This is a genomic window from Pelovirga terrestris (genome assembly GCF_014773365.1).
Lineage (GTDB): Bacteria > Desulfobacterota > Desulfuromonadia > Desulfuromonadales > Geopsychrobacteraceae > Pelovirga > Pelovirga terrestris.
Window position 1 is genome coordinate 1 of record NZ_JACWUN010000019.1, and the last position, 45,280, is coordinate 45,280.

Sequence of the window (45,280 nt, forward strand, 5' to 3'; positions counted from 1 at the left end):
GAGCGGGACTGTTCAGTTACATAGAGCAGTTCCATCGTTTTCAACACACTTCGTGAACCGCCGTATACGGAACCGTACGTACGGTGGTGTGGGAGGACGGCAGGGGCGACCCTGCCTCCTACCCGATTGGGTTGATTTGTTAAAGTCTTTGTTACACGCATCCGTACCGGATGAACTTGCCAAAAACTCTGATAGAAAGGTTGTACAGGATGAAAAAGTTTGTCATTTCAGTATCTATTATCATGTTTGTTGCGACGAGCGGTTATGCGGCAACATTAGAAACAGAAGCTCAGAAAATCGGCTATGCCATCGGCATGAACATTGGCATGAACATGAAAATGCAGGAACTGGATATAGACCCGGAACAAGTGTCGGCAGGTCTTGTGGCCGCTTTTAAGGGCGAACCAACCCTGATGGAAGAAGATCAGATGGCGCAGATACTGATGGCTTTTCAGCAGCAGATGCAGGTGCGCGACATGGAAAAGATGGCTGCTGAAGCCACGCTAAATACCGTCGCGTCGCAACAATATCTTGAAAAAAACAGCAAAAAGAAGGGTGTTGTGACAACAAAAACTGGTTTGCAATATCGCGTCTTGTCTAAAGGTAAGGGGGCCTCACCCAAGGCTGATTCAACGGTGGATGTTCACTATCGTGGCACCCTGGTAGATGGAACCGAGTTCGACAGTTCTTATTCACGAGGGGAACCCGCCACGTTTCCGGTTGGTAATGTTATCCCCGGCTGGACCGAAGCACTACAGCTGATGAAAGAAGGGGATAAGTGGGAAATTGCCATTCCAGCTGAATTGGCCTATGCCGATCAGGGTGCGCCACCCGTCATCCCGCCAAGTTCCGCTCTTATCTTCGAAGTTGAGCTGCTGAAGGTCCATTAGTCCCCTTCCGACTCATTCTCATCGGGCAGTAAACGCCCGATGAGAATGAGGACAACGCCAAATAACAGTAATGTTTCAAACATGATCATTGCCTCCCTGGAATTTTCAGATCCAACGCTTTAACCTGTTGACATCAAGATAGCTCCTCAATGTGTCACAATAATTCACACTGATGGGGCAGCTGGCAGCGCAGTAGCAAAATCAATACGGGAAGCTATGGTGATTGTTTGTTTGTACCTATTCCGCTTTGTCCTTGCGCAAGGCCTTTGGATCCAGTGGCAAGGGTTTTTGTCGTTATGGACGGCGACAAAAAGCGGTCATGGAAGACGAAAAGTGTCCCTTGACAGAGGATTCTCGATCCGGTGCTGAACAGATACGTTTGTTTTTATTTAAAGAGGATCTGCACGTTGACTTCGATTTAAGACATCGTATACAGTATGCAGTTGCTGGACGCTAAAACACTTGTTTAACCATAGTTTTTAGAATGAAAAATCAGGACCAATAACCAATTTTCTAACGTGCTAACTGGAGGAGAGAGATGATTGACGCTTATCTGAAACACGAAGAGGAAAGAAAGGCCCAGGGTATTCCTGCGCTGCCATTAAATCCGGAACAGACGTCTGGGCTGTGCGACCTGCTACAGAATCCTCCAGCGGGCAAGGAAGAATTTCTGTTGCATCTGCTGACTGAACGGGTTTCACCAGGGGTGGACCCGGCTGCTGAAGTCAAGGCGGCATTTCTGGCAGATGTGATTACCGGTTCAAAATCGTCACCGTTGATTGATCGGGTCAAAGCTGTTCAGATTCTTGGTGCCATGATTGGTGGTTATAATGTCGATCCGCTGATCAACGCCCTGAAAGATGATGAGCTTGCCGATGCCGCCGCTCAGGCGCTGTCTGCAATGACTTATGTCTATGATGCTGCTGAGCAGGTTATTGATCTGGCTAAAACCAATGCAGCAGCGAAGAAGGTTGTGCAAAGCTGGGCTGACGCTGAATGGTTTACCGGCAAGCCGGCGTTGCCGGAAGTGATAACCGTCAAAGTTTTTAAGGTCGAAGGCGAAATCAATACCGATGACTTTTCGCCTGCCGGCGATGCCTGGAGTCGCCCGGATATCCCTTTGCATGCTCTGGCAATGGGTAAAACCCGCTTCCCTGGAGGTATTGAGGAAATTGCCAAGTGGCGCGCTGCAGGCCATCAGGTAGCTTTTGTCGGCGACGTTGTCGGAACCGGCTCCTCGCGCAAGTCAGCCTGTAACAGCGTTTTGTGGTGTATCGGTGATGATATCCCTGCCGTACCTAATAAGCGCCGCGGTGGCGTGATTATTGGAGGCGTTATTGCACCGATCTTTTTCAATACCGCCCAGGACTCAGGTGCCCTGCCATTACGCATGGACGTCAGTAATCTGAATATGGGTGACATTATCACCATCAATACCGCCAAAGGTGAGGTCACCAGCGCCGCCGGTGAGGTGATTACCACCTTTGAGATTAAGCCCTCTACGGTTCCGGATGAATATCGAGCCGGTGGTCGGGTGCCTTTGATTATTGGTCGTGCTCTTACCGGGGTTGCGCGCCAGGCGTTGGGACTAGGCGCTTCAGACCTTTTTGCTCAAGTCCAGAATCCTGAGCCGAAAGCAGGGCAGGGTTATACTCAGGCACAGAAAATGGTTGGTCATGCCTGCGGTGTTGCCGGGGTGTTGCCGGGCTGTTCCTGCGAACCAAAAATGACCACGGTCGGCTCCCAGGACACAACCGGGCCAATGACCGCCGACGAGTGGAAGGAACTCGCCTGTCTTCGTTTCCAGTCGCCCATGGTGATGCAATCCTTCTGTCATACCGCCGCCTATCCCAAACCGGCAGATATTAAAATGCACAAAACCCTGCCGCAGTTTATTGCCGAGCGTGGCGGCGTCCCTTTGCGCCCTGGCGATGGCGTTATCCACAGCTGGCTTAACCGGTTGTTGGTCCCCGATACGGTCGGCACCGGTGGTGACTCCCACACCCGCTTCCCGATAGGTATCAGCTTCCCAGCCGGATCCGGCCTGATTGCCTTTGCCGGTGCCCTCGGCTTTATGCCACTCGATATGCCGGAGTCGGTGCTGGTCCGCTTCAAGGGTAAACTAAATGAGGGCATTACCTTGCGTGATGCTGTCAATGCGATCCCCTACTGGGCGATCAAACAAGGCCTGTTGACCGTTCCCAAGAAAAACAAAGTCAATATCTTTAACGGCCGTATCCTTGAAATGGAAGGGCTCCCCGACCTGTCGGTCGAGCAGGCATTTGAACTGACCGATGCAGCTGCTGAGCGTTCTGCGGCTGCTGGTTGTATCCAGCTATCGGAGGAGAGCGTCTGCGCTTACCTGCGTTCCAATATCGCTCTGATGGAGAAGATGATCAAGGATGGCTACCAGGATGCAGAGACGCTGCGTAACCGGATCGATGCGGTCAAGGATTGGCTCAAGGATCCCAAGCTGATTCGCGCCGACTCCAATGCTGAGTATGCAGCCGTTATCGAGATCGATCTGGCCGAGATCACCGAACCGATTCTGGCCTGCCCGAATGACCCTGATGATGTGAAGCTTCTTTCAGACGTCCAGGGGACATCAATCCAGGATGTTTTCATCGGTTCCTGTATGACCAATATCGGTCACTTCCGCGCTGCTGCTGAAATCTGGCGTGGGGAGAAGTTCAACCCCAACGTACGTACCTGGGTCTGCCCGCCGACCCGGATGGATCAGGAAAAACTCAAAGAAGAAGCGGTTTTCTCGGTCTTCAGTGCGAAAGGAGCCCGGCTTGAAATTGCCGGTTGTTCCCTGTGCATGGGAAACCAGGCCCGGGTGCCGGACAAGGTCAATATGTACTCTACCAGTACCAGGAACTTTGATGATCGCATTGGTGATGGTGCGCAGGTTTATCTGGGCTCGGCCGAACTTGGTGCCGTCGTTGCCAATGTTGGCAAATTGCCGACTCCGGCTGAGTACTTTGCGGTATACAAGGAACGCATTGCTCCTAAAGAAGCCCAGATTTACCAGTATCTGCAGTTTGATGAGATGGAGGGGTACGGAGCCTGATCCATTAACCTGATAAGATATGTTACCAACAAAGGCCACCCGGTTTACGGGTGGCCTTTGTTAATGACGGCGGTACTTACCGGAACAGTTTTTTAACCTGGTAATGGACCAGAACGACCAGCAGCAGCAGGAAAACGGCCAGGCCGAAACGTGCACCCATCGTCTGGGCCTGCTGCAGACTGCTGCCGCCGAGATAGCCGAGACCCGGATAGCAGATACCCCAGAGGATTGAACTGATCAGGATGTAGCCGGTTGCCCCACGCCCGGGCATCTGCGACAGACCGGCAATAAATGGAACAATCCCGCGGATCGGTCCCAAAAAGCGGGCAAAAAACAAGCTTTTGCCACCATGAGTGAGGAAGAATTTCTGGGCGTAGCGGATCATCGTTCGGCGGCGGCGGAAAAAACGCATGCGTAAAAAAATGCCCCCATAGCTTTTGCCCAGCCACAGGCTGAGCAGATCACCACACAGGGCACCAAGGACAGCCAGCAGGATCAGGGTTGCCAGGTTGCCTTTGCCGGCAACAACAAGAAAACCAGCCAGAACGATGATGGTACTGCCCGGGATGAGCAGACCGGCAACCGGTAGTGATTCTGCGAAGGCGACAAAAAAGATCAGAAAATGATATTTGCCACCGGCAGGAAGAAACATCAGGATTTGCTGGATCCAGGCCTCCATCAGCAACCCTCTTCCGGTTCAAAATCGGCCAACCAACGATCAAAAACAATCACCTTGTCACGACCGAAGCCCTTGAGTTGTTTACGTACCTTGTCGATGCTTTTGACCAGGTTCGATTTGTCCGGATCTTTTGAGTAAAAGAGATCGGCATAGCAGATAATCTTCTCTTCCAGGGTTTCCGGAAGCAGATTACGCCGGGGCAGGGGCAGGTTGGCCTGTTCGATTTCTGCCGCTGTCAATCCTACCCCGGTATGACGTTCGCACACCCGTGCATGCGCGGGCAGTCCCAGCCCTTCGAGTAACCGGGCGCCGATAATGCCGTGCTGCAGATATGGCACCTCACCGTGACAGCCGATGTCGGGGGCATTGGTGAAGATCATGCCGATATCGTGCAGCATGGCCGCTTCGGCGATAAACTGCAGATCAGGGTTCTGTCCTCTCCGGCAGAGCGATCGGGCGATTTTAAGTGCCCGGCGGGAGACCCGGCGGCTGTGGTCAAGAAGGATTGTCCGCGCCGTCAGGTTGGACAGATAATATCGATCAATCAGATCCGCCGGTTTTAATCTGGTTTCCATCACAGGCGCATCGCTTTAATCATCCCAGGTGATGCAGGCCACCGGGCAGTTGTCCATCGCCTCCTCAATCTTTTCAATACGATCGCCCTTTGGGTCAAGAATGCCGGCTTTATGTTCCGACACCATATGAAAAACCCTGGGACTGATCCGGGTGCAGGTTTCACAACCGATACAGACATTTTCGTCAAGATAGAGCACTTTAGCCATAAGGAAATCCTTTGATGGTGATGTAGTGAAGAACGTTTCAAACTGTGGATCTTTGACTATTATTACCTGTTCGGGGGCACTTTGACAAACAAGATTCATTTTCCCGATGAAATATGGTAGTGAACAGGAATGGTCATCAACGCTGCGGGGCTCTGTCGTTGTGAAAAAACATGTTGGTTTACGTACTGAAATCCTGGTTACTCTGACGTTTCTTCTGGTTGCAGCTCTATTGTTAGGCGGTATGCTGATGTTGCGACTGACCGAGCAACGTTTGCTGGCGGAACGCTTGCGTCACCTGGATGAAACTGCCCGTTTTGTCGCCCTCGCTTTAGCGCAACAGCAGAAGTCAGCCGATTCCTCTCACCCCGGTCCGTCACGCCAACGCTTGCTGGATAAGCTGAGTGAGAATGCTAATTGCAACGGCTGGTGGCTGTATGATCAGGATCTCAATGCGGTGGAATCCTTCACCCGCACTGGACAACAGCCGTTTAGTCTGCCCCGCCGTCAACAGGTCAAACTTACCGGTAATATGGAATTGCGGGTCAATTTTCCGGCCCTGCTTAATCTGTTTGGTGCAACCGATGCCGGGGTTCATCTGGCTCTTCCCCTCTATGTCGATCAGCGCTTTGCCGGCGTGCTGGAGATGCACTTCAGCCTGGAGGATATCCGTCTGCAGTTGCTGGATGCCCTTAAAATACTGCTGATCTATGTGGCCCTCTATGGTCTGGTACTGATTGCTGCCGGTTATTATCTGCTTCAGCGCAATATTATCAAGCCGGCTAAACTGTTATTGCGGGCGACCCGGGATGTCGGTCGTGGTGATTTGAATACTCGCCTGCCGATCACCGGGCCGACAGAATTAGCTCAACTTGCCACCGCCTACAATGACATGGTGATGGCCCTGGATAAAAGTCAGGCGCAAACGGGTATTCATATTGAAGAACTGAAAAAGACCAATCGGCAATTACAACAGGCTCGTGATGAGCTGATCCGCAGTGAAAAAATGGCATCCGTGGGTCAACTGGCCGCCGGCCTGGCGCATGAACTTGGCAATCCGTTAGCGGCCTTGATCGGCTATCTTGAGTTGCTTAAAACCCGCTTGAGTGCGGCCGATAGGGACGTCGCGCAGCGGTGTCTGACCGAAACCCAGCGGATTGATTATCTGGTACGTGAGCTCCTCAACTTTTCTCGACCGGCGGATAAAAACAGTATTGATGAGGTTGACTGTATCGCTGAATTACGCGACTGTCGGGATCTGCTTGCGCGCCAGGGTACGTTCAAAGAGGTGCGGGTCGCTGATCAACTGGCTGAGGTTTCCGCCATAGTACAGATAAATCGGCAAAAACTTCATCAGGTCTATATCAATTTGTTGATCAATGCTGTTCATGCCTGTGAAAAAAAAGGGGCGATTGAGCTGACCGCCGGATGCGGAACGGATCATGTCTGGCTGCAGATCAAAGATAATGGCTGTGGTATTGCAGCGGGTCATCTTCCCCGAATTTTTGATCCTTTTTATACCACCAAGGCACCGGGAGAAGGAACCGGTCTGGGATTAACGATCTGTCACCGGATTATTGACGAGGCCGGTGGTCGGTTGCAGGTCGAGTCATGCCCGGGGCAGGGGAGTGTTTTCAGGTTGGTTTTGCCGTTGGCGGTTTGATAGGTAGTGGGTAGTGGGTAGTGGGTAGTGGGTAGTGGGTAGTGGGTAGTGGGTAGTGGGTAGTGGGTAGTGGGTAGTGGGTAGTGGGTAGTGGGTAGTGGGGGGGGGGCGCTGCGAAGAAAGGGGTCTTCGCAGCGACCCTTTTTTTATTCGACGATGGTGGCTTTCAGGATCAAGACGGCATCTTTGGGAACATCCTGATGATGGCCGGAATTGCCGGTTGGCACCTTGGCGATAGCGTCAACAACCTCCATGCCGTCAGTGACCTGGGCAAATACGGCGTAACCATAAGCGTTGGGAGTCTTTCCCTGGTGGTCGAGAAAACTGTTGTCGACCAGGTTAATAAAAAATTGACTGGTGGCACTGTCTACCACCTGGGTGCGTGCCATAGCGATAGAACCGCGGACATTTTTAAGACCGTTGTCGGCTTCGTTTTTAATTTGCCGGCTGGTTCCTTTTTGTTTCATGTCAGCAGTAAAACCGCCACCCTGGACCATAAAGTTGGGGATAACCCGATGGAAAATTGTCTGATCATAAAAGCCGTTGCGCACATAACCAAGAAAATTCTCAGTAGAGATCGGGGCTTTTTCCTGATTCAGGGCAATGGTGATCGACCCTTTGCTGGTTTCGATAATAACCTTTGGTTGTTGGCTCATACTTCCTCTCCTGTGAAATAGTTGGATGGCTGACGCAGATAAAACCTGTTCAGGTTATGGTTCAGGGCAACATCCTGGTGTAGAGATCGGGGTCTGGCATGGATTAACTGCCGGTCTGTGGGATACCCTTCGCGAGTAAATCGACAAATTGGTGACCTGGAATCGGGCGGCTGAACAGATAGCCCTGAAAAAGATTACATCCATTCTGCTTGAGAAAGTCGAGTTCAGGGCGGGTCTCGACCCCTTCGGCAATCACCTTAAGATAAAGATGTTCGGCCATGGCAATAATGGTGGCAACAATGGCGGCATCATTGGCATCGGTTTCAATGTCACGAACAAAGGACTGATCAATTTTGAGAATATCCAGGGGCATTTTTTTCAGATAGGTCAAGGAAGAATAGCCGGTGCCAAAATCGTCGATGGAAAGTTGCAGTCCCAGTTTTTTTAACCCCTGCATTTTTTCAATCGTGTCGATAATATTATCAATCACCAGACCTTCCGTCAGTTCAAAGCAGACCATGCTCGGGTTGACCCCGGTTTCATCCAGGATCGACTGAACCTGGCCGACAAACTCAGGTTGGCGGAACTGGCGGGGGCTGACGTTAATGGCGAGATGAGTCAGTCCCAGTCCTTGATCGTTCCACTGTTTTAAATGCCGGCAGGCGGTTCGCAATACCCATTCACCAATCGATAGAATCAAGCCACTGGCTTCGGCAATGGGAATAAAGGTGCCGGGTGAAATAAATCCCTTGGTTGGGTGGGTCCAGCGAATCAGCGCCTCAGCGCCAAGGATGTTGCCGTGATAATCGACCTGCGGTTGAAAATAAAGTGACAATTCATCGCGTTCGATGGCATGGCGCAGTTCTTTTTCCAGGGCGAGCCGATAGTCAGCCGCCGCCTGCATGCTTGGCAGGAAGAAGCGAATGGTGTCGCGCCCATCATCCTTGGCCCGGTACATGGCAGTATCGGCATAACGCAGGATATCACTGCCGGTTTCGTAGCTGCCGTCCACCGACGGAAACATGGCAACTCCGATACTCGGGGTGATATGCAGAATGTTGTCACGAATGATATAGGGTTCGGTCAGACGTTCCTTGATGTTTTCTGCCTTTTGTTGAGCAGCCGTCGCTGCCGCTGCCGACTCTGTGCCAAGGTCAGATAAGAGGACGACGAATTCATCTCCTCCCAGACGTGAGATGGTATCCTCGCTGCGCATATCGGTCGCCAGACGTTCAGCGACCTGCTTGAGGAGATCATCACCGATCGGGTGGCCGAGGGAATCATTGATATTTTTAAAACGATCCAGATCCAGAAAAAGCATGGCACCATAGTGGCCATAGCGTCTGGCACGAGAAAGGTTCTGCTCCAGGCGATTGATCAGCAGGCGACGATTCGGCAGCTCGGTCAAGGCATCATAGTACGCCAGATATTCAATCCTTGCCTCAGCCTGTTTGCGTTCGGTGATGTCGCGCAGCGTTGCACAGATTTTGTCAGCATTTTCCCGCTCGATCCCCTGATAACTGGCGTTAAGGGAACAGGGGATATCGTGCTGGTCTTTGTCGCGCAGGTGGATCTCGAAATCACGAATCTGGCCGCTTTGATTGAGGAGGTCGAATAGCTCGTCGCGCTCTTGTGTCAGGGGAAAGAGCCCTTCAACTTTGGTGCCGATTAATTCATCACGCTTGAACGCTGAAATTGCGGAGATGGATGGGCTGACTTCCAGGATCACGCCGTTACCGGCAAATTCGATATAGACATCCTGTAAATTTTCAAAAATGGAGCGGTAGGTTTCTTCACTCTTGCGTAGCTTGAAATGTGATTCGTTGAGGTCGTTGATGGCCTTCTGCAGCGCAGCGGTACGGCGGGTGACCTCTTCTTCAAGGTGTTCCTGATAGGCGCGGTTTTCAATGATCAGGCGCGCCCGCTCAAGCTCCTGATTGATCGCATGCAACAAAACCGACATGTCCTGAATCGGTTTAAGCAGATAGTTCCATGCCCCGCGATGGATTGCCTCTATCGCATCACCGATAATCCCGGTGCCGGAAACGACGATAATCGGAGTGTCTGGAGATTCCGCCCTGATCGTCTGGAGAACCTCGAGTCCGTCCATCTCCGGCATACGCAGATCGCATAGAACCAGATCCGGCTTTTCGCGGCGAAAGACCTCCAGTCCTTCGCGCCCGCTCCTCGCTTCAACCACGTCAAAATCATGATCTTCCAGAAACAGCTGGAAGCTGTTGCGGATCGGATCTTCATCGTCAATGGTGAGGATTAACGGGTTTTTTTGACGCCCCATGTAGACAACCTTGTTTTGAGAATGCTCATGATATTTTTTTACTATAACATTGTTGTGACTGAAATCAGTAAAAATATTTAGTATCTGTTCAGCACCGGATCGGGGTTCCTATGTCAAGGGACGCATTTTCGTCATCCCTGACCGCTTGTTGTCGCCGTCCATGGCGACAAACACCCTTGCCACAGCAACCCCGATCCTGCACAAGGACAGTGGTGAATAGTTGCAATATTTAAATCTATGGCCATTTTGCTCCGGCTTCTTTGCTACAGGTCGCCGGTCAGGTTCTGCAAGATAAAGAGCTTGGGATTGATGGTCGCAATCGCCTCAATCAGTTCCTGTAATTGGTCGGAATCGAGATTTTCTTCCGTGTCGGTGCCTTGAAAGTAGCGGTAGCCCTTGGGCAATTGGCTGTAGTTTCCTTCGAATAACAGAGCCACGTCAACCAGGTCATTGACTCTGCCGCTGGCTTCCCAGGGGTCACGATAGTTGTACTGACGGGCGGTAATCTGTAATCCCAGCTGGTTGGGGAACAGTGCCTTGACCTCAAAGGACAAATCGCGCGGCGACCCGTAGTGATCACTCCGCCCGGCGCGCCCTCTGACTCGTGCCCCCGCTGCCGAGAGCATGGCGGTTACGCTGTCTTCTGACATGGGGGGTGGTTGGGTCGTTGTCATAACGTCTCCAGTAGCTTGTCAAGTCGCAATTCCAGCCCCCATGTTACCGGCTTTTGCCCCTCTGGCGATAGTACCCACAGGGTCGGAATGTCTGATGCTTCCGGGGCGGGGCCAAAGCCATCGGTCAGGTAGATAATCGCCGCAGGGCGGGGTTGCATGAGTCGGGCATAGTCGAAAATCGGACGCAGGTCGGTAAAACCACCGCCACGAAAGGTTTCGATGACAGCGGGGTTGCCGCTAAAGGTCGAAATTTTCTGAATCCGGCTGCCCGCATAAAGCACGGTTATCCGGCTTTGCCGTGCCTGGGCAATCCTTAGTAGTTCTCCGGCGAAGGTTTCACGTAGAGGCTGGGTATCGGTGGAATCACTGACATCAATACCAACCACCAGGTTCAGATATTGTTTTTTGCGAATTCCCGGCGTTGTCTGATCGAAACGGCGATGGGCCCGCTTCCAGGTAGCGGTTTTGCCGACCCGTCCGGCGGTGCCGATAAACTGGCGCAGTATCTGTTGCCAGGGGATGGTCGGCGGGGTCAGGTAGGAGTGGATCAGGGCCCGCAGATCGCCAGCTCCTTCGTCTCTACTTTCATGCCAGGCCGATTGCACCATCTGCCGTACTACTTGTTCGCTCAGGGCCTCCGGGGTGCGTTCAGCGTCCTGCCAGTGCTGGTGATCATCCAGCGGTTGCAGCTGCATAGCCTCAAGGGTTGCTGCTGATCTGTCGGTCGTCTGTTCGCCGGAGATGTCAGCGGAATTGTCCCCATCGCCGGCGCCGAGTTGATCCCCCAGCCGTGGTATCAGTCGAAGCTGGTCGTAATATTCTTCAGCGGCCAGACCTAACCCCAGCTTCAGGCGTTCCGGGCGCGGCGCCTCGGCAGGCATGTTGTCAATTCCGGGGTTAATGGCAAGGTCGCAGGCCAGATCCCAGAGCCTGGGGTGGCGATCCCGGCGCCGGCACGGGTGCAGATGAAGGATATGCTTGACCAGATGTTCGAGCAGTGCCTGCTGCTCATCACTGGAAAAACAGGCAAAATGCTGCGATGAAACCATCAAGGTCGGCAGTGCATCGATCAGGGTCACAGCGACCGCTTTACGCCCCTGGTAGGGACGGCGCCGAAACTGCAGGAGAAAGTGGCCGTAAAAGGGGCGCTGTTTCAGCAACCTGACAATGGCATCTTCAAGCTGGCGCATTGGCGTTATAAAGCATCCTGACTGATGTTACGGATCGTATCCAGAATCGCGGCGTCGTACTTATCCTGGCACAAAACTGTGGCGATGGTCGGGATCCGCAGCAGGCTCTTGACCATGGCAAAGCGCATATCGCGGGGCAGAATATCGATATAGGCCACCAGATGATCCTGTTCTGCTTCATTGAGATGGATCTGTTGCTGCAGCAGGGAGGTCAGTTCGTTGATGGTCGCTGCCTGGATATCGTCACGTTGTTTTTCTGCCTGCCCGGCCACCTCGGGCCAGTGTTGCAGAATGTCCTGAGCACTCAAGGGACGCAAGCGTTGCTCATTGCACCACTGCAGAAAGGCCACGGCAGCTTCCTTGCCGATAACACCGCTGTAGACCTCCATTTCCAGTACTTGCGGGAAGCGGCAATGACGGCGCAGAATACTGATCATTTCCCAGGCGCGTTCAGAAGGCTCGACATGCATATCGAAGCTGGCATTATTCAGGGACAGCAGGTGCTGGTGAGAACCGATAAAGTGCCGTACCGATTGATCGAAGCCGGCTTGTTGGGCATAGACAGACCAGCAGGTGGCGTCAGACTCGACCTGAATGACCACCATGCGATCAAGCAGGGCCCGATCCAGTGGGGTGACCTGGTAGCTGCCGTCGGGTGGGTTGATGGCAACCACGACCCGATGCTGCGGTGCCAGTTTGTGCGTGTGCAACGAGCGTTGTTGCCCCTGGGATGGTGGTTCAACAAACTGAAAAATCGCCTGCAGGGTGTCTTCCTGTTGGGCGCGATTGAGTTCATCACAGTGAATAACTGTTGGCGCAGCATTGTCGGCCGGCCACCAGGATGGACGGGACCAGTGCATGGTCTCGTCTACGCGATAGGGAATACCGACCAGGTCACCAACCTCCATCTGTCCCAGACGTAAAGGAATATAACTGCGCTTGATCTCGCGACAGACCTGAATAATGCCGGCGGTTTTGCCGACACCCCGGTGACCAACCACACAAGGAGTCAGGTCGGTCGTCGTCAGGATTTCTTTGAGTACCATCTTCATCTGTTCGATATTCATGACGTACTCGTATTGGCTCGGCTAAAACGGTCAGTATCCCATTGATTGCAGAATGAAGGGGGGTAAACAGTCTCTTACTATGCCGGAAGGTACCGGTGAAAGTCAAAAGGAGGCTGGATCAGAACAGATTGCTATGCAAGAGGTTTAATGTAATCAGGTGGGGAGTTGGCTGAGCACTTCCCGGGTTTTATGTTTAAGCAGGTCAATGACTTCGTCATTCAGGTGAAAGCGCTCATAGCAGCCGTCGGGCAAATCACTCTCGTTCGTTCCCTGGCGGGCACAAAAGTTGAACTGACAGGCAAGAATATTCCCTGCGTAGGCCGCAGCGCTGACCTCCGGTTCAATCGGGGTGGTGCGCAGGTGATGGTGGGAGCGGATGGCTTCGACCAAAAAGGGTGGCAAATTCCACCATTGTGCCAGCATGGCCCCGATTTCAGCGTGATCTGTGTCGTAGATACTAGGTTCTGCCTTTAGCAGAGACCATTGATTTGTGTCAGCAAGGTCAATCGCTTGCTGGAATTTGTCCGGCAGGTAGTTAGCCAGTAACAATTTGCCTATATCGTGAAGCAGTCCGGCAATAAAAGCACGGTCCTGCATGCCGACATTGCTGCTGTAGGTCAGCTTGATCAGTAACCGGGAAATTGTTGCGCAGGCAATCGAATGTTTTTTGAAGCGGTTGATATCAAACCCGGGAACTTTACTGGTATCGGTTTTGACCGCCCGATACACTGCCTCCGACAATACCAGATTTTCGACGATGTCCGTGCCCAAGACAATAATCGCTTTTTTAATCGAGTCGACGAGAAAGCGCTGACCAAAAAGGGCTGAGTTGCCCCAATGCAGCAGGGTGGCGGACAGACTGACATCCTCACTGATGGCCTCCGCCATTCCTTCGATGTCGATGTCATCATCGCTGATACAGGCGCGCACCTGACTATAGGTTTCCGGCAAGGTTGGAAGCAGGGGAATGGTATTGATCAGCTTTTGCAACTCCAAGCCGTACTTGCGCTGATAGTGCGCCTGCCGCAGGGCGCTACGGAGGATTTCCTTAAGTTCGAGATCAATCCAGGGTTTGGGAATGATCTGCTGGGTGGACCCTTGGGCTAAAGCTTGCAGGACCCTGGTATGGTGGGGGTGACCCGTCAGGAGCAGACGAATGGTCGTTGGGTGGCGCTCGCGGATTTCCCAGAGCAGGCTGTTGCCGTCCATTTCCTGCATGACGGCAGCACTGACCACCAGATCAACGGGGTGGTCCACCAGGTGCTGCAGCGCCTGGCCGGCGCTTGAAACAAAATGGCATTCCCACTCCTCGTTTTGCAGTAATGTCTGCAGAGCAGCCAGTATCCCGGGATCTTCATCAATAAAAAGAATTCTTGGCGTGTCATTCATCGATCAGATTCCAGCCGGCAGCAAGAGGAAAAAGGAGCGGTGGTGAACCTTGCTAACCATAGTAGCATAAATGATAAATGATGTTGCTCTCTGTTTATGAGAAAATCCTGACTTGGCTAAGGGCTTTTGCTCCCTTGTTCCTGCAGTTGCAATAATTCACAGTTTTCAAAGCAGATCTGGCGAAAACCTTCAGAGATACGCTCATCAATCGCGGCACTCTTCCAGAAAAGAATAGCAGCTTGTCGGGCAGCAGCAAGTTCGCCCTCTGCTTCTTTGCGCAGCGATGGCGGAGTGAACAGGCGTGCCGGAATTTCACCGGCCAGGGGTTCATAGATGGTTGGGCGCATCCCATAGGCCGGCGCCAGAAGGTAATTGTCTTTACCGTGGGGCAAAAAAGAAATGTTGCCAAAATGCTGATTAGCATTACCGATCATGTCGCTGAACAGAGCCAACCAGTGAAGTTTTCTGGCTTCACTAAGGTAAATAATCCCCTGCTTCTGCAGGCGGGTTGCCGCTGACACCCAATCATCGCAAGGCTCCTGGATGCGGGAGTGCAGGGCGCGCAGCGACGTGGCCGGCAGACGTCCGAACAGACCGCGGCGATCAAATCGTTTGATACATAAAAAGGTCTGATTACCGCTGATGACCAGCCGTGAACGCACGGCATTCAATCCGGCGATGCGGATAGCTTCAAGTGCCAGATGTTCACACACCAGCAGGTCAGCATAGCGTCTGGCCTCCTTGCTGTCTGCCGCTGGTGAAAATTTAACCAGCATCCGGCAGGGGGCGCCACGTTCGTTGAGACAAACCGAGAACTTGGGCTGTTCTCCGCTAAGCTGTAGCGGAATGGTCTCTCTGGCCAGGGTTTTAAGCGCCAATTGCGGGTATTCAAGGGCCTGGCTGCCAAGCTCGATCAATTCGGGTGGATTGCGTACCAGCTCAAAATAGCGGGCAAGGGATTCTTCACCCAGAATCAGGTTGCCGGGTCGATCCTCACCACAACGACTGGTGGCAATCAGCATGTCCTCCTCAGTCCAGTCAGTGAGTCGCGGGGAAAGCTTAAGGTGGTCGCCGTAGCGAAGAGCAAAAGCACGAGCGCAATAACCGTTAATCAACAAGTCCTGGATTTGCCACGGCAAGTGATGGGAAATTTCACCGCTGCAGGTAATGGACTGCCACCAGTACTGTCCTCCCTGTAGTGGGGTCAGTTGACCGTAAGGGTGGACATCGCCTTTAACATCGATACTGTAAACCGGTAGGCGGTTAACCTCCTGTCCTGGTTTTTTGGGCAGGCCATAGCAGGTTGCACGTCCTTTTCCCATCACAACAATGTCATTCTGGATGCTGTTGATCAGCCGGGACAGGGTCGGTTGGCTGATGCCGAGTTCCCGGATCAGTTCACGTGACGTCATCACCCGATCAGCCAGCAACTGTAGCAATTGTTGTCGGTTGGTTTTCATAAAGCCCCTTTGATGAATATAAAGATGGAGCTAAAGATACTGATCGGGCCCTTTAAATCAAGGATAAAATTGTTTATTAGAATAAAAAAAACGATTAGCTTTGCAAGGTTAAACCAAGACACCGACAAAGCGCAGTGCCCTGGTTTAATTCAATGACGGGCAGATAGAGGTCAACGGGAAAAGCTGCGAGTTTTTTGTCGGGAAATTTTTCCGATAAACCAGCCGCCCAGAAAGACCCCGGCGCCGGCAAGAAACCACTGGATCATATTGGAGCGGTGAAAGCTGCTGTTTTCTTCACGCAGGACCTGTACTTCGCGGTTCAGCGACTGGTTTTGCTCTTCAAGGAGCTGATTGTTTTCGTACAGGGTCAGAACGTCAGCAGAATTTTCGCGCAGGTTTTCATACTGTTCGGTCACTTGTTTCAACTGTGTTCGGGTTTCTTCCAGTTGAACCACAAGATTGGTGGTTTCCGCAGCATCCCCATTAGACTCTTGCAGTTCAGTATAGCGCGCCTGCAGTTGTCGATTGCCTTCTTCAAGGGCAGCAATGTGCTTTTGCAGCTGGTCAATAATAAGCGTTTTCGGGAGTTCTCCAGTAATATACTGTTTCTGGACATAACCCTCGGTTCCATCTACGGTACGAAGCCGGTAAAAGCTTCCCTGCTCACCAAGAATAGTTACCGGGGTGTTTGATAATAACCGTGCGAGGACCTGATAGTCATTGGTAGTGTTGCTGCGTACGGTTACCAGCAGCGTGTCGGAAACATAGCGGGTTTCAGCCATTGCGGTACCGGCAAGGAGAGTGGCCAGCAGGCTGACCAAGAATAGCAATTTAAACTTCATCGAGTCATCCTCTTGAATTTTGGGAGCACACAAAGGGTGTTGCTGATACTAACCTCAATGAAGGTGGAATTCAAGTTGCCTTCGATCCGATCCCAACGACCTTCATAACCACCGGCGCGTAAGAAGTTTTTCTGCTTCAACGATAAGAAAGACGGCAGCCCCGATTCCCAAAGGAATCAACCAGTGACGTGCCTCCAGAGGGGCTGATCCGAACCATAGCTGCATGATGGGTGCATAAACAAATAACAATTGAAAACAGGCCAGAACGGCCACGGCCACCCAGGCCGCGGGATTGGCGATGAGGCGACCTGGCTTCAGGCTGGTGCGTTTAAGGTAGCGACTGTTGAATAGATAAAAAGCCTGGCCGCAGACCAGGGTATTGACGGCCAGAGTTCGGGCCATGTCGAGGGAGAGATCAAGGCTCCTCTCATAGAGAAAGATAGCAATTGTAGCACCACCAATGAGGATCGACACAAAGATAATGCGCCAGACAAAAATGCCCCCCAGAATCGAGGTGCCGGGTTGACGTGGTGGACGTTCCATCACCCCCGGCTCGGGCGGTTCGAAGGCCAGGGCCAACGCCAGGGTGACGGCGGTCACCATGTTGACCCAGAGAATCTGGACCGGAGTCAGTGGCAGAGCAATACCCAGAATAATCGCGGTGAGAATAACCAGCCCTTCCGCACCGTTGGTTGGTAGAATAAAAAGAATCGCTTTGCGCAGGTTGTCATAAATAGTTCGCCCTTCCTCAATCGCCCGCTCAATGGAGGTAAAGTTGTCATCTGCCAGAACAACTTCGGCGGCTTCCTTGGTGGCTTCAGTGCCTTTGATGCCCATGGCAATGCCGACATCGGCGCGTTTTAAGGCTGGGGCATCGTTAACCCCATCACCGGTCATCGCGACCACCTCACCATTGGCTTGCAGCGCCTTGACCAGGCGCAGCTTATGTTCCGGGCTGGTGCGGGCGAAGATATTGTAGTCTTTGGCCAATTGGTGCAATTCCTCGTCCGATGCTTTTTCCAGTTCGGTGCCGGTAATGACTTGATCCGTTTCGGTGATCCCCATTTCTCGACCGATGGCAACCGCCGTGCCGGCGTGATCGCCGGTAATCATTTTTACCTGAATGCCGGCCTGATGACAGATGGCAATGGAGTTGATTGCTTCCGGTCGGGGCGGGTCAATGATACCGACTAGTCCCAAAAAGGTGAGATCGCTGTCAATGTCACTGATGTTCAGGGCGTCTTGACCCTCCTTGGCCGGGCGCACCGCCGCTGCCAGCACCCGTAGCCCTTGGCTGCTGAGCTTCTCCACATGATCTTCCCAGAAGCTGCGATCAAGGGGCTCATCGCCGTTGGCCGTGCTGCGCTGAAAGCTTGAACGGTCGAGCAGTTGATCGGGTGCTCCTTTAACGAAGATCATCAATTCCCCATCAGCAACCCGGTTGAGGGTTGCCATGAACTTGTTATGTGATTCGAAGGGGATGGTGGCAACGCGCTCATAGTGGCTGTCATCAACAGCGGCCTTAGCTGCCAGGGTGCGCAAGGCGCCCTCCGTAGGTTCACCAGTGACCTGCCACTGCTGGTCCTTTTCGACAATCTCCGAGTCGTTACAGACAGCCATGGTCTCAATCAGATTAAAAACTTCCGGATGCTCTTTGAAATTCAGCGCTTTATCGCCATGATCCTGGTGGGTGATTATTCCTTCCGGCGCATAACCGGTACCACCGACTTCATAACTGTCGCCGGCAGTGACCAGATGGCGAGCCGTCATTTCGTTGCGGGTTAATGTGCCGGTCTTATCTGAGCAGATCACCGTAACCGAACCCAGGGTTTCAATGGCACTGAGTCGGCGGGTAATAGCATTGCGTCGCGCCATGCGTTGTACCCCCAATGCCAGGGTAATGGTAAAGATAGCGGGCAGTCCTTCGGGAATGGCGGCGACAGCGAAACCGATGGCGGAGAGGAAGAGTTCACCCACTGTATATTCGTGGAAAAACCAGCCGATAAACCACATAACGACCGCCATACCAACAATAACGACCGATAGCAGTTTGCCAAAGCTGTTCATCTGGCGGGTCAGGGGCGTGGCAATTTTTTCGACCTCGGCTATCATCGTGTTGATGCGGCCGATCTCAGTGTGGATGCCGGTGGCGGTGACGACGCCGATGCCACGACCGGTGGTGATCAAGGTGCCGGAGAAGGCCATACCGTAACGATCACCGATACCGGCGTCGGCAGCAACCGCTGCGGTGGATTTGTCCGCCGCCATTGATTCACCGGTCAGGGCTGATTCTTCAATCTGCAGATGAGTCGTTTCAATCAGCCGCATATCAGCCGGCACGCGGTTGCCGGAACGCAGCTTGACGCGGTCGCCGGGAACCAGTTCCTCAGCATTGATTTCCACCCAGCGCCCCTCCCGCAAGACCAGGGCCTGTAACGACAGCATTTTGCGAATCCCCTCCAGGGCCTCTTCAGCTTTGCCTTCCTGAATGAAACCGATGGCCGCATTGATGATGACCACGGCAAGAATGACGCCGGTATCGATCCAGTGACCGAGGAGTGCCGTTAACAGCGCAGCAGCAAGCAGCACGTAGATCAGCAGATTATGAAAGTGTTTGAAAAAACGCTTTAAAATCCCTTCTTTTTCCGCAGCAGGCAAGCGGTTGTAGCCGACTTTTTCCAACCTTCTCTGGGCTTCGGACTGACTCAGCCCCTTTGTCGGGCTGTCAAGTTGCTTGATGATCTGATCCGGGTCGATATGGTGAGGATTATCTGTCTGGTAAAGAGGTTCTTGTGGTGCGGTCATCGGGGTAGCTCTCCTGCTGAGGTTTGTTGCAGCGGCAGTGTTGAAAAAAACAAAAAATCATTGCCGTCAGTTGAAAATTCTAACAGGAGAGATCAGCCGGCACAAGGAAGTTGAGCGCTTTATGGTCCTGAAGGTATTACAGGATGGTGCAACCATAGTTGCCTTCCTGTTGTCTGGTTGCAGAAATAAATCAATCGCTGCACAGATACTAAAAAACGCAAAAAGGTAGTGACGACAGGTGTGGGATAACTGCTTTTTGCTTGATGAATATTCAAAAAGTGATGGTTACGATGAATTGTGCGGGTGAAAGACTAGTTTACATAGCCGCTACCGATGGCTGAGAAAGGCAGGCGCACGTCAAGGGCAGGGACTTGAGCTAAAATCCAGCCGGTGAAGGTGTTGCTGTTGGGGCCGGGAAAAACGCGATATTCGTTGGCCCACGGGTAGTCGTGCGCAGCCGTTTTAATCTGTGCTATCAACGCATCAACCTGGCTGCCACGGAAGTCAGCCAGCAGACGGGGCTTTTTGCCATACCAGTAGCGATCAGGCACATCAACCTCAACCCGCAGCACCGGCAGACCACGGTTGCCGCGCCAGCCGATGACTTCGTAGACAGTGTAATAGGGCTCGTCGGTACCTTTGGTCGCAATCCAGGTATGGACGGCAAACCAGCCCCGCCAACCCCAGGCGCGCGCTGCATAGACCTGAACCACCGCTTCCCGGTTGCGTGCCGGGTCCGGAGCTATTCCTGCCGGTTCTCGACTGGCAGTGCGCCAATCGCCATCGGAGCAGCCAGTCTGTATCATGAACAGTGCCAGTGTTGACAAAAGAATGAGCTTCTTCATGATAATAATGTCCTTACTTGTTCCAACAAAAACGGGTTGAATAAATTATACTCTCGCATGCTGAAGGTTTTGCTGGCAAGGGTTGGGATGGTGAAATTACCGACTTACTTTGACAGCGTGAGTTCAGCAGACTATCTTTGATTACGAAAAATTGTATCTGTTCAGCACCGGATCGGGGTCCCGATGTCAAGGGACGCATTTTCGTCATCCCTGACCGCTTGTTGTCGCCGTCCATGGCGACAAACACCCTTGCCACAGCAACCCCGATCCTGCACAAGGACAGTGGTGAATAGTTGCGAAAAATTTAAGTAATGGAATGGATCACATAGAAGGGAAGCTTTATGGGGATTGCCGCTGATATTGTTGTTATTGTGGTCGCCGCATTGATTGGTGGTTTGATTGCCCAGCGTCTGCGTCAACCGCTGATCCTGGGCTACATCCTGGCCGGGGTGGCGATTGGACCGTTTGCCGGTGGCTTATCCATGTCGGAAGTCCATGAAATTGAGAAACTCGCGGAAATCGGCGTCGCCTTGTTGCTGTTTGCCCTGGGGCTGGAATTTTCTCTGAAGGAACTCAAGCCGGTTAAGTATGTGGCGCTGATCGGTGGTCCGATCCAGATTCTGACCACCATCGCTTATGGCTACCTGATTGGTCGTTGGTTCGGTTGGGAGACCGGCCCGTCCTTGTGGATGGGAGGGCTGATTTCCATTTCCAGCACCATGGTGATTCTCAAGACATTGATGGCCCAGGGAATGATGGGAACCCTGTCGAGTCGGGTGATGATCGGCATTCTGATCGTTCAGGATCTGGCGGTTGTCCCTCTGCTGATTCTGCTGCCGCAAATCACCAATCCGGCGGCTGGTTTGCCTCTGTTGGGTGGGGCAGTGGTCAAATCCATCATTTTTCTGGCTATTATGCTGTTGCTTGGTACCCGCTTGTTACCGTTTCTGCTGATGCGGGTTGCCCGCTGGAACTCCCGTGAACTGTTTCTGCTGACCATTACCGCCATCGGCCTGGGCATCGGCTATGCCACTTATCTGGTTGGTCTTTCTTTTGCCTTCGGGGCTTTTGTTGCCGGGATGGTGCTGAGTGAGTCGGACTACGGTCATCAGGCGTTAAGCGACATTATCCCCCTGCGCGATCTGTTTGGTCTGCTGTTTTTTACCTCGGTTGGTATGCTGCTCAATCCCCAGTTTCTGATTGAACACTGGTTCGGAGTTTTTAAGCTGGTCATGCTGGTATCGGTTGGTAAAGCAGTGATTATGGCCATCATCGCCCGCGCTTTCGGTTATGGCAATATTGTGCCGCTGGCGGTGGCTCTGGGGATGTTCCAGGTCGGTGAATTTTCCTTTGTTCTGGGGCAGGTTGGTTATGGAGGTGGTTTTCTGAGTATGGAGCAGCATTCATTTTTGCTCTCTGCAACCATCATCAGCATGTTGATGACACCCTTGGTCTCCGGTTTTACCGCCCCCTTGTATCGTTTACAGCAGCGCCTGTTCAAGCGTGAAAAACTGGAATCTTTCAACCTCCCCCCTGGAGGGTTGCACGGCCATGTCGTGATTGCCGGGAGCGGGCAGGTGGGACAGAGCGTGGCTCACATCCTGACCAAACTTGACGTGCCTTTTGTCCTGGTCGAGCTTGCCCAGAATTCTATCAAGGAGAGTAAAAAACTGGGGTACCCGGTCATCTTCGGCGATGCCGGCTCACCGGTAGTGCTGGAAGCGGCCAATATCGCCGCGGCAAAACAGCTGTTGATCACTGTTCCTAATATTGTCACCACCGAGGCGATCGTTCGTCATGTCCACCTGAATTATCCTGACCTGAGTATGGTGGTCCGGGCTGTGGGGGCAGAACAGATGAAGGCCCTTTATGAAGATGGGGTGTATATGGTTATTAATCCGGAATTGGAAGCAGGGCTTGAAATCGCCCGGCAGGCTCTGCTGAATCTACATATTCCGGTACCCTTGATCCAGAAATTTACCGATGATGCGCGGCGCGAACGCTATTATGGCGACCGTGGTCAGCAGACGGTAGAGCAGGATCTTCATCTGCTCAAACACGCCCGTGATCTGATTGAGCTGACCTGGGAAGAAATTCAGGAGGAAAGTTTGCTGGTGGGAAAAAGTCTGCGTGAAATCAACCTGCGTCAGCAGACTGGTGCATCGGTGGTCGGGGTTCTGCGAGAAGGGAACTTTATCAGCAACCCCTCAGCTGATCTGGTATTTGCGGTCGGCGATCTGGTGGCACTGATCGGCAGCCCCCAGCAGTACCAAGCGGTCAGAGAGAGAATGGAGCCGTTGCACGGATAGAAAACCGGCCCCCTGAACAGGATGTAACTATTCAGCACTGTCCTTGCGCAGGGTCGGGGTTCCTGTGGCAAGGATGTTTGTCGCCATGGCCGGCGACCACAAGCGGTCAGGGATGACCCCATAGGAAATAATCGCGTCCCTTGACCTCGGATCCGAAGATCCGGTGCTGAACAGATACACCAGGATTTACTTCTGGTCTGCAAAAATTTCCTGCTTCAATAGTCCGTCCCTGCCGATATTACCCCTGATGGTCAGAAAAATGGCGAGCAGGACCGTCAGTGCCGTGCCGGTAAAAATCGCGATCATGATCGCAATCTGATATTTGATGGCTGTCATCGGGTCACCCCCGGCCAGAATCACTCCCGTCATCATCCCCGGCAGGGCCACCAGTCCAATGGTTGCCATGGCCGCAACGGTGGGAGCCAGAGCGGCATGAAAGGCTTTGCGCACGAAGGGCAGTAGCGCTTCCATCAGTCCGGCGCCCTGGGCCAGGGCGTGAATATAGGCTTTTTCCTGGCGCCGCAGGCTTTCATAGAAGGTTTGCATGCCAACGATATCAGCACGCAGACAGTTGCCCAGAATCATCCCGCTGATCGGGATGACATATTGGGCACCCAGAGCTGCGGAGTTCTGAAATACAAAGAAGACAAAAAATAGCAAGGGCATCAGGGTGCCGACCAGCAGAGATATAAAGACCCCGCCGGCGACAGCGCGCAAACGCAGGCCGCAACTGCGGACAATGGAGAGGTCAGCTATGACAATCATGACCAACAGCCATAAACCGGTCAGCAGGATGCTGTTGATTTTGAAAACAACCTGCAGGTAAAAACCGACAAACAGCAACTGCAGGGTCATGCGCACCATGGCAATCAGGGTGTCACTGATCATCGGTAGCCGCAGCCACATCATGATCGCCAGTGGGACAATAAACATCAGATAGGCCAGAGCCAGATTAAAAAAGCTGAGTTCACTAATGGTCATAATGGTTCCCGGGTGTGTTGCCGCAGGTCAACCGTCCGGTCAAGGGCGCCGGCCAGAGACGGATCATGGGATATGGCCAGAATTGTCAGTTCTTTCATCTCCCTCAGCAGCCGGGCGACGCTAAGGGTCGTTTTTTCATCCAGAGCGGAGGTTGGCTCATCGAGTAATAAAATCTCACGCTCAAGGAGCAGGGCGCTGATCAGGGCGATACGTTGTTTTTCCCCGCCGGAAAGAGTAGTTATCTTTTTTGATCGCAATGAGTCGGGCAGACCTAGTTGGCTCATCAGTTCGGTAATGCGCCGGGACGTCAGGTGCAGATGGCGGTTTCTTTTATAACTGAACGGGCGCGAAAAGACCGTTTCAACAGAGTCATCACCCAGATCCGGTTCCTGGTCGACGTAGGCCATGCGGGAGCGTAATTGCCAGGCAGACCGAGATGTCAATTCGTTACCGAATATGCTGATAGATCCTGCACTGATGGGGACAAAGCCCAGCAGGGCGCGCAGCAGGGTGGACTTACCAAAGCCGGAAGGGGCTTTGATCAGGAGCTTCTCGCCAGGTTCAAGGGTCAGGGACAGGTTTGAGAACAGGGTGGAGCCTGCAGCCCTCAACTCCAGCTTTTCAATATTGATGGCCTTGATAGCGGGATCCTTATTTGATGGTAGCTGTTTGCCTAACGAAGAGGTGATGGATATTTGAAAAACACCTGTTTTTGAATAATAACAGGGGATCGGTCATTTTGACAGATCCCCTGCAGGTTATGCTGTAGAGCTGTTATTTTGAAGAATTACTTGGTCCAGGGGGTTGCTTCAATGGCAACCTTCATCCCCTTGCTTTCGTACTCCGCTTTTTCCCAGGGCCAGATCGCCAGCCAGTCTGCTTCGACATTAGCTTTGCCATCTTTTTTCAGCGCCCAGTGGTATTTTTCCGGGGGCAAACCAAAAGAGCGGCCCTGGTCATCCAGGTTGAAGATGTGCTGCTTGTTGGCGACGCGGCCACCCTCGTTGTTCCAGTTGCCGTATTTGTAGCGATCCCAGCCGCTGCGACCATCAAAGGCTTTGAGGACAGCTTCGGCCTGATTGCCGTGGCACTTGGCGCAGACTTCAACAGCCGTCTTGTCGAACAACCAGGGGCTTTCCGGATTATTGCCGACATTGTGGGTGGCATGGCAGTCAAAGCAGGCCATCTGGGCGTGGGTGCTGTGAGAGCCGACAATGGTAGAACTGAGCATCAGGTCCATATCCTGCTGATGGTCACGGCGCCCCTTGCCGTCAATGGAGACCTGACGGTTACCCTTGCCCCAGGCTGGACGGGTGTATTGCATCACCTCTTCATAGGTGTGTTGCCCCTGGATGAAACCACGGTTGTCGTTGGAGCCCTTACCGTATTTGACGTTGGTTTGGGCGCGGGTGTGACAGTTGTTACAGGAAACCATGCGCGCAGCCGGATCAGTCAGTTTGGCCGGGTTAACGATATTGGCACTGGAGGGTTTTTTGGCATGGGCTGCACCCGGGCCGTGACAGGCTTCACAGGAGATATTGGTGGTGACTGCGAACGTATCGCGCAGGTGCTCGCGCTTGCCGGCGATATAGTCATCCTTAGCCTGATACCAGGCATCCGCATCGAAACCGGTGGTGTGGCAACCGATGCACTGCTCCTGCCAGGAACGCCAGGTGCCATAGTTGTTCTTGTTGATATCGCCGTCTTTTGGTCTGACTTCAATGAACAGGAATTTATAGCCGGCGCGCTCCTTGTTGCCGGGGTAATCAACCACGGTGGATTTGTCCAGGGTCCAGGAGATACCGCGATCCTGGGTCGTGGCCAGCCAGGCCTTGCGCGGGCCGCCGTCATAATACATGGCGTAGCGCTGCTTGCGCTGGCTGCCGATGATCAATTCGACATCCTTGAGGGCGACCTTCTCGATGTCGATGTAGTTGGTATTGGCATCTTTGCGATCAAGGATCACGTAGGTATCAAGCTTGTCCCAGTCACGGACGATCCAGGGGTAGATCTTTTCCTTGCCCCAGGGATAACGCTCATCGGAATAGCTGTTGTAGATTTCCGGGAAGGCTGGGCCCCATTCTGTCTTCATCGTGTGCCAGCTGGTTGACCAGTCTTTGTGCTCCTGTGCGTGGCACATTTTACAGGTATCCGGACCGGCGTAGCCCTCGGTTTTCCAGCCTTCATACTGGTTGGCAAAGGCGTTTGCTGTCAGACCCACAAACACCAGGGTCAGACAAAAAATAAATCTTCTCATGTACTTACCTCCATGTGGCAGTTGTTGTGTTGATTCGATGAATAGATCATCGGTGATGGTGCCTATCTTAGGAAGGGGTTGCCAGCAAAACCAGATAAAAGTAATCACCAATAGCGGATGACCTTGTGAAGAAAACTTCACAGGGGAGTAGCTGGCTGAAATGGTAAGTTTTTAAGGTACGATCGAGGGTCGCGCTTGAGCTGAAGCTTCCAGGCTCTTGCAGATGTAGGATAGGCAGGTAGCTGCGCGCTGACCGTTGGTGGTGAGTTGGTAGAGTTTGTCCGATGTCTGGTCGATAAAGCCGGCCTCGCGCAGGGTTTTGAGATGAAAATTCACCTTGGTGTGATCCTCAATCTCCAGTGCGCGGACCAGATCCATAAAACGCATCTGCCCCTGGCGACTTAACAGCTGCAGGGTTTGGCGGCGTAAGCTGTTGGCAAGGCCGTTGAATATTTTGTCCAGGTCGACCGCTTCGGTTTCTTCGCAAAAGCGGGCTTTTTGCAGGTTCAGCCGCACGGTTAACATCAGACCGTCAATTTTGAAGGGTTTGACAATGTAGTCATCCGCTCCCTGCTGCAAGGACTGGACAGCGTTCTGTACTGACGCATAGGCGGTCATGATGATGATGCGGGTGCGCGGGGCCTGCCTTCTGATCAGCGGGATGGCCGTCATGCCGTCGGTTCCGGGCATCACCAGATCGAGCAGGATCAGGTCAAAGGTCTCCAGCTGCAGTCGCTCCAGAGCATCGTCAGCGCTCCGGGCCGCAACTGCCTGCAACCCTTCCTGTTCAAGAACTTCCACCAGGGTGGTACGCAGTTCCTGGTCATCATCAACGACAAGAATTTGATTCATTAGCCGGCTCTCTTTTCTGGCTTGTTCTCGCTGCGAAGGGGAAACTTCAGGGTGACCTGGGCACCACGAACCCCATCACGTGGGGCGATCTCAATGGAGCCACCATGTTGGTTCATGATGCCGTAGCAGATGGAAAGGCCCAGACCGGTGCCCTGACCGACTTCTTTGGTGGTGAAAAAAGGCTCCATCACCCGGGCGAGATTTTCTGGTGAAATCCCGGTGCCGGTGTCCGTCACCCGGATAATAACCTCGTCAGCATCGACCCTGCCAGTAAGTTCAAGCGTTCCTCCTTCCGGCATGGCATCGATGGCGTTGAGAAACAGGTTGAGGAACAATTCTTCAAGTTTGATATGGCTGCCGTTCACGGGGGGAAGGGCCGTGATGTGATTGCTGAATTGATGGTTTGAGGAACGGTATGCAGCCATTTCCCACGCGGACTTGATGATGGGTTTTAACGACACCTGAACAAGTTCCGTGTCAGGTGTTTTTCCTCCGGCAAAGATCAGCAGCTCTTTGGCAATATGGGAGGATTTATCAATGCTTTTTTCGACCGTCGTCAGCCGTCCGGCGACTTTTTCCGGGAGGTCCTTGATCTCCTGATGCTGGCGCAGCATTTCCATCTGCAACGAAGCATTGGCTAAAGGATTGTTGATTTCATGGGCAATGCCGGCAGCCAGACGACCGATGGCACTAAGTTTTTCACTGTTGGCCGCCAGCTGAAGACGTTCGGTGATCATCTCCTCACGCTGGTCCATGAAGGTGTCGAGGGCGTACATGAGAAAATGCAGGATAATAAAGGCGCTGGTTGCCCGCCAGATTTCGATGGGCAGAAGCAGAACCGTTCCCGACGGGATCGCCCCGGTGAAAATGCCGTAAGCGACAAACGCCGCTCCCGCGCCGATAAAATTGTATGCTCCGCGCAACCCCTGTGTGATCAGTTGCCGGGCATAGAGAAAAAATCCTGCCGCGGTCAACAGGGTGGCCGGCAGGGCGATCAGCAACCGCATGTCGTATTCGATGGAGCGTAGCATAGCAGCGTCGTTCCAGGGGAGAAGTAGCAACATATGCGTCAGGAAAATGATCAGCATCAGTCCGAAAAAGATCCATAACCACTGCCGTAAGTTTTTTAGCAATGAAGTATTCAGGGTGATGCCGAAAAGGAACAAAAACAAAAAAGAGACCAGCGCTATGAGCAAGCTGATGTGGCCGACATAAATCAATAAAGAGTCGGCGTCGATCAGGCGTAGGTGGCGGTACATCTCCAACCACTCGTGCAGGGCATGGAAAAAGGCAAAGATGGCCAGCAGCCAGAAAAGTCCGGCAATTTTGAGGTTGGTGAAGGATTTGCGCCGTGAGGTAATGGCGACGCCGATAGCAAAAAACACCGCCCCATAAGGGAGAAAAACCAGAAAAATCTGGGTTGGGGTCATTTCCATGTTTTCTCCAACAGGACCGTACTGAAATCATCCAGCAGGCGGTTTTTAATCAGGGTGCAGCCAAGGCTTTGGTAGCGCTTACGGATGTCAACGTTGTATTCCCATAAAATGCCGGATAGCAGGATGGTCGCACCCGCTGTCGCACGGGCAACCAGATCTTCCGCGACATCGAGCAGAATATCGCCATAAATATTGGCCAGAATCAGATCAAACGCCGATTCCTTGAGGGTGTCAAGGGTCCCGCAGTGGTGAGTAACGCTGTTCATCTGATTCAGGTCGCAGTTGTGGCGGGCGCTGGCAACGGCTGATTCTGCGACATCAACGCACCAGGCGTGACCACCAAAGAGTTTCAGGGCGGCAATAGAGAGGATAGCGGTGCCACTGCCGAGATCAAGAATCTTTGGTGGCCTGGAAAAACTCCAAGTCTCCATAATTTCGAGACAGCTGCGGGTGGTTTCATGATCGCCTGAGCCGAAGGCCCCACGTGCCATGAAGATGGTCCGGCGGTTGTGGTCCGAAACGGCTGTGTCGGGAGGAACAATGATCAAGCTTTCGCCGATCAGCAGGGGGGTGAAATCGGTGTGGGGACCAGCGGTTGGGGTCGTCATGGCAACAGTTCTGTTCCTTTGAGGATCAGCAGGATGATGGTGTAACTGACCGCCGACAAGAGGGTGGAGAGCATGACGATGGAGCCGGCCAGTTCAGCGTCCCCCTTCATCTGATGGGCCATGATGTAGGTGGCGGTCGCGGCCGGGGTTGCCGCCATGAGAATGCCGATTCCCAGATCCTGACCACTGACGCCGAGGGGCAAGAGGATCGCGGTGGCGATCAGGGGGAGCAGGGCGAGCTTGATCAGGGTCGCCAGCCCGGCGATTTTTAAATCACCTTTAAGTTGGCCTAAAGAAAATGTGCCACCGATGGCTAACAGCGCCAGTGGCAGGGACAGGCCGGTGGAGATATCGAGGGCACGGTCGATGATGATCGGCAGGGGCAGCTCAAAAAAGCTCCACAACAGACCGAGGAAAGAGGCGACAATCAGCGGGTTCAGCGCCAATTGGCGCAGCCAGTTGGTGTTCCCCCCGTGCTGACGCCCCTGATGGGGTAGCAACAGCGCGAGAATGGCAAAAAAGTTCAGCACCGGCACTAAAAAGCCCATGAGAATACCGGCACTGGTCAATCCCTCTTCGCCGTAAGCATTCATGCAGATAGCCAAGCCGACGTAAGCCAGATTGCCGCGGAAGGAACCCTGGCTGAAGCTCCCCTTGACCGGACCGGGATAGCGCCGTACACCGGCATAGCTGTAAGAGACCAAAAAGCCGGCAGCGATGGCTACAGACGAGCCGATGACCAGTCCGGGATTAAAAAACACGTTGAAGTCGGCTTGACCAATGCGGTGGAACAGCAGCAGGGGGAGAAAGACCACATAAACCAGTTTGTTGGTTTGTTTGAGAAAACCCTCATCCATTAATCCCAGGCGCCGCAGTAGAGTGCCCAGGCCGATCACCAGAAAGACCGGCAAGACAATAATAATGGTTTCGATAAACGGGTGCATGGGGCTTCTCCTGATAGCGTCGCTAAAATAGATCAAAACCAGGCTATTGTCTATTGCCCATCCGTCCTGAAGGTAGCCGTTGGTTCAGGCAGATTGTTATTGACCAAACAGGATGCTTGACCTACAATTCCATATTCAGGTTTCACTATGTTTAGTGAAGGTTGGATGTTGTAAGATGTTGTCAGCCCTGCTTTTGTGGCAAAGCACATTGTAACCCCAGTTCACTGATACTACACTGCTCGCCTGCTCTTAATGAATCAGACAAGCCTATAGCAAAAAAGAGGAACGCTTGTGTTGTTTAAAAAAATATCTGCTCTGATCGTCGTTGTTAGTGGCTTGCTCCTGCTCTCGGGCTGTCCGGGTGGGCCACCGCCATCCTCCGTTGTGATAGGGGAACCGGCCCCGGAATTCACCCTGCTGACTATGGAGGGGGAAAGGGTCTCGCTCTCCGATTTTCGTGGGCAGGTGGTGGTGCTCAATTTCTGGGCAACCTGGTGCCCCCCATGTCGTGAAGAAAAACCGACCATGGAGCAACTGTACCAACAGAAAAAAAATGATGGTCTGGTGATTCTGGCGGTCAATGTTGAGGAAAACCCCCATCAGGTGGTCAGTCAGTATCTGTTACAGCACTCCTACAGCTTCCCCATCCTTTTGGATGGCATCAAGGCGGAAGTGCAGGGGCTCTATGGTGTTTTTCGCTACCCGGAATCCTATATTATCGATCGGGATGGTATCGTGGTTGACCATTTTATCGGCGGGCGGGACTGGATGAATAGCTCAACCTACGGCAAGATCGAATCCCTGTTGAAAAACTGATAAGGCTTTTATTTCGTGGTTATTGGTAGCGACATAACAATCTGGATTGCCTTTATTGCTGGAGTTCTCTCGTTTGCCTCACCTTGTGTGATTCCTCTGGTGCCCTCGTATCTGACTTATATCACCGGTATGTCTTTTGGCGAACTGGATCATTCTCAGCACGATACCAAGGCCAGAACCCGGGTGTTTATCCACAGCCTGATTTTTATTGCCGGTTTTTCAGTTGTTTTTATCACCCTCGGCGCCATGGCTGGTCTGGCGTCAGCCTCGGTACAGTACTATCTGCGTGAAAGCCTGGGCGTGATTCAGAAGGTCGGCGGGGTGGTTATCTTTCTGTTTGGTGTTCATTTAAGTGGGTTGTTCCGCTTTACCTCCCTGTTGGGGGAAAAGCGCCTCCATGTGCGCAACAAGCCCGCCGGGTTTATTGGTACCTTCGTGGTGGGCATCGCTTTTGCTGCTGGCTGGACCCCCTGTATCGGCCCGATTTTAGGAGCCATCCTGGCCATTGCTGCCGGCAGTACCGGTGGTGTTTGGCAGGGGGTGTTGCTGCTGAGTTTCTATTCTGCCGGACTGGGAATACCGCTGCTCATATCCGGACTGCTGTTTCATTCCTTCCTGAATTTCTTCGATCGTTTCAAGCGCTATATCCGCTTTGTCGAAATTGCGACCGGGGTGCTGCTGATGACAGCCGGGGTGCTTTTGTTCTTCGATCAGTTTGGCCGTATTGCCATTTTTCTGTACCAGGTTTTCCCCACCGACCTGGGCTGACTTTTCTACGTCTTTTTGCTTGATCTTTCGGCTCTCTTGTTCTAGCTTTTGAAACTCAATTTCATTAGCGTGCAAGAGGAGTGATTGCCATGGATCGTGCTTCAGTCTTTAATCAGTATCTGCGTACCAAGGGGTTGAAAAATACCCGCCAGCGCATGATTATTCTTGAGACCTTTCTGGCTTCTGCCTCACATTATTCGACCGAAGAGCTCTACCAGGTGCTGCGCACAGATCATCCGCGCATCGGCTATGCCACCGTGCATCGAACCCTGAAACTGTTTGCCGAGTGTGGTATTGCTACTGAATTAAACTTCGGCGATGGTCAGGCCCGTTTTGAACCTCTCTATACGGATCATCATCATGACCATCTGGTATGTACCCGCTGCGGCAAGATTATTGAGTTCATCGAGCCACGGATCGAGCAACTGCAGCGCGAGGTGGCGCAGCGTTATGACTTTACGGTCGACAGTCATCGCCACGAACTCTACGGTCGTTGTATTAACTGCAGCCAGTAATCCTGACCCTGTCCTTTTAAGCCTGAATACAACAAAGAAATGACTGATATGTCTGACTCCGTTTCGCCATTGCCCAAAGTTATTCTTGTTGGTCACCCGAATGTCGGCAAAAGTGTTTTATTTAATGCCCTGACCGGGGCCTACGCTACAGTCTCCAATTATCCCGGAACCTCGGTCGAGGTATCCTCAGGCAACTGTGTGATCGGCGAACAGCGCTACGAGATTCTCGATACCCCCGGTATGTATTCAATGATGCCGATTACCGAAGAAGAGCGGGTCGGCAGACAGATCCTGCTTCATGAAGATCCTCACGTTGTGGTGCATGTCATTGATGCGCGCAATATTGAGCGCATGCTCCCGATGACCTTGCAGTTGGTCGAAGCTGGTCTGCCAATTGTTCTGGTTGTCAATATCCTTGATGAAGCCGAGCGCCTTGGCATGAAACTCGATCTGGAACAATTGCAGCAGCGCCTCGGGGTCCCGGTCGTCGGCGCAGTGATGAAGCGCAAGATCGGCCTTGAAGAGCTCTTTGCCGCCATCAAAGACTATCGCGTCTGCCCGCATAAGGTGTTTGTTTATCGCAATGACCTTGAACAAGATATTACTGCCGTTGTCCGGTTGCTGAACGGGGAGTATCGGTTAAGTAAACGCGCTTTGGGCATGCTGCTGATTCAGGGGGATGAGGATATCAAGCAGTTGGTCGAGCAGCAGGAGGATAGCGACCAGCATAACGAGCTGGTTGAAGTGCTGCGGGAAATCCGCTTTCGCCGCCGTGCTGATCTGCATTTGCAGATCGGCATGGAGCGACGCCATATCGGCAAGCAGATGCTTGACGGTGTCGTCACCCAGACGCAGGCAGCGCAAGAAACCTTTGGCGAAAAACTATCCGGTTGGATGATGAACCCTTACACCGGCGTGCCGCTGTTACTGCTGGTGGTCTATCTCGGCCTTTTCCAGTTTGTCGGTGTGTTCGGGGCCGGAACCCTGGTTGATTTTCTCGAAGGATTTCTGTTTGAAGAGTACATCAACCCGCCGGTTATTGCCTTTGCACAAAACTATCTGACGGCGGAATGGCTGTTCGAGCTGATCGTCGGTGAATACGGGGTCTGGACCCTGGGCGTGCGCTACGCCGTCGCCCTGGTGCTGCCGATTGTCGGCTCCTTTTTTCTGGTCTTTTCGGTGCTTGAAGACAGCGGCTATCTGCCGCGCCTGGCGATGATGCTCGATCGTATCTTCAAGAAGATCGGTCTCTCCGGCCGGGCGGTTATCCCCATGGTGTTGGGTTTTGGTTGCGATACCATGGCCACCCTGGTGACCCGCACCCTGGAAACGACCCGCGAGCGGGTGATTTCAACCCTGTTGCTGGCCCTGGCCATCCCCTGCAGCGCCCAACTCGGCGTGATTCTCGGGCTCTTGTCCTCCGCGCCGCCCGCCCTGGCGGTGTGGACCATCTTCCTGCTGGGTGCTTTTTTGCTGGTCGGTGTATTAGCTGATCGCCTGCTGCCGGGGGAAAAGCCGGTCTTCTATATGGAGATTCCACCGCTGCGGCGACCACAGTTGTACAATGTCGCCGTTAAAACCCTGACCCGCATGAAGAGTTATTTCTTTGAAATCTTCCCCCTGTTTATTCTCGCCTCGGTGATTCTCTGGGCAGGTAAGATGACCAATACCCTGGATGTGGTCATTGCCGGGCTGTCACCGGTGGTCAGAGCGATTGGTCTGCCCACCGAAGCCACCACCGCTTTTGTGTTCGGTTTTTTCCGCCGCGACTTTGGCGCTGCCGGGTTGTATGATCTGCAGATGGCCGGTGTGCTCAGTGTCACCCAGTTGACGGTTGCCGCTGTCACCCTGACCCTCTTTGTCCCCTGTGTTGCCCAGTTTTTGGTGATGTTCAAGGAGCGTGGCTTCCGCATCGCGGTCGCTATTTTTGTTTTTGTAACGGCTTTTGCCTTCGGTTCGGGGTGGCTGCTCAACCGGATGTTGGTCGCTACCGGCCTGTTGCAATGATCTGCGGTTTCTGTCATCGCGAGCTGCCGGACAACCTTGAGGTTGATCCCAAGCGGCCTTCCTGTGGCAGTTGTTTTGGCGGTTGCAAAAAAATTCATTGCCCCTGGTGCGGTTATGCTAACCCCATACCTGGAAAAATGCTGCGACGATTGCTGTCTCCAACCAAGAAAAGAGGCTGAACAAGATGCAACAACTATCAGAAAAAGCCGAAGAGGTTCTCGAGTCCCTGTGGATCCTGACGGTGGAAGGAGATCAGGTCGGCTGTCTGCTGACAGATCTTCAGCTTGAAGCTGATGCCGAACAGTTGAAGGATCTGCTCCAGCGTGCGTATGTTGAAATCCGTGATAACCGGATTTTGCTGCGTCCGGAGGGGGAAGCCGAAGCACGCATGGCGGTGCGTCGCCACCGCCTGGCCGAGCGCCTGACCATGGATATCCTTGGCATCGAAGGGGAGGAAGGTAACGAACAGGCCTGTATTTTTGAACATCTGCTGCGCCAGGGGGTCGACACCAAACTCTGCACCCTACTTAACCACCCCAGTACCTGCCCCCATGGCAACCCGATTCCGCCCGGTGATTGCTGCACCGAAGCACGGCGTTCGGGTTCGCCGGGGATTGTGCCACTGACCGAGTTGAAAGCCGGTGAATCGGGTGGGATCGCCTATCTGGCGGCCAGTGATGACAAAAAAATGCAGAAGCTGATGAGCATGGGGGTGTTGCCCGGCAGCGATATTCTGCTGATGCAGAAGTTTCCCAGCTACATTTTCAAGGTGGGCCATTCCCAGTTTGCCGTGGATGAATCCCTGGCGCGCCAGATTCATATCCGGCGCTGATCCGTCCCGGTTTTGTCTGGCAAATTAGGTCTTGACCTGATCGGCCAGATGGTTGATTGTCCTGCCCACCGGTTAAATAGCCCGTTCTTTCAGGCAGATAATTTTTAAGGAGTAACTCATCATGTTTCGCGAACCAAAAGAGATCGTCAAAGGACTGCAGGCAAAATTTGAAGAACTCTGGAGGTATCTTTGACGTTCCAGTCAAACAGGAACGGGTCGCTGAACTGGAAGCGGAAATAGCCCGCCCCGATTTCTGGAATCAGGGAGAGCAGGCACAGGAGTTGCTGCGCGAACGCACCCGACTGCAGAAGGTTGTTGAAGACTGCCTTGCGGTTAAACAGCAGCTCGAAGACGCGACGGTACTGATTGAGATGGGGGAAGAAGGGGAGGACCAGGCAACCCTCGAAGAGGTAAATGCCATGCTCCCTGCTCTGGAAAAGAAGATAGCTGCCATGGAATTCGCCCGTATGCTGTCCGGTCCCCACGATGCCGGCGACGCGACCTTGAGCATTAATGCCGGTGCCGGTGGTACCGAGGCCCAGGACTGGGCCGATATGCTGCTGCGCATGTACCTGCGTTATTGCGAGGACAAGGGATTCAAAACCGAATTCACCGAATACCAGCCCGGTGATGATGCCGGCCTGAAAAGTGCCACCATCAGCGTCACGGGTGATTATGCTTACGGTTATTTGCGCTCCGAAAGCGGCATCCATCGGCTGGTGCGGATTTCCCCTTTTGATGCCAATTCCCGCCGCCACACCTCGTTCTGTTCGGTGTTTGTGTTTCCCGAGTTGGATGAGTCTATCGAGGTGGTGGTGGAAGACAAGGATATCAAGGTCGATACCTACCGTGCCAGTGGCGCCGGTGGGCAGCATATCAACAAGACCGATTCAGCCATCCGTATCACCCACATGCCTACCGGCATTGTTGTTGCCTGTCAGAATCAGCGTTCCCAGCATGCCAACCGGGCAACGGCCCTGCAACAGCTTAAAGCGCGGTTGTACGAAATGGAAGTCCGCAAAAAAGAACAAGAGGCCGCGGCCTTTTCCGAAGATAAAAAGGAGATCGGCTGGGGGAGCCAGATCCGTTCGTATGTGCTGCACCCTTATCGCATGGTCAAGGACCATCGCACCGGTTATGAAACCGGCAACACCGATGCTGTCCTCAACGGTGACATAGAGGCTTTTATTGAAGCCTATTTATTGCGCGGATCGCCCTGATGGGCTGTGCCGTTTTTTCATTTTTTTTACCTCTCGATGTCTGATGGCTGGTAACGATTGACTCACCCTGAGGCATTCATTACATTTGTCAGCCACAAGGTTTTACCCCAGCTACAAGGAGCAGTTATGTACAATCCTGATATCCCCATAGCCCTGACTTTTGACGATGTTCTGCTGCTGCCTGCCCACTCGCAGGTGCTTCCCAAAGATGTGGATCTTTCCGCGCAACTAACGCGGACGATCAGGCTCAATATCCCTCTGCTGTCAGCGGCGATGGACACGGTGACCGAATCACGCACGGCCATCTGTATGGCGCGTGAAGGCGGACTGGGGATTGTCCATAAAAACATGACCCCTGAAGCCCAGGCGATTGAAGTGGATCAGGTCAAAAAATCAGAAAGTGGTATGATTGTCGATCCGATCACCATGGCCCCCGATCAGAAGATCTCCGATGCTCTGGTGGTGATGAATAAATATCGCATTTCCGGTGTCCCCATCACCCAGAACGGTAAGCTTGTCGGTATCATGACCAATCGTGATCTGCGCTTTGAAACCAATCTGGAACAGCCCATTGCCAATGTCATGACCAAGGACAAACTGGTCACGGTTCCCCCCGGCACGACCCTGGAAGAAGCCAAGTTTCACCTGCACAAGCACCGCATAGAAAAACTGCTGGTTGTGGACGATGATTTTGTTCTCAAAGGGTTGATCACCATCAAGGACATTGAAAAGGTGCGCAAGTATCCCAACGCCTGCAAGGACGACTTCGGCCGCTTGCGGGTCGGGGCCGCTGTCGGCGTCGGTGATGATCTCGAAGCTCGCGCCGCAGCTCTGATTCAGGCCGGGGTGGATGTGCTGGTCGTAGATACCGCCCACGGTCACAGCCAGAAAGTCATCGATTCGGTCAAATGGCTGCGTGCTAAATATCCGTCTGTGCAGTTGATGGCCGGTAATATTGCCACCGCCGCTGCCGCCAGGGTGCTGATCGATGCTGGTGTCGACGCCGTCAAGGTGGGTATTGGTCCCGGCTCTATCTGCACCACGCGCGTTGTTGCCGGCATTGGTGTCCCGCAGATTACCGCCATTCAGAATGTTGCCGGCGTTACCCTGGATGCCGGCATCCCGCTGATCGCCGATGGCGGCATTAAATTCTCCGGCGATTTACCCAAGGCGTTTGCCGCCGGTGCCGATATTGTCATGATCGGCTCCCTGTTCGCCGGTACCGAGGAATCCCCGGGTGAAACCATTCTTTATCAGGGACGAACCTACAAGTCCTACCGGGGTATGGGCAGTCTGGGAGCGATGAAGCAGGGGAGCAAGGATCGTTATTTTCAGGCGGAAGAACAGGACGTCAAGCTGGTACCGGAAGGAATCGAGGGTCGGGTGCCGTTTCGCGGCCCACTTTCCAACAATATCCACCAGCTGATCGGTGGTCTGCGTTCCGGCATGGGCTATACCGGCTGTCGCACCATTGGTGAGCTGCAGCGTAACGGCCGGTTTGTGCGCATTACCAATGCCGGGCTCAAGGAATCCCATGTCCATGATGTTACCATCACCCAGGAATCACCCAACTACCGGATTGAGGGGAATGGCCGCTAAGATGTCAACTCTCCATAGCGAACGGATTCTGATCCTGGATTTTGGATCCCAGTACACCCAATTGATTGCCCGCCGGGTGCGCGAGTCGCGGGTTTATTGCGAGCTTCATCCCTATGATATGACCATGGCTGAGATTAGTGCTTTCAAACCCAGCGGCATCATCCTGTCCGGCGGCCCCAAATCGGTGTATGACAGCGGTGCCCCCCCGGTCGAAGAGGCACTGTTTGAGCTTGGTGTGCCGATCCTCGGGATCTGCTACGGCATGCAGTTGCTGAGTCAGCATTTCGGCGGCAAAGTGGTTCCGGCAGGAAAAAGGGAATACGGTCATGCCGTGCTTGAGGCTATTGGTGAGCCGGGCGACCTTTTTGATGGATTTTTTACCGAAGGCACCAGTTCGGTGTGGATGAGCCACGGCGATCACGTTGAGGTTGTGCCGGTCGGCTTTGAGGTTGTCGCACGCACCACCAATGCGCCGGTGTGTGCCATTCAGAACCCCCAGCGCAACCTCTATGGTGTGCAGTTTCACCCCGAGGTGAATCATACTCCCCAGGGGGAATTGATGCTGAGCACCTTTGTCCGCAAAATCTGTCGCTGCAGCGGACAGTGGACGCCGGGGAAGATTGTTGATGACGCGGTCGCCCGTATTCGTGAACAGGTTGGCACGGAGCAGGTTATCCTCGGCTTGTCGGGCGGCGTCGATTCCTCAGTCGCGGCGGCGCTGATCCATCGCGCCATCGGTGATCAGCTTCACTGCGTCTTTGTCGACAACGGCCTGTTGCGTCTCGACGAAGGGGATCAGGTGATGGCCACCTTTGCCGGCAACCTCGGTGTCAAGGTCACGCGGGTCAATGCCCAGCGGCGTTTTTATGATGGGCTCAAGGGAGAGGTTGACCCGGAGAAAAAACGCAAGATTATCGGTAACCTGTTTGTTGATATCTTCGAAGAGCAGGCCGGCGAGGTAGAAGATGCCCAGTGGCTCGCCCAGGGAACCATCTACCCGGATGTCATTGAGTCGGCCGGGGCCAAAACCGGCAAGGCCCATAACATCAAAAGTCATCACAATGTCGGTGGTCTGCCCGACTACATGAAACTGAAACTCCTCGAGCCCCTGCGTGAACTGTTCAAGGATGAAGTCCGTGCCATCGGCGAAGAGCTCGGCCTGCCGAAACAGATGGTCTGGCGTCATCCTTTCCCCGGTCCGGGCCTGGGGGTGCGGGTGCTGGGTGAGGTCAAAGAGGAATACTGCGATATTCTGCGGCGCGCCGACGCTATCTATATCGATGAACTCTACGAGACCGGTCACTACCACAAGATCAGTCAGGCCTTTGCCGTGTTTTTGCCGGTCAAGTCCGTTGGTGTCATGGGTGATGGGCGCACCTACGAATACGTCATCGCCCTGCGTGCGGTCGAGACAAAAGATTTCATGACCGCCGGCTGGTACCCCATGCCCTACGCCGACCTGGCGCGCATCAGCAACCGGATCATCAACGAGGTGAAAGGGGTAAACCGGGTGGTCTATGATATTTCAAGTAAACCACCGGCAACCATTGAGTGGGAGTGAAAATCCGAAGCTAAAGTACTGAAAAATAAAGCTTTTAAAGTTACACAAAAGTTTCACACAGATTTCTAAGGTTATTGGAATTGTCAGTTTCTTTGTCTGATGAGGTTACCCGTCGGTGCTGTCTGACCAACAATAGGTGAGCATATCCATCTGCCTGTGCAGGACACCGATAATATCAATGGCGCCCCCCCCTTATCTGATAAAAAATAACGTGCTCCCCCTGGGGGAAACTGTAATAACCAGCCATTATATCCGGACGATGTTTGCCCAGGCGCGGATGCTTTGCCAGCCACTCAAAACGTTTTTCAAGAGCTTTCAGGTAAATATTACGCTGGTTCATGCCCCATTGACCCTCAGTATAGCGACCGATCTGTTGCAAATCAGCCTGGGCGTTTGGGGTAATTCTGAATCCGGACATCAGGCCTCGCTATCCAGATCGTTAATCAGGGCATCCATGGTGAAATTTTCAACAAATTCGCCGCATTCTGCTTGTTGAGCGCCCCTGGCCAAATGACTCCGTAGGGCGTTAAGCTTAATTTTACGCTCCTCCATAGTACGCAGGGCATCCCGAACAACTTCGCTTGCGGAGCCGTAGCGTCCGCTGGCGACCTCATTCTTGATATAAGCTTCCCAATGATCTCCCAGACTTAGACTTGTCGTTGCCATAGTAATCTCCAAATATTCATATTTGTTAAATATGAATATAGATCGAGACAGTCAGGAAGGCAACTCGTATTTGGTGTTTGAAAAATAATGCCAAGAAAATGCAGGATTTGATCAGTTCAAAAAAGGGTCTCTTCATAATCTGGAACTTCATTGAACCAGCGTGGATGCTGACGGGCCTGCTGCAAGGCGGCCACGGCCTGAGCGATGATGGCCTCGCGGTCACGGGGATAGCGCCCGGCCAGCGCCAGACTGTTGGAGACGTGGTTGGAGCGCAGGATCGTCCCCTGGGGATGCAGTTGGCGGACAACGGCCAGCGCCTCTTCAAGGACTTCGCCGTGACTTAAGGGTTCGATTTTCGTGAAATAGGCATCGTTGTGACGGCGGAACATGGTCAGCAAGGAAAAATATTCCGGCGATAAACCATTGATCCAGGCCGCCGTTGCCTGCGCATGATCGCTGCTGCGCTTGCGTCCGGCAAGGCCAAGGATCGCTGTGATCGACAGTTTTTGTCCGGCGGCCTGGGCATTTTGACACAAAACCCGCATCTGCTCCGGTGAAAACCCCTTGTTCGCCAGCAGCAGGGTGTCAGGATCGCCGCTTTCCAGTCCAAAATAAAGAATCCGTAACTTTTTCCGGCGCAGTTCCGTCATTTCGGCAACACTTTTAGTGGTCAGGCTGTTGGGTGAAGCATAGGCACTGACGCGCGCCAGGTTGGGGAAGGTCTGGGCCAGGCGATCAAGAACCTCCAGCAGCCTGTCCTGGGGGTAGACCAGGCCGTCACCGTCACCCAGGAACACTCGTTGGATCTGCGGGCGATAGACTGCGGGAATGCTCTCGATTTCAGCGACAACCTCATTCAGGGGACGGCAGGAAAAACGCTTCATCTTGTACATACCGCAAAAACCACAGGTGTTCTGGGAACAGCCGATGGTCACCTGAAAGATCAGGGAACGCGCTTCCGATGGTGGGCGAAACAAAGGTTCGTTGTAGGAAAAGGGAAAACTCATCGCTATTGCCTTTTTGAATAGTTATCGCAAAAAAAATCAACGCGGCGCGGGGTAGGTCATCCCGTGGAACTTTTCGCAGGCATCAGCCACCTCTTTGATCCAAATTTATTACGCCCCTTGGCCCGGCACCCTGTAACCCATAATCTATCGCATCTTGCTTGTCTTTTGATGGGTCAACTGCGTTATGATCAATGCTGATTATCTGTGGCTAGGTAGCGTCGGTCGTGCCTTATTGACCCGCCAAAATCCTCCGAAATTTTTGTGAAATTCTATGCGTTACAGGGTAATGGTATTTCATGGTTTGCCGGCAGCAATCGCAACCTTGTTAAAATGCTCGGGATCCCAATAGAGAAAAACGTGGCCACAGTAGCGGCCTAAAGGTCGGGCGGGGGGTGCTGTCTGGTGCTGAACAACCGAGTTCGCTGGTGCTGATGGGTGTTGCCGGGTTTGTTTGATCTGCTGTTGTGGCATGGCCGTCCTCCTTGCCCCGCAAGAGTTCAGGCGTCATGGGCTGCCTGCGGGGAGAGGGTCGGCAGTTGACGCTTTAGCAGAATTTGTGAGTCGCCCTGCAAGTTGTCGTTAACTCGGCGACGTGAAACTTCATCATATGTCGGGCAACAAAAAACCCGTTAGGCTCTTGCACAGCCAAAACGGGTTACCCTCGCTTTAGCCGCATTTATTAAGCGCCCGCAAGCTGATAGTCAAATCGGCGCAACTTCATAGTAGCGATATTTTGTGGATTGTCAAAGGGAATTTTGATCAGCCAACAAATAAGATATCCCCCCGAAACTACGAACCCCGGATAGCATCGCTCCAGACAACGGTGCGATTACGCCCTGATTCCTTGGCCCGGTACAAGGCTTGATCGGCGTAGTTAATGAGTTTTTCGGTGTCGCCCGTGTCGCCGGGAAAAGCCGCAACGCCGATTGAGATGGTGACCGGCCATAGAACGCCCTGATGGCGTAGCTGTTTCTTCTCAACCCGGTCCCGCAACCGTTCAGCAACCTCGGCAGCCCCTTTGCTGTCGGTATCTTCCAGCAAAACCGCAAACTCCTCACCACCAATCCGGGCCGCCAGATCACCACTGCGGACAACGGCTTTCATTTCGGCCGCAACCTGCCGAATCACCTGATCACCAAAAGGGTGGCCACAGGTGTCGTTGATTTTTTTAAACAGATCAATATCGCAGATGATCAGGGAAAAAGCACTTTCGCGTCGCAGGGCACGTTGATGCATTACTTCCAGGGCCCGTTCGAAGGCTCTCCGATTTGCAATCCCGGTTAAGCCGTCAGTCACCGTCAGTTGATTGATCTGCTCGTGGGAGCCGGCCAGTTCGACCTTGATGGCCACCTGAGCTGAAATCATTTCAATCAGGTCCCGGCAACGACGAGAAAAAAGCCCGTTTTTACGCCCGGCGATAAGCAGAATACCGCTGACGGGCAATCTATCCTGAACCAGGGGAATTGCCAGGATCGATGAAAAGTTGTCGAACAGAGGCAATCCATTGATCACCGGAGTCCGTTGTTTATTTTCTCCACCATCCGGCAGAATGCAGCGGTATTTGACCGCCTGCCCGATCAATGAGTCGTCCAGGGGGTAGCGTTGAGGATCCGTGGAAAAAGATCCGTCCCCGTCAAGATGTTGCAGCTCAACCATGTCCCCGCATATTTTTCCAAAACCAATCAAGTCGGCCGCAACAATCATGCGCAGTGCCGCAGCGGCAGCACGGTAAACCGAATCAAGTGTCAGGGAGGAGTTGAGAACTTTCAAACCGTTGAAGGACTGCTGTAAGACTTTTCGCTCAAAATCGGCAAGCAGCAACTCCCCGTGCAGATTCAGGCTGGTGGCAATCTGCTCTCCCGTTCGTTTTATCATGGCAATCTCGACCTTGGACCAGGGTTCCCTGCTGGGCCGATCAACACAAAGAAGGGGCGCAGAGCTTGCATTCTTTTCCAGGGTGGGATCAGAGCCGATGCGACAGGCGTAAAAACTCCCCGGATGAGGGGCGTCAGGATAGTAAGGCAAAGCCGGAGCCGATGCCGGATAAGGGGCCAGGGCAAACTCAGTACGCTCCTTCAGAACTCCCAGCAGGCCACTGCCGGCAGCAAAAGCGTTAACCTGAATCTGGTGGGTCCTATCGTTACTGGCAAAAACACGGAGTTGATACCCCGGTGTCGGCCACAGCAACACAACCGAGGCTGACTGCAGGAAAGTTCCCAGCATGTCCAACTGATTCAGAACATCCTGATGGAATTGACGGATCAAGAGAAAGTGCTCGGGGCTGATCAGTAGATCGCACTGATGTTCAGCAGCGAACGGCAGGGTCAGGATGTCCGCGTCAACCTCAGTTGTCGATGCCTTGGGCTTACGCCAGATTTTCTCGTTAAGCCAGCGCACATTGAATCCAAAATAAAGGAGGCTCTGACCGTGTGGACAAAGCTGTTGTTTTTATGCTGCTGATGACCAAAAGAGTTTACGCTGCGAGCGACATTTATTCGCCCATGTTGCTGCCCAAAAAATCTAACACAATCAGGCAGGTATGTCTCGTTCCAACGAAACGGTAGGCCTGCAGGAATAGGGCTTGTCTGAGATGGCAAGCAGGAAAACCGGCATGGACGTGGGGTCACGGCCATGAAAACGACTGCACATTGAGATGGTGTGAAGCAGGACGAATCATGACTGAACAAACTGCAGTCAGCCGCTTATCAGGCGCTGAAAAGCAGCATACTCCTGAAACCCGACCAGGGTGCGGTTTTCATAGCGATGGGTCGGCACTGAGGTGATATCAAGGTTGCGGGCACGCTGCCAGTCAATATCGACTGCGCCGGCAAATGTCTGCTCCTCCAGAACCTGCTGAGCCTCCGCGACCGGGAGCCCAAGGCTGTCGACAATGGCGACCAGTTCTGTCGGCTTGGCGATGTTGCGCCCGTCGGCGAAATAGGCTTGGTAGACCGCGGTACGAAAGGCCTCTCCCAGACCCTGTTGCTCTGCCCATTTACCCAGTTCCTGCGCCCTGCGGCTGTTATAGGTGTGAGAGCGAAGAGCAAATGGAAGGTTGAGCGAGTCTGCTACTTGTTGCAGTTGGTCCAGCACCCTCGGCACATCGATCCGCCCGGCGAATAACTGTTCGAGGCTCTGCCCTTGCTCAGGTGTGTCCGGATGCAGTGGGAAAACGGTCCAGCGCAGTTCCAGGTCGAATTCCTGCTGCAATTGTTTGGTGCGCACGGCGCCAAAATAACACCAGGGTCAGATATAATCGTAAAAGATTTCCAGCGTTGCCATGGTTATCTCCTGAAGCTCCCGTTGGGAATGAGGTTTTTCCTGGGGCCTGCCCGGCAGAAGTTCTGTGCATTATAGCAGAGAGACCGCTGGATCAGCACTAATCCAGTTTAGAGACCCATACTCCCACATTGAGGCTCGCCCCCGGAGCCCCGACGAAAGATCCGGCAATTGGCGGCACCGATTCTGGTAGCATCGCCACCGCGACCGCAATATGGTCCGTGCCGACGATTTCACCAATGGTCGGGTCGAAACCCTTCCACCCCGCACCGGGCAGGTAGACTTCAGCCCAGGCATGGGTTGCGCCGAGATTCAGCGCTGACGGCGGTGCATTGAGATAGCCGCTGACAAAACGTGCGGCGAGGCCTAAATGTCGTGCCGCCTCCATGAACAAATTCGCGAAGTCTCGGCAAGACCCGGTTCTATAGGAAAGGGTCTCCAGAGCAGATTGGACGCCGGGCTCTTCGCGGATACGATATGCCATCTCTTGCTGAATCTGCCTGCAAAGGCGCTGCAATATGGTGTAAGTCTGAACCTTTTCGCCTGGTGGGCAGAGGTTGGCAACCCATGCAGTCAGCGGGCTCGTGATGGTGTCAGCCGGAGCCTTGAGGAAGGGCGATAGCAGCAGCCGATCCTCGGGGGTATATGCAAATGGAAAGGTTGTCGCGTATTCGGTCAGGATGAAATCAAGTGGCGCCTGGTTGTACTGTTGAATGATGACATTGCTTTCGATCGAGAGCTGATTGGTTGGCTCTGTAAAGGTTGCTATGGCGACCGAATTATCTTCCACATCCCGATGCCAGCGCAGGGTCGCCGGAGGGTTGATCTCCAGCGACAAGGATTCAATCCGCAGTTCATGTCCTTCCCGTGGCCGCAGCCGTAAAGCATGCGCTTCGAGGGTGACCGAGGAGGAAAAATTATAATAAGTACGATGAAGTATTTTATAGCGCTGCATATGCCATCCAGGTCAGCAAAATAATATCAGTCTCAGCCAGTATTTCGTTGGCGCCGAATAGTATAAATCTACAGGCAACCGATCCCACTTACCACTGTGTGTTGCAATTAAACTTGATGCCCTCGCGTAACCAGTGACCAGTGACCAGTGATCAGTGATCAGTTATCAGCTCAACTTTCGCAGACCGAAAAAAGTTGTAACAGATTGTAATTATTGAACAAAAGCGCCATCAACTATGGTAGAATTGGTTATCGCCAAACAACCGAAACTACTTCAAGGAGATGACGCTTTGAACCGTATTGTATCAGAACTTGTTTCATGTAAAAACCCAATAGATTCGTTCTTTGACAATCAGCGTAT

At 53.2% G+C, this 45,280-nt stretch carries 40 protein-coding genes and 1 pseudogene; 13 read left to right on the forward strand and 28 right to left on the reverse strand.

Annotated features, from left to right (window positions below; all coding sequences use genetic code 11):
• Positions 1-209: 209 nt before the first annotated feature.
• A complete protein-coding gene (locus ICT70_RS13505; RefSeq protein WP_191157517.1) occupies positions 210-890 on the forward strand; it encodes a BamJ family beta-barrel-assembly machinery protein in 681 nt (226 codons plus the stop codon).
• A 538-nt stretch (positions 891-1,428) separates the two neighbouring features.
• Positions 1,429-3,963 (forward strand): bifunctional aconitate hydratase 2/2-methylisocitrate dehydratase, encoded by a 2,535-nt coding sequence (locus ICT70_RS13510; protein ID WP_191157519.1) that lies wholly within the window; start codon positions 1,429-1,431, stop codon positions 3,961-3,963.
• Positions 3,964-4,039: 76 nt separating this feature from the next.
• Here ICT70_RS13510 and ICT70_RS13515 read toward each other — a convergent pair whose 3' ends face one another.
• The 3 genes from ICT70_RS13515 to ICT70_RS13525 are packed head-to-tail and all read right to left on the reverse strand — an operon-like array spanning position 4,040 to position 5,424.
• Entirely contained in the window at positions 4,040-4,642 is a 603-nt protein-coding gene (locus tag ICT70_RS13515; protein ID WP_191157521.1) for a DedA family protein, read from the reverse strand.
• Complete coding sequence (locus tag ICT70_RS13520) at positions 4,642-5,217, reverse strand: HD domain-containing protein (RefSeq protein ID WP_191157523.1); 576 nt, start codon at positions 5,215-5,217, stop codon at positions 4,642-4,644. Before ICT70_RS13520 ends, ICT70_RS13515 begins: the two co-directional genes overlap by 1 nt.
• Before the next feature lie 15 nt (positions 5,218-5,232).
• Entirely contained in the window at positions 5,233-5,424 is a 192-nt protein-coding gene (locus ICT70_RS13525) for a ferredoxin (protein ID WP_191157525.1), read from the reverse strand.
• Between the two features lie 106 nt (positions 5,425-5,530).
• Between ICT70_RS13525 and ICT70_RS13530 the strand changes: the two genes are divergently transcribed.
• On the forward strand, positions 5,531-7,084 hold the full coding sequence (locus ICT70_RS13530) for a sensor histidine kinase (protein ID WP_191157527.1): 1,554 nt from the start codon (positions 5,531-5,533) through the stop codon (positions 7,082-7,084).
• A gap of 146 nt (positions 7,085-7,230) precedes the next feature.
• On the opposite strand, the gene ICT70_RS13535 is transcribed toward ICT70_RS13530, so the two are convergent.
• The 10 genes from ICT70_RS13535 to ICT70_RS13580 form a co-directional block, all read right to left on the reverse strand.
• Positions 7,231-7,740, reverse strand: coding sequence for a peptidylprolyl isomerase (locus ICT70_RS13535; RefSeq protein WP_191157529.1), 510 nt, complete (start codon positions 7,738-7,740; stop codon positions 7,231-7,233).
• 103 nt (positions 7,741-7,843) lie between these two features.
• Positions 7,844-10,036: an EAL domain-containing protein gene (locus tag ICT70_RS13540; RefSeq protein ID WP_191157531.1), complete on the reverse strand. Its 2,193-nt coding sequence runs from the start codon at positions 10,034-10,036 to the stop codon at positions 7,844-7,846.
• 263 nt (positions 10,037-10,299) lie between these two features.
• Positions 10,300-10,710 carry a hypothetical protein gene (locus tag ICT70_RS13545; RefSeq protein WP_191157533.1) on the reverse strand — a complete coding sequence of 137 codons (411 nt, stop codon included), beginning with the start codon at positions 10,708-10,710 and terminating at the stop codon, positions 10,300-10,302.
• The gene (locus ICT70_RS13550; protein ID WP_191157534.1) at positions 10,707-11,900 is read right to left on the reverse strand and encodes a vWA domain-containing protein; all 1,194 of its coding nucleotides are present in this window, start codon (positions 11,898-11,900) and stop codon (positions 10,707-10,709) included. The genes ICT70_RS13545 and ICT70_RS13550 overlap by 4 nt, the downstream gene beginning before the upstream one ends.
• A 5-nt stretch (positions 11,901-11,905) precedes the next feature.
• Positions 11,906-12,967: a hypothetical protein gene (locus ICT70_RS13555; protein WP_191157536.1), complete on the reverse strand. Its 1,062-nt coding sequence runs from the start codon at positions 12,965-12,967 to the stop codon at positions 11,906-11,908.
• Between the two features lie 153 nt (positions 12,968-13,120).
• Positions 13,121-14,356, reverse strand: coding sequence for a response regulator (locus ICT70_RS13560; protein WP_191157538.1), 1,236 nt, complete (start codon positions 14,354-14,356; stop codon positions 13,121-13,123).
• A 116-nt stretch (positions 14,357-14,472) separates the two neighbouring features.
• Positions 14,473-15,816: a HipA domain-containing protein gene (locus tag ICT70_RS13565; RefSeq protein WP_191157596.1), complete on the reverse strand. Its 1,344-nt coding sequence runs from the start codon at positions 15,814-15,816 to the stop codon at positions 14,473-14,475.
• Positions 15,817-15,986: 170 nt separating this feature from the next.
• Positions 15,987-16,658, reverse strand: coding sequence for a TIGR04211 family SH3 domain-containing protein (locus ICT70_RS13570; RefSeq protein WP_191157540.1), 672 nt, complete (start codon positions 16,656-16,658; stop codon positions 15,987-15,989).
• A gap of 102 nt (positions 16,659-16,760) precedes the next feature.
• Positions 16,761-19,463: a cation-transporting P-type ATPase gene (locus ICT70_RS13575; protein WP_191157542.1), complete on the reverse strand. Its 2,703-nt coding sequence runs from the start codon at positions 19,461-19,463 to the stop codon at positions 16,761-16,763.
• 311 nt (positions 19,464-19,774) lie between these two features.
• Complete coding sequence (locus ICT70_RS13580; RefSeq protein ID WP_191157544.1) at positions 19,775-20,308, reverse strand: DUF3750 domain-containing protein; 534 nt, start codon at positions 20,306-20,308, stop codon at positions 19,775-19,777.
• A 137-nt stretch (positions 20,309-20,445) separates the two neighbouring features.
• Here ICT70_RS13580 and ICT70_RS13585 point away from each other — a divergent pair, with 137 nt between their 5' ends.
• Together ICT70_RS13585 and ICT70_RS13590 are read left to right on the forward strand one after the other, a co-directional pair.
• Positions 20,446-20,601, forward strand: coding sequence for a hypothetical protein (locus ICT70_RS13585; RefSeq protein ID WP_191157546.1), 156 nt, complete (start codon positions 20,446-20,448; stop codon positions 20,599-20,601).
• Between the two features lie 48 nt (positions 20,602-20,649).
• Positions 20,650-22,617 (forward strand): monovalent cation:proton antiporter family protein, encoded by a 1,968-nt coding sequence (locus ICT70_RS13590; protein ID WP_191157548.1) that lies wholly within the window; start codon positions 20,650-20,652, stop codon positions 22,615-22,617.
• 27 nt (positions 22,618-22,644) lie between these two features.
• Here ICT70_RS13590 and ICT70_RS13595 read toward each other — a convergent pair whose 3' ends face one another.
• The 8 genes from ICT70_RS13595 to ICT70_RS13630 all read right to left on the reverse strand — a co-directional run bounded on the left by ICT70_RS13595 (position 22,645) and on the right by ICT70_RS13630 (position 29,695).
• Entirely contained in the window at positions 22,645-22,797 is a 153-nt protein-coding gene (locus ICT70_RS13595; RefSeq protein ID WP_191157551.1) for a hypothetical protein, read from the reverse strand.
• 6 nt (positions 22,798-22,803) lie between these two features.
• On the reverse strand, positions 22,804-23,598 hold the full coding sequence (locus ICT70_RS13600; protein ID WP_191157553.1) for an ABC transporter permease: 795 nt from the start codon (positions 23,596-23,598) through the stop codon (positions 22,804-22,806).
• The gene (locus ICT70_RS13605; RefSeq protein WP_191157555.1) at positions 23,595-24,209 is read right to left on the reverse strand and encodes an ABC transporter ATP-binding protein; all 615 of its coding nucleotides are present in this window, start codon (positions 24,207-24,209) and stop codon (positions 23,595-23,597) included. Before ICT70_RS13605 ends, ICT70_RS13600 begins: the two co-directional genes overlap by 4 nt.
• A gap of 176 nt (positions 24,210-24,385) precedes the next feature.
• Entirely contained in the window at positions 24,386-25,855 is a 1,470-nt protein-coding gene (locus tag ICT70_RS13610; RefSeq protein WP_191157557.1) for a multiheme c-type cytochrome, read from the reverse strand.
• A gap of 171 nt (positions 25,856-26,026) precedes the next feature.
• Positions 26,027-26,707, reverse strand: a complete 681-nt coding sequence (locus ICT70_RS13615) for a response regulator (protein ID WP_191157559.1) — start codon at positions 26,705-26,707, stop codon at positions 26,027-26,029.
• On the reverse strand, positions 26,707-28,143 hold the full coding sequence (locus tag ICT70_RS13620) for a sensor histidine kinase (protein WP_191157561.1): 1,437 nt from the start codon (positions 28,141-28,143) through the stop codon (positions 26,707-26,709). The genes ICT70_RS13615 and ICT70_RS13620 overlap by 1 nt, the downstream gene beginning before the upstream one ends.
• Positions 28,134-28,751 carry a 50S ribosomal protein L11 methyltransferase gene (locus ICT70_RS13625; protein ID WP_191157563.1) on the reverse strand — a complete coding sequence of 206 codons (618 nt, stop codon included), beginning with the start codon at positions 28,749-28,751 and terminating at the stop codon, positions 28,134-28,136. Before ICT70_RS13625 ends, ICT70_RS13620 begins: the two co-directional genes overlap by 10 nt.
• Positions 28,748-29,695 (reverse strand): AEC family transporter, encoded by a 948-nt coding sequence (locus tag ICT70_RS13630; RefSeq protein WP_191157565.1) that lies wholly within the window; start codon positions 29,693-29,695, stop codon positions 28,748-28,750. The genes ICT70_RS13625 and ICT70_RS13630 overlap by 4 nt, the downstream gene beginning before the upstream one ends.
• 291 nt (positions 29,696-29,986) lie before the next feature.
• On the opposite strand from ICT70_RS13630, the gene ICT70_RS13635 reads away from it, so the two are divergent.
• The 8 genes from ICT70_RS13635 to guaA all read left to right on the forward strand — a co-directional run bounded on the left by ICT70_RS13635 (position 29,987) and on the right by guaA (position 39,013).
• Positions 29,987-30,511, forward strand: a complete 525-nt coding sequence (locus tag ICT70_RS13635) for a TlpA disulfide reductase family protein (RefSeq protein ID WP_337906866.1) — start codon at positions 29,987-29,989, stop codon at positions 30,509-30,511.
• A 33-nt stretch (positions 30,512-30,544) separates the two neighbouring features.
• Positions 30,545-31,279 (forward strand): cytochrome c biogenesis protein CcdA, encoded by a 735-nt coding sequence (locus tag ICT70_RS13640; protein WP_475598264.1) that lies wholly within the window; start codon positions 30,545-30,547, stop codon positions 31,277-31,279.
• An 89-nt stretch (positions 31,280-31,368) separates the two neighbouring features.
• Positions 31,369-31,794, forward strand: coding sequence for a Fur family transcriptional regulator (locus tag ICT70_RS13645; protein WP_191157571.1), 426 nt, complete (start codon positions 31,369-31,371; stop codon positions 31,792-31,794).
• Positions 31,795-31,842: 48 nt separating this feature from the next.
• Entirely contained in the window at positions 31,843-33,801 is a 1,959-nt protein-coding gene (gene feoB, locus ICT70_RS13650; RefSeq protein ID WP_224747065.1) for a ferrous iron transport protein B, read from the forward strand.
• A 184-nt stretch (positions 33,802-33,985) separates the two neighbouring features.
• Positions 33,986-34,633 carry a metal-dependent transcriptional regulator gene (locus ICT70_RS13655; protein ID WP_191157575.1) on the forward strand — a complete coding sequence of 216 codons (648 nt, stop codon included), beginning with the start codon at positions 33,986-33,988 and terminating at the stop codon, positions 34,631-34,633.
• Between the two features lie 121 nt (positions 34,634-34,754).
• A protein-coding gene (prfB, locus tag ICT70_RS13660) for a peptide chain release factor 2 (protein WP_224747066.1) occupies positions 34,755-35,853 on the forward strand; the annotation gives its coding sequence in 2 pieces (ribosomal slippage) (positions 34,755-34,823 and positions 34,825-35,853; 1,098 coding nt in all).
• Positions 35,854-35,979: 126 nt separating this feature from the next.
• The gene (gene guaB, locus ICT70_RS13665) at positions 35,980-37,452 is read left to right on the forward strand and encodes an IMP dehydrogenase (RefSeq protein WP_191157579.1); all 1,473 of its coding nucleotides are present in this window, start codon (positions 35,980-35,982) and stop codon (positions 37,450-37,452) included.
• A gap of 1 nt (position 37,453) precedes the next feature.
• Positions 37,454-39,013 (forward strand): glutamine-hydrolyzing GMP synthase, encoded by a 1,560-nt coding sequence (guaA, locus tag ICT70_RS13670; RefSeq protein WP_191157581.1) that lies wholly within the window; start codon positions 37,454-37,456, stop codon positions 39,011-39,013.
• 175 nt (positions 39,014-39,188) lie between these two features.
• On the opposite strand, the gene ICT70_RS13675 is transcribed toward guaA, so the two are convergent.
• From ICT70_RS13675 to ICT70_RS13705, 7 genes and pseudogenes are all read right to left on the reverse strand, one after another.
• A complete protein-coding gene (locus ICT70_RS13675) occupies positions 39,189-39,431 on the reverse strand; it encodes a type II toxin-antitoxin system RelE/ParE family toxin (RefSeq protein WP_224747067.1) in 243 nt (80 codons plus the stop codon).
• Positions 39,431-39,679 carry a type II toxin-antitoxin system ParD family antitoxin gene (locus ICT70_RS13680; RefSeq protein WP_191157584.1) on the reverse strand — a complete coding sequence of 83 codons (249 nt, stop codon included), beginning with the start codon at positions 39,677-39,679 and terminating at the stop codon, positions 39,431-39,433. The genes ICT70_RS13675 and ICT70_RS13680 overlap by 1 nt, the downstream gene beginning before the upstream one ends.
• Positions 39,680-39,795: 116 nt before the next feature.
• Positions 39,796-40,686, reverse strand: coding sequence for a radical SAM protein (locus tag ICT70_RS13685; RefSeq protein ID WP_191157586.1), 891 nt, complete (start codon positions 40,684-40,686; stop codon positions 39,796-39,798).
• 294 nt (positions 40,687-40,980) lie between these two features.
• Complete coding sequence (locus ICT70_RS13690; protein WP_191157588.1) at positions 40,981-41,157, reverse strand: hypothetical protein; 177 nt, start codon at positions 41,155-41,157, stop codon at positions 40,981-40,983.
• Positions 41,158-41,475: 318 nt separating this feature from the next.
• Positions 41,476-43,083 (reverse strand): diguanylate cyclase, encoded by a 1,608-nt coding sequence (locus tag ICT70_RS15205; protein ID WP_191157590.1) that lies wholly within the window; start codon positions 43,081-43,083, stop codon positions 41,476-41,478.
• Positions 43,084-43,380: 297 nt separating this feature from the next.
• A pseudogene (locus ICT70_RS13700) lies at positions 43,381-43,920 on the reverse strand (DsbA family oxidoreductase); the annotation flags it as partial.
• Positions 43,921-44,065: 145 nt separating this feature from the next.
• Entirely contained in the window at positions 44,066-44,920 is an 855-nt protein-coding gene (locus ICT70_RS13705; RefSeq protein WP_191157594.1) for a transglutaminase family protein, read from the reverse strand.
• Positions 44,921-45,280: the final 360 nt, after the last annotated feature.

Excerpts from the sequence above, each read along its gene's own strand:
- ICT70_RS13505 (WP_191157517.1), top strand. The coding sequence starts at position 210 with ATGAAAAAGTTTGTCATTTCAGTATCTATTATCATGTTTGTTGCGACG.
- ICT70_RS13510 (WP_191157519.1), top strand. The coding sequence starts at position 1,429 with ATGATTGACGCTTATCTGAAACACGAAGAGGAAAGAAAGGCCCAGGGT.
- ICT70_RS13515 (WP_191157521.1), bottom strand. The coding sequence starts at position 4,642 with ATGGAGGCCTGGATCCAGCAAATCCTGATGTTTCTTCCTGCCGGTGGC.
- ICT70_RS13520 (WP_191157523.1), bottom strand. The coding sequence starts at position 5,217 with ATGGAAACCAGATTAAAACCGGCGGATCTGATTGATCGATATTATCTG.
- ICT70_RS13525 (WP_191157525.1), bottom strand. The coding sequence starts at position 5,424 with ATGGCTAAAGTGCTCTATCTTGACGAAAATGTCTGTATCGGTTGTGAA.
- ICT70_RS13530 (WP_191157527.1), top strand. The coding sequence starts at position 5,531 with ATGAAATATGGTAGTGAACAGGAATGGTCATCAACGCTGCGGGGCTCT.
- ICT70_RS13535 (WP_191157529.1), bottom strand. The coding sequence starts at position 7,740 with ATGAGCCAACAACCAAAGGTTATTATCGAAACCAGCAAAGGGTCGATC.
- ICT70_RS13540 (WP_191157531.1), bottom strand. The coding sequence starts at position 10,036 with ATGGGGCGTCAAAAAAACCCGTTAATCCTCACCATTGACGATGAAGAT.
- ICT70_RS13545 (WP_191157533.1), bottom strand. The coding sequence starts at position 10,710 with ATGACAACGACCCAACCACCCCCCATGTCAGAAGACAGCGTAACCGCC.
- ICT70_RS13550 (WP_191157534.1), bottom strand. The coding sequence starts at position 11,900 with ATGCGCCAGCTTGAAGATGCCATTGTCAGGTTGCTGAAACAGCGCCCC.
- ICT70_RS13555 (WP_191157536.1), bottom strand. The coding sequence starts at position 12,967 with ATGAATATCGAACAGATGAAGATGGTACTCAAAGAAATCCTGACGACG.
- ICT70_RS13560 (WP_191157538.1), bottom strand. The coding sequence starts at position 14,356 with ATGAATGACACGCCAAGAATTCTTTTTATTGATGAAGATCCCGGGATA.
- ICT70_RS13565 (WP_191157596.1), bottom strand. The coding sequence starts at position 15,816 with ATGAAAACCAACCGACAACAATTGCTACAGTTGCTGGCTGATCGGGTG.
- ICT70_RS13570 (WP_191157540.1), bottom strand. The coding sequence starts at position 16,658 with ATGAAGTTTAAATTGCTATTCTTGGTCAGCCTGCTGGCCACTCTCCTT.
- ICT70_RS13575 (WP_191157542.1), bottom strand. The coding sequence starts at position 19,463 with ATGACCGCACCACAAGAACCTCTTTACCAGACAGATAATCCTCACCAT.
- ICT70_RS13580 (WP_191157544.1), bottom strand. The coding sequence starts at position 20,308 with ATGAAGAAGCTCATTCTTTTGTCAACACTGGCACTGTTCATGATACAG.
- ICT70_RS13590 (WP_191157548.1), top strand. The coding sequence starts at position 20,650 with ATGGGGATTGCCGCTGATATTGTTGTTATTGTGGTCGCCGCATTGATT.
- ICT70_RS13600 (WP_191157553.1), bottom strand. The coding sequence starts at position 23,598 with ATGACCATTAGTGAACTCAGCTTTTTTAATCTGGCTCTGGCCTATCTG.
- ICT70_RS13610 (WP_191157557.1), bottom strand. The coding sequence starts at position 25,855 with ATGAGAAGATTTATTTTTTGTCTGACCCTGGTGTTTGTGGGTCTGACA.
- ICT70_RS13615 (WP_191157559.1), bottom strand. The coding sequence starts at position 26,707 with ATGAATCAAATTCTTGTCGTTGATGATGACCAGGAACTGCGTACCACC.
- ICT70_RS13620 (WP_191157561.1), bottom strand. The coding sequence starts at position 28,143 with ATGGAAATGACCCCAACCCAGATTTTTCTGGTTTTTCTCCCTTATGGG.
- ICT70_RS13625 (WP_191157563.1), bottom strand. The coding sequence starts at position 28,751 with ATGACGACCCCAACCGCTGGTCCCCACACCGATTTCACCCCCCTGCTG.
- ICT70_RS13630 (WP_191157565.1), bottom strand. The coding sequence starts at position 29,695 with ATGCACCCGTTTATCGAAACCATTATTATTGTCTTGCCGGTCTTTCTG.
- ICT70_RS13645 (WP_191157571.1), top strand. The coding sequence starts at position 31,369 with ATGGATCGTGCTTCAGTCTTTAATCAGTATCTGCGTACCAAGGGGTTG.
- feoB (WP_224747065.1), top strand. The coding sequence starts at position 31,843 with ATGTCTGACTCCGTTTCGCCATTGCCCAAAGTTATTCTTGTTGGTCAC.
- ICT70_RS13655 (WP_191157575.1), top strand. The coding sequence starts at position 33,986 with ATGCAACAACTATCAGAAAAAGCCGAAGAGGTTCTCGAGTCCCTGTGG.
- guaB (WP_191157579.1), top strand. The coding sequence starts at position 35,980 with ATGTACAATCCTGATATCCCCATAGCCCTGACTTTTGACGATGTTCTG.
- guaA (WP_191157581.1), top strand. The coding sequence starts at position 37,454 with ATGTCAACTCTCCATAGCGAACGGATTCTGATCCTGGATTTTGGATCC.
- ICT70_RS13675 (WP_224747067.1), bottom strand. The coding sequence starts at position 39,431 with ATGTCCGGATTCAGAATTACCCCAAACGCCCAGGCTGATTTGCAACAG.
- ICT70_RS13680 (WP_191157584.1), bottom strand. The coding sequence starts at position 39,679 with ATGGCAACGACAAGTCTAAGTCTGGGAGATCATTGGGAAGCTTATATC.
- ICT70_RS13685 (WP_191157586.1), bottom strand. The coding sequence starts at position 40,686 with ATGAGTTTTCCCTTTTCCTACAACGAACCTTTGTTTCGCCCACCATCG.
- ICT70_RS13690 (WP_191157588.1), bottom strand. The coding sequence starts at position 41,157 with ATGCCACAACAGCAGATCAAACAAACCCGGCAACACCCATCAGCACCA.
- ICT70_RS13705 (WP_191157594.1), bottom strand. The coding sequence starts at position 44,920 with ATGCAGCGCTATAAAATACTTCATCGTACTTATTATAATTTTTCCTCC.